At 44.7% G+C, this 54,943-nt stretch carries 65 protein-coding genes and 1 pseudogene; 30 read left to right on the top strand and 36 right to left on the bottom strand.

Features of this window, described 5'->3' with window-relative positions:
* Nucleotides 1-23 precede the first annotated feature (23 nt).
* Nucleotides 24-890 carry a TIGR00297 family protein gene (locus tag QUA88_RS11160; protein WP_333260231.1) on the bottom strand — a complete coding sequence of 289 codons (867 nt, stop codon included), beginning with the start codon at nt 888-890 and terminating at the stop codon, nt 24-26.
* Nucleotides 891-901: 11 nt separating this feature from the next.
* On the opposite strand from QUA88_RS11160, the gene QUA88_RS11155 reads away from it, so the two are divergent.
* Complete coding sequence (locus QUA88_RS11155; RefSeq protein ID WP_333053389.1) at nt 902-1,333, top strand: VOC family protein; 432 nt, start codon at nt 902-904, stop codon at nt 1,331-1,333.
* A 33-nt stretch (nt 1,334-1,366) separates the two neighbouring features.
* On the opposite strand, the gene QUA88_RS11150 is transcribed toward QUA88_RS11155, so the two are convergent.
* From QUA88_RS11150 to QUA88_RS11135, 4 genes are all read right to left on the bottom strand, one after another.
* Entirely contained in the window at nt 1,367-1,819 is a 453-nt protein-coding gene (locus QUA88_RS11150) for an HNH endonuclease (protein WP_333053390.1), read from the bottom strand.
* A 2-nt stretch (nt 1,820-1,821) separates the two neighbouring features.
* Nucleotides 1,822-2,094, bottom strand: a complete 273-nt coding sequence (locus QUA88_RS11145) for a hypothetical protein (protein WP_333044472.1) — start codon at nt 2,092-2,094, stop codon at nt 1,822-1,824.
* A 145-nt stretch (nt 2,095-2,239) separates the two neighbouring features.
* On the bottom strand, nt 2,240-2,851 hold the full coding sequence (locus QUA88_RS11140) for an alpha/beta fold hydrolase (RefSeq protein WP_333053392.1): 612 nt from the start codon (nt 2,849-2,851) through the stop codon (nt 2,240-2,242).
* 2 nt (nt 2,852-2,853) lie between these two features.
* A complete protein-coding gene (locus QUA88_RS11135) occupies nt 2,854-3,471 on the bottom strand; it encodes an alpha/beta fold hydrolase (RefSeq protein ID WP_333053393.1) in 618 nt (205 codons plus the stop codon).
* Nucleotides 3,472-3,789: 318 nt separating this feature from the next.
* Here QUA88_RS11135 and QUA88_RS11130 point away from each other — a divergent pair, with 318 nt between their 5' ends.
* Complete coding sequence (locus QUA88_RS11130) at nt 3,790-4,251, top strand: hypothetical protein (RefSeq protein ID WP_333053394.1); 462 nt, start codon at nt 3,790-3,792, stop codon at nt 4,249-4,251.
* A 104-nt stretch (nt 4,252-4,355) separates the two neighbouring features.
* Here QUA88_RS11130 and QUA88_RS11125 read toward each other — a convergent pair whose 3' ends face one another.
* Nucleotides 4,356-5,513 carry a tetratricopeptide repeat protein gene (locus QUA88_RS11125; protein ID WP_333053395.1) on the bottom strand — a complete coding sequence of 386 codons (1,158 nt, stop codon included), beginning with the start codon at nt 5,511-5,513 and terminating at the stop codon, nt 4,356-4,358.
* 95 nt (nt 5,514-5,608) lie between these two features.
* On the opposite strand from QUA88_RS11125, the gene QUA88_RS11120 reads away from it, so the two are divergent.
* On the top strand, nt 5,609-5,827 hold the full coding sequence (locus tag QUA88_RS11120) for a YgiT-type zinc finger protein (protein ID WP_333053397.1): 219 nt from the start codon (nt 5,609-5,611) through the stop codon (nt 5,825-5,827).
* A gap of 18 nt (nt 5,828-5,845) precedes the next feature.
* Here the strand turns inward: QUA88_RS11120 and QUA88_RS11115 are convergent, their stop codons facing one another.
* The 7 genes and pseudogenes from QUA88_RS11115 to sir all read right to left on the bottom strand — a co-directional run bounded on the left by QUA88_RS11115 (nt 5,846) and on the right by sir (nt 12,183).
* Complete coding sequence (locus QUA88_RS11115) at nt 5,846-6,598, bottom strand: hypothetical protein (protein ID WP_333053398.1); 753 nt, start codon at nt 6,596-6,598, stop codon at nt 5,846-5,848.
* A 53-nt stretch (nt 6,599-6,651) separates the two neighbouring features.
* Nucleotides 6,652-7,092 carry a lysozyme inhibitor LprI family protein gene (locus QUA88_RS11110; RefSeq protein ID WP_333210353.1) on the bottom strand — a complete coding sequence of 147 codons (441 nt, stop codon included), beginning with the start codon at nt 7,090-7,092 and terminating at the stop codon, nt 6,652-6,654.
* A 151-nt stretch (nt 7,093-7,243) separates the two neighbouring features.
* Nucleotides 7,244-8,311 (bottom strand): annotated as a pseudogene (locus QUA88_RS11105) (ISKra4 family transposase).
* Between the two features lie 176 nt (nt 8,312-8,487).
* On the bottom strand, nt 8,488-8,835 hold the full coding sequence (locus QUA88_RS11100; protein ID WP_333231359.1) for a type II toxin-antitoxin system PemK/MazF family toxin: 348 nt from the start codon (nt 8,833-8,835) through the stop codon (nt 8,488-8,490).
* On the bottom strand, nt 8,825-9,055 hold the full coding sequence (locus QUA88_RS11095; RefSeq protein ID WP_333053401.1) for a hypothetical protein: 231 nt from the start codon (nt 9,053-9,055) through the stop codon (nt 8,825-8,827). Before QUA88_RS11095 ends, QUA88_RS11100 begins: the two co-directional genes overlap by 11 nt.
* An 80-nt stretch (nt 9,056-9,135) precedes the next feature.
* A complete protein-coding gene (locus QUA88_RS11090; RefSeq protein WP_333053402.1) occupies nt 9,136-9,951 on the bottom strand; it encodes an RsmE family RNA methyltransferase in 816 nt (271 codons plus the stop codon).
* A 240-nt stretch (nt 9,952-10,191) separates the two neighbouring features.
* Nucleotides 10,192-12,183 carry a sulfite reductase, ferredoxin dependent gene (sir, locus tag QUA88_RS11085; protein ID WP_333053403.1) on the bottom strand — a complete coding sequence of 664 codons (1,992 nt, stop codon included), beginning with the start codon at nt 12,181-12,183 and terminating at the stop codon, nt 10,192-10,194.
* Between the two features lie 298 nt (nt 12,184-12,481).
* On the opposite strand from sir, the gene QUA88_RS11080 reads away from it, so the two are divergent.
* A complete protein-coding gene (locus QUA88_RS11080; protein WP_333053404.1) occupies nt 12,482-12,730 on the top strand; it encodes a chlororespiratory reduction protein 7 in 249 nt (82 codons plus the stop codon).
* Between the two features lie 135 nt (nt 12,731-12,865).
* On the opposite strand, the gene QUA88_RS11075 is transcribed toward QUA88_RS11080, so the two are convergent.
* A complete protein-coding gene (locus QUA88_RS11075; RefSeq protein ID WP_333053405.1) occupies nt 12,866-13,246 on the bottom strand; it encodes a hypothetical protein in 381 nt (126 codons plus the stop codon).
* A 106-nt stretch (nt 13,247-13,352) separates the two neighbouring features.
* Entirely contained in the window at nt 13,353-14,528 is a 1,176-nt protein-coding gene (locus QUA88_RS11070; protein WP_333053406.1) for a glycosyltransferase family 4 protein, read from the bottom strand.
* A 540-nt stretch (nt 14,529-15,068) separates the two neighbouring features.
* Between QUA88_RS11070 and serS the strand changes: the two genes are divergently transcribed.
* The gene (serS, locus tag QUA88_RS11065) at nt 15,069-16,349 is read left to right on the top strand and encodes a serine--tRNA ligase (RefSeq protein ID WP_333053407.1); all 1,281 of its coding nucleotides are present in this window, start codon (nt 15,069-15,071) and stop codon (nt 16,347-16,349) included.
* A gap of 277 nt (nt 16,350-16,626) precedes the next feature.
* Here serS and QUA88_RS11060 read toward each other — a convergent pair whose 3' ends face one another.
* Entirely contained in the window at nt 16,627-17,643 is a 1,017-nt protein-coding gene (locus tag QUA88_RS11060; protein WP_333260235.1) for a hypothetical protein, read from the bottom strand.
* Between the two features lie 914 nt (nt 17,644-18,557).
* Complete coding sequence (locus QUA88_RS11055; RefSeq protein ID WP_333053409.1) at nt 18,558-18,695, bottom strand: hypothetical protein; 138 nt, start codon at nt 18,693-18,695, stop codon at nt 18,558-18,560.
* A gap of 316 nt (nt 18,696-19,011) precedes the next feature.
* Between QUA88_RS11055 and msrA the strand changes: the two genes are divergently transcribed.
* From msrA to QUA88_RS11035, 4 genes are all read left to right on the top strand, one after another.
* Nucleotides 19,012-19,665 carry a peptide-methionine (S)-S-oxide reductase MsrA gene (gene msrA, locus QUA88_RS11050; RefSeq protein WP_333053410.1) on the top strand — a complete coding sequence of 218 codons (654 nt, stop codon included), beginning with the start codon at nt 19,012-19,014 and terminating at the stop codon, nt 19,663-19,665.
* A 129-nt stretch (nt 19,666-19,794) separates the two neighbouring features.
* Nucleotides 19,795-20,118 (top strand): hypothetical protein, encoded by a 324-nt coding sequence (locus tag QUA88_RS11045; RefSeq protein ID WP_333053411.1) that lies wholly within the window; start codon nt 19,795-19,797, stop codon nt 20,116-20,118.
* Nucleotides 20,119-20,239: 121 nt separating this feature from the next.
* Nucleotides 20,240-20,581 (top strand): YtxH domain-containing protein, encoded by a 342-nt coding sequence (locus QUA88_RS11040; RefSeq protein WP_333053412.1) that lies wholly within the window; start codon nt 20,240-20,242, stop codon nt 20,579-20,581.
* Between the two features lie 37 nt (nt 20,582-20,618).
* Nucleotides 20,619-21,200 carry a DUF948 domain-containing protein gene (locus QUA88_RS11035; protein ID WP_333053413.1) on the top strand — a complete coding sequence of 194 codons (582 nt, stop codon included), beginning with the start codon at nt 20,619-20,621 and terminating at the stop codon, nt 21,198-21,200.
* Nucleotides 21,201-21,217: 17 nt separating this feature from the next.
* Here the strand turns inward: QUA88_RS11035 and QUA88_RS11030 are convergent, their stop codons facing one another.
* Nucleotides 21,218-23,005, bottom strand: coding sequence for a cellulose-binding protein (locus QUA88_RS11030; protein ID WP_333211692.1), 1,788 nt, complete (start codon nt 23,003-23,005; stop codon nt 21,218-21,220).
* Nucleotides 23,006-23,009: 4 nt separating this feature from the next.
* Here QUA88_RS11030 and QUA88_RS11025 point away from each other — a divergent pair, with 4 nt between their 5' ends.
* A complete protein-coding gene (locus QUA88_RS11025; RefSeq protein ID WP_333211690.1) occupies nt 23,010-23,180 on the top strand; it encodes a hypothetical protein in 171 nt (56 codons plus the stop codon).
* On the opposite strand, the gene QUA88_RS11020 is transcribed toward QUA88_RS11025, so the two are convergent.
* Nucleotides 23,177-23,680: a DNA-binding response regulator gene (locus tag QUA88_RS11020; protein WP_333053416.1), complete on the bottom strand. Its 504-nt coding sequence runs from the start codon at nt 23,678-23,680 to the stop codon at nt 23,177-23,179. The genes QUA88_RS11025 and QUA88_RS11020 overlap by 4 nt on opposite strands.
* Nucleotides 23,681-23,943: 263 nt before the next feature.
* Here QUA88_RS11020 and QUA88_RS11015 point away from each other — a divergent pair, with 263 nt between their 5' ends.
* On the top strand, nt 23,944-26,118 hold the full coding sequence (locus QUA88_RS11015) for an alpha/beta fold hydrolase (protein ID WP_333271692.1): 2,175 nt from the start codon (nt 23,944-23,946) through the stop codon (nt 26,116-26,118).
* A 152-nt stretch (nt 26,119-26,270) separates the two neighbouring features.
* Nucleotides 26,271-26,915, top strand: coding sequence for a hypothetical protein (locus tag QUA88_RS11010; protein ID WP_333271689.1), 645 nt, complete (start codon nt 26,271-26,273; stop codon nt 26,913-26,915).
* 182 nt (nt 26,916-27,097) lie between these two features.
* On the opposite strand, the gene QUA88_RS11005 is transcribed toward QUA88_RS11010, so the two are convergent.
* The gene (locus QUA88_RS11005) at nt 27,098-27,469 is read right to left on the bottom strand and encodes a XisI protein (protein ID WP_333271686.1); all 372 of its coding nucleotides are present in this window, start codon (nt 27,467-27,469) and stop codon (nt 27,098-27,100) included.
* A complete protein-coding gene (locus QUA88_RS11000; RefSeq protein WP_333271683.1) occupies nt 27,457-27,876 on the bottom strand; it encodes an element excision factor XisH family protein in 420 nt (139 codons plus the stop codon). The genes QUA88_RS11005 and QUA88_RS11000 overlap by 13 nt, the downstream gene beginning before the upstream one ends.
* Nucleotides 27,877-28,215: 339 nt before the next feature.
* Here QUA88_RS11000 and QUA88_RS10995 point away from each other — a divergent pair, with 339 nt between their 5' ends.
* The 9 genes from QUA88_RS10995 to QUA88_RS10955 all read left to right on the top strand — a co-directional run bounded on the left by QUA88_RS10995 (nt 28,216) and on the right by QUA88_RS10955 (nt 32,804).
* On the top strand, nt 28,216-28,431 hold the full coding sequence (locus tag QUA88_RS10995) for a hypothetical protein (protein ID WP_333053422.1): 216 nt from the start codon (nt 28,216-28,218) through the stop codon (nt 28,429-28,431).
* Nucleotides 28,428-28,604, top strand: a complete 177-nt coding sequence (locus tag QUA88_RS10990; protein WP_190738037.1) for a hypothetical protein — start codon at nt 28,428-28,430, stop codon at nt 28,602-28,604. Before QUA88_RS10995 ends, QUA88_RS10990 begins: the two co-directional genes overlap by 4 nt.
* Nucleotides 28,605-28,614: 10 nt before the next feature.
* Nucleotides 28,615-29,001: a hypothetical protein gene (locus QUA88_RS10985; RefSeq protein ID WP_333053423.1), complete on the top strand. Its 387-nt coding sequence runs from the start codon at nt 28,615-28,617 to the stop codon at nt 28,999-29,001.
* A gap of 4 nt (nt 29,002-29,005) precedes the next feature.
* Nucleotides 29,006-29,140, top strand: a complete 135-nt coding sequence (locus QUA88_RS10980; RefSeq protein WP_333271679.1) for a hypothetical protein — start codon at nt 29,006-29,008, stop codon at nt 29,138-29,140.
* 35 nt (nt 29,141-29,175) lie between these two features.
* Nucleotides 29,176-29,400, top strand: a complete 225-nt coding sequence (locus QUA88_RS10975) for a DUF433 domain-containing protein (protein ID WP_190742266.1) — start codon at nt 29,176-29,178, stop codon at nt 29,398-29,400.
* Nucleotides 29,400-29,768 (top strand): DUF5615 family PIN-like protein, encoded by a 369-nt coding sequence (locus QUA88_RS10970; RefSeq protein ID WP_333053424.1) that lies wholly within the window; start codon nt 29,400-29,402, stop codon nt 29,766-29,768. The genes QUA88_RS10975 and QUA88_RS10970 overlap by 1 nt, the downstream gene beginning before the upstream one ends.
* 165 nt (nt 29,769-29,933) lie before the next feature.
* Nucleotides 29,934-30,272, top strand: coding sequence for a hypothetical protein (locus QUA88_RS10965; protein ID WP_333053425.1), 339 nt, complete (start codon nt 29,934-29,936; stop codon nt 30,270-30,272).
* A 197-nt stretch (nt 30,273-30,469) separates the two neighbouring features.
* Entirely contained in the window at nt 30,470-30,658 is a 189-nt protein-coding gene (locus QUA88_RS10960) for a hypothetical protein (protein ID WP_333053426.1), read from the top strand.
* A 1,222-nt stretch (nt 30,659-31,880) separates the two neighbouring features.
* Nucleotides 31,881-32,804: a fused MFS/spermidine synthase gene (locus tag QUA88_RS10955; protein WP_333053427.1), complete on the top strand. Its 924-nt coding sequence runs from the start codon at nt 31,881-31,883 to the stop codon at nt 32,802-32,804.
* Nucleotides 32,805-33,248: 444 nt separating this feature from the next.
* On the opposite strand, the gene QUA88_RS10950 is transcribed toward QUA88_RS10955, so the two are convergent.
* The 3 genes from QUA88_RS10950 to QUA88_RS10940 form a co-directional block, all read right to left on the bottom strand.
* The gene (locus QUA88_RS10950; RefSeq protein ID WP_333053428.1) at nt 33,249-33,677 is read right to left on the bottom strand and encodes a heavy metal-responsive transcriptional regulator; all 429 of its coding nucleotides are present in this window, start codon (nt 33,675-33,677) and stop codon (nt 33,249-33,251) included.
* A 103-nt stretch (nt 33,678-33,780) separates the two neighbouring features.
* On the bottom strand, nt 33,781-34,074 hold the full coding sequence (locus QUA88_RS10945; protein ID WP_333053429.1) for a hypothetical protein: 294 nt from the start codon (nt 34,072-34,074) through the stop codon (nt 33,781-33,783).
* Between the two features lie 763 nt (nt 34,075-34,837).
* On the bottom strand, nt 34,838-35,008 hold the full coding sequence (locus QUA88_RS10940; RefSeq protein ID WP_172186391.1) for a hypothetical protein: 171 nt from the start codon (nt 35,006-35,008) through the stop codon (nt 34,838-34,840).
* A 167-nt stretch (nt 35,009-35,175) separates the two neighbouring features.
* Between QUA88_RS10940 and QUA88_RS10935 the strand changes: the two genes are divergently transcribed.
* The 3 genes from QUA88_RS10935 (at nt 35,176) to speA (ending at nt 39,400) form a co-directional block, all read left to right on the top strand.
* Nucleotides 35,176-35,766, top strand: a complete 591-nt coding sequence (locus QUA88_RS10935) for a DUF3611 family protein (RefSeq protein ID WP_333053430.1) — start codon at nt 35,176-35,178, stop codon at nt 35,764-35,766.
* Between the two features lie 162 nt (nt 35,767-35,928).
* Complete coding sequence (locus QUA88_RS10930; RefSeq protein WP_333053431.1) at nt 35,929-37,080, top strand: helix-turn-helix domain-containing protein; 1,152 nt, start codon at nt 35,929-35,931, stop codon at nt 37,078-37,080.
* A gap of 310 nt (nt 37,081-37,390) precedes the next feature.
* Complete coding sequence (gene speA / locus QUA88_RS10925; protein WP_333053432.1) at nt 37,391-39,400, top strand: biosynthetic arginine decarboxylase; 2,010 nt, start codon at nt 37,391-37,393, stop codon at nt 39,398-39,400.
* A gap of 392 nt (nt 39,401-39,792) precedes the next feature.
* Here the strand turns inward: speA and QUA88_RS10920 are convergent, their stop codons facing one another.
* The 8 genes from QUA88_RS10920 to QUA88_RS10885 all read right to left on the bottom strand — a co-directional run bounded on the left by QUA88_RS10920 (nt 39,793) and on the right by QUA88_RS10885 (nt 47,358).
* Nucleotides 39,793-40,956, bottom strand: a complete 1,164-nt coding sequence (locus QUA88_RS10920) for an NDP-sugar synthase (protein WP_333053433.1) — start codon at nt 40,954-40,956, stop codon at nt 39,793-39,795.
* Nucleotides 40,957-41,707: 751 nt separating this feature from the next.
* Nucleotides 41,708-42,523, bottom strand: a complete 816-nt coding sequence (locus tag QUA88_RS10915; protein ID WP_333053434.1) for a segregation/condensation protein A — start codon at nt 42,521-42,523, stop codon at nt 41,708-41,710.
* 87 nt (nt 42,524-42,610) lie between these two features.
* Nucleotides 42,611-43,000: a LapA family protein gene (locus tag QUA88_RS10910; protein WP_333211675.1), complete on the bottom strand. Its 390-nt coding sequence runs from the start codon at nt 42,998-43,000 to the stop codon at nt 42,611-42,613.
* A 199-nt stretch (nt 43,001-43,199) separates the two neighbouring features.
* Nucleotides 43,200-44,024, bottom strand: coding sequence for a DUF3153 domain-containing protein (locus QUA88_RS10905; RefSeq protein WP_333053436.1), 825 nt, complete (start codon nt 44,022-44,024; stop codon nt 43,200-43,202).
* Between the two features lie 213 nt (nt 44,025-44,237).
* On the bottom strand, nt 44,238-45,542 hold the full coding sequence (locus QUA88_RS10900; protein ID WP_333211672.1) for a metallopeptidase TldD-related protein: 1,305 nt from the start codon (nt 45,540-45,542) through the stop codon (nt 44,238-44,240).
* Nucleotides 45,543-45,680: 138 nt separating this feature from the next.
* Complete coding sequence (locus QUA88_RS10895; RefSeq protein ID WP_333053438.1) at nt 45,681-45,884, bottom strand: hypothetical protein; 204 nt, start codon at nt 45,882-45,884, stop codon at nt 45,681-45,683.
* Nucleotides 45,885-45,888: 4 nt separating this feature from the next.
* Nucleotides 45,889-46,095: a hypothetical protein gene (locus QUA88_RS10890; protein ID WP_333053439.1), complete on the bottom strand. Its 207-nt coding sequence runs from the start codon at nt 46,093-46,095 to the stop codon at nt 45,889-45,891.
* Nucleotides 46,096-46,170: 75 nt separating this feature from the next.
* Entirely contained in the window at nt 46,171-47,358 is a 1,188-nt protein-coding gene (locus QUA88_RS10885) for a transposase (RefSeq protein WP_333053440.1), read from the bottom strand.
* A 52-nt stretch (nt 47,359-47,410) separates the two neighbouring features.
* Here QUA88_RS10885 and tnpA point away from each other — a divergent pair, with 52 nt between their 5' ends.
* Complete coding sequence (gene tnpA / locus QUA88_RS10880; protein ID WP_333053441.1) at nt 47,411-47,809, top strand: IS200/IS605 family transposase; 399 nt, start codon at nt 47,411-47,413, stop codon at nt 47,807-47,809.
* Here the strand turns inward: tnpA and QUA88_RS10875 are convergent.
* The 3 genes from QUA88_RS10875 to QUA88_RS10865 all read right to left on the bottom strand — a co-directional run bounded on the left by QUA88_RS10875 (nt 47,806) and on the right by QUA88_RS10865 (nt 49,278).
* Entirely contained in the window at nt 47,806-48,171 is a 366-nt protein-coding gene (locus QUA88_RS10875; RefSeq protein ID WP_333053442.1) for a hypothetical protein, read from the bottom strand. The two genes, tnpA and QUA88_RS10875, sit on opposite strands and share 4 nt — an antisense overlap.
* A 178-nt stretch (nt 48,172-48,349) precedes the next feature.
* On the bottom strand, nt 48,350-48,871 hold the full coding sequence (locus tag QUA88_RS10870) for a tetratricopeptide repeat protein (protein ID WP_333211668.1): 522 nt from the start codon (nt 48,869-48,871) through the stop codon (nt 48,350-48,352).
* Between the two features lie 47 nt (nt 48,872-48,918).
* Nucleotides 48,919-49,278 (bottom strand): single-stranded DNA-binding protein, encoded by a 360-nt coding sequence (locus QUA88_RS10865; protein WP_333053444.1) that lies wholly within the window; start codon nt 49,276-49,278, stop codon nt 48,919-48,921.
* 330 nt (nt 49,279-49,608) lie between these two features.
* Between QUA88_RS10865 and QUA88_RS10860 the strand changes: the two genes are divergently transcribed.
* The 3 genes from QUA88_RS10860 (at nt 49,609) to mreD (ending at nt 52,073) form a co-directional block, all read left to right on the top strand.
* On the top strand, nt 49,609-50,616 hold the full coding sequence (locus tag QUA88_RS10860) for a rod shape-determining protein (RefSeq protein WP_333053445.1): 1,008 nt from the start codon (nt 49,609-49,611) through the stop codon (nt 50,614-50,616).
* Nucleotides 50,617-50,703: 87 nt separating this feature from the next.
* Nucleotides 50,704-51,510: a rod shape-determining protein MreC gene (mreC, locus tag QUA88_RS10855; RefSeq protein ID WP_333053446.1), complete on the top strand. Its 807-nt coding sequence runs from the start codon at nt 50,704-50,706 to the stop codon at nt 51,508-51,510.
* A complete protein-coding gene (gene mreD, locus QUA88_RS10850; RefSeq protein WP_333053448.1) occupies nt 51,507-52,073 on the top strand; it encodes a rod shape-determining protein MreD in 567 nt (188 codons plus the stop codon). The genes mreC and mreD overlap by 4 nt, the downstream gene beginning before the upstream one ends.
* Nucleotides 52,074-52,269: 196 nt before the next feature.
* Here mreD and QUA88_RS10845 read toward each other — a convergent pair whose 3' ends face one another.
* On the bottom strand, nt 52,270-53,061 hold the full coding sequence (locus QUA88_RS10845; RefSeq protein WP_333053449.1) for an HAD family hydrolase: 792 nt from the start codon (nt 53,059-53,061) through the stop codon (nt 52,270-52,272).
* Between the two features lie 246 nt (nt 53,062-53,307).
* On the opposite strand from QUA88_RS10845, the gene argB reads away from it, so the two are divergent.
* Both argB and QUA88_RS10835 read left to right on the top strand, forming a co-directional pair.
* Nucleotides 53,308-54,219 carry an acetylglutamate kinase gene (gene argB, locus QUA88_RS10840; protein ID WP_333053450.1) on the top strand — a complete coding sequence of 304 codons (912 nt, stop codon included), beginning with the start codon at nt 53,308-53,310 and terminating at the stop codon, nt 54,217-54,219.
* 184 nt (nt 54,220-54,403) lie between these two features.
* Nucleotides 54,404-54,646, top strand: a complete 243-nt coding sequence (locus tag QUA88_RS10835) for a DUF4926 domain-containing protein (RefSeq protein WP_333053451.1) — start codon at nt 54,404-54,406, stop codon at nt 54,644-54,646.
* Nucleotides 54,647-54,943 lie beyond the last annotated feature (297 nt).

Genomic DNA, 54,943 nt, shown 5'->3' with positions numbered 1-54,943 from the left:
GCCGCGAATGCGTCCCGGATTAACTAAGTTAAAAAAGCTCTCCATGTCGCCGCTAAAATAATCGCTGCGATCGCTCCTATGAGTGTATTAAAAAAATTTACCACCTCGTTGGTCAGCCACTCAAACTTTGATTGCACCGTCGCCCCAATCACGCTCTCGATGTTCGTGGCAATAAAAGCCGCAATAACACAAAAAACAATTCCTGTCAAGTCAATTAAACCGACGGCCCAACTCAAAAGCGCAATCAAAATTGAGCCGACAATACCTGCGATCGTTCCTTCCAAACTTACTGCCCCTTCCGTACCCCTGGGTACAGGTTGCAAGCTGGTAATCAAAAAAGTCCGCTTCCCGTAAGCTTTGCCGATTTCGCTGGCGCAGGTATCGGAAAGTTTGGTGCAAAAACTCGCCGCGTAACCCAGCAATAACAGGGAAATAGCATCTTGTGGCACAGGCATCTTGCCTGTGTCTGCTAAAACAGACATCTTGCCTGTCTCTCCTAAAACAGACATCTCGCCTGTATCTCCTAAAATAGATAATGCCAAAACTCCCAAAGCGCAAAGAGTAGCGGTTAAAGCCGAACCCCAGACATTTTCTGGGCCTCTGGCGCCTGAACGCTTTTCGGCTATGCCTTCTGCTTCTTTTTGGGCTTTGCCGATGCGCGTAACTCCCGATCCGACAAGAAAGTAAAACATCACGACAGCATAGCCTTGCCATCCCAAACAGCCCCAGATGAGGACGCCCAATACCCAGCCGTGAAATTGCCCAGCAGGAGTGAGCAATTTTTTAGGAGCAATGGTGGCGATCGTGAGTAAAAATGTATTTAGGGCGATCGCCACCAACCAAGGATTAGACCAAGATAAATAATTAAAGAACAATTCTGAATTCGGCATTTAGTACCTCCATGAACCAAGTCTTATTTCATCTTGCCTTTCCCGTGACCGATATTGCCCAAACCAAAGCGTTCTACGTAGACGGGCTCGGCTGCGACCTAGGTCGCGAATCGCCAAATTCTGCGATTATGGGCTTGTGCGGCCATCAAATTGTCGCCCACGTCAGCCACGAACCTTTGACGCCTCAGCGAGGCATCTACCCCCGGCATTTTGGGTTAATTTTTACTTCCGAAGCTGACTGGGAAGCGTTGCTAGAAAAAGCCCAGCAAAACAAGTTAAATTTCTATCAAGAACCGAGACGGCGATTTGTCGGTTTGCCTACAGAACACCGTACTTTCTTCTTAGAAGATCCTTTCCACAATATACTTGAGTTCAAGTATTATTGTGAAGCTGAAGCAATTTTTGGTCGCAGCGAATACGCTGAAGTTGGCGATGCTGTTTGATTGCTGCGCGAAATAACAACCAGTTGCAGCATATCAACTTTCGGATTGAATCAAATCACCTGCTGGTGGATGTCGCCCTATAGCTTTGTCAGCAGTACGAATATTAATAACTCTTTCTCGATTTAAGACTAATGCTGTAACTGTAGCTCGTCCAATTGTAGTTAAACCAACTATTGATAATCCATCCGCCGACCAAATAAAATGTTCGTTCCAGGTATCTAGTCTGGGATTAAACAATGGTACTTCTACACTCGACTGGGTATCTATGGCTGTAGTTTTATCGGATTTTTGACGGTTGCAATGAAAGCAAGCTAGTGCCAAATTGTCAATATTGTTACTCCCTTTTTTAGTGAGAGGAATGATGTGCTCGATCGTAAACTCTACATACTGCCATTGTTCGGAAGCATGGCAATATTCACACAGACAGTTTGCTCTCTGACGAACTTGATTTTGGATATTCTCAGGAATTTGACGGCGAGCTGACATTTCTATACTGTAGGCTGAATCTGGCCCAAGAAAAGATTGCGGACAGTTCGATTGACAAAACTGAGGTAATCGTCGATTTCTTCGTAAAGATTCAGTTCTTGGTCTTCTTCGGGATTGAGTTGCAAATTTTGTTGTTTTTCCAACAGTTCTTCTATGCGATTTTTGACTGTTGTAGAGGCTCGAAAAATCGGTATTCCTTCCACTAATTCAATGCGAACGGCTCCTTCTATAGGCAGAGTGTCTCGCAGCTTTTCCAGTTTTGGCAGGACGATCATAATTGTTGATTTTATGGGTGTCAATTAAGATTATATCAATAAATTTTAAATCCGTCTAGCTAGACTCGAAAATACCGAAGACCGAACCCCTACTTTTAAAAAAAAATCGAGGTTTTCAAAGCAGAGCGTTTTACTTTACAGCCAGCTATTTATCAATCTTTAATGGTTCTGACAGTGCTTCAGCGACCGCTTTTAAACTGCTGGAATGCCTCGCCATCATGGCATGGGCAAAAACCGACAATTTTACTTCTTTGGCAACAGATATTTGGGAACTAGAAGCCGGTACGATGATGAAATCCCAATCTGTCCAAATCGAAGTAAAATTGAGCTTTTCCAACAAGGCAGAATCTCGATTTAAATCTTCCAGAAAAGCACTGCCGGGACGCATTTGGATACAGCCTTTTCCCCAGAGAGTGTAAGCCATCCAAGTACCGCTGTGAGGAGAAGATATGGCAATAAAGCGCTGCACTCTGTTAATGCCGCCTAACCTTTGCAGGTAGTAGCGAGTTACTAAACCGCCCATGCTCAATCCTACTATATCTAGATGCTGTTCGGGCGCAAAGGTTTTGTCTATATAATCTGCTATTTGTTGGGCTAATTCGTCTATGCTGGCGTTGCCCCAATGGGGCGAGAGATTGAGGGTGTAGACTGACCATCCCAGTTGGGTCAGGTAGGCAGACATTTTGTGAAAAATTCCCGATTTTCTGAAGATTCCGTGAATTAGCAAGACTGGGTTGCGGCTGAAATTGCTATTCATTTTTAAGTGGGAATTTTATTTTCTATAGGTGCTTTGAGTTCTTCAACTATTGCGTTAATACTTAGGGGTTCTGTCACCATTTGGCGGTGCAGCAAAACGTTGACTTTAACTTCTTTACCTACTGGCATTTGGGAGCTGTTCGCCGGTACAATCATTATGTCAAATGGCGTCCACATTGATGTAAAGTTTATGCGTTTGAGCATTGTCACATCTTGATTTAAATCGCGCAGCAAGCCACTATCGGGGCGCATATCCAGGTATCCTGGTAGGCGTAGGGAATAGGCGGTGAGGGTGCCGTGGTGGGGGGAAGAGAGGGTGATGAAACGCTGTACGCGGTTGATTCCTCCGAGTCGCTGGACGTAGTAGCGGCTGACGATGCCGCCCATGCTGTAGCCTACTATGTCTAAAGATTGTTCTGGGTCGAAGGTTTCAGAGATGTAGTCTGCGAGTTGCTTGGCGAGTAAGTCGAGGCCGAGGCTACCGTCGTTGGGGGTGAGGTTGAGGCTGTGGACTGACCATCCAAGTTCGGTGAGGCGGGCGGACATTTTGCTGAAAATCATCTTTGTGTCCCAGATGCCGTGTATCAGGATGACGGGATTGCGATCGAGCGAACTGTTCATTTGAAAAGAAAATTGCTTGCTAATTACAGCATAAATCACTCCCCTAGGGAGTTTTACCCGTACTAGGACAGCTAGCGAATCGGATCGAGGTACGATCGACAATGAGTGGGAATCCCTAACAAATTCTGAGATACTTTGTAAATAAGTGCAAAGCAGTGCGAGTATTTATACCTAAAATTTGCTTTGATGAGCTAGCTTAGATACAGCAAAATGTAAATTTTGATTAAGAAATGTAGACAAAAGTTGCCTTACCTCGTAGTCTAATTTTGTTGACAAGCTTGTAAAAATTTCTCTAAAAGAACAAAAGGAGTAAGTCTAATGTTTGGTTTTATCAAAAATTTCTTCGGCGGTATTTTCGGCTTTTTCGGCAGACTATTGGGCTTGAAAAAGTCTGAATATTTCCTAGATTTGGGCGAATCTGGAACGAAGGAACCAGCAAAAGTTGCGCCTGCGAAGGCTGAGCCTGTTGCGATCGCACCGGCAAAAGTTGAGCCTGTTAAGTCTGAGAAGTCTGAGAAGTCTGAACCTGCTAAGAAGGCTAAGGTAGAGAAAAAGTCTAAGAAAGACAAGGAACCAGTCGCTAGCGTTCCTGCTAATACTCCCGAACCTGCGAAGGTACCTGCGGTTGCAGCAACTAACGGCAAAGTGCCGAGTCAAGCTGAACCGAATCGGACTTTTGCTCCTAATAATTTAATGCCGACACCAACTGGAAGTCGTCGGAGCCCTGGCCCCAGCATGAACAATTTCCGGGAAATGGCTCGTCAGGTGAAAACGAAGTAGGAAATTGGGAATTGATAATAGGGAATTGGGCATGGGATAATTCCCAATGCTGGCGTTAACAATTTAAAAATGGGATTGCTCATTTTTAATTTTAACTATTTGTTCTATTCCCTATTTTCTGAGTTTCTGAGGAAGGCTAATCCGCTGTATAGCTGAAAAGCTGAGTCCCAAGGAGTTTCGGATTTGCGCTCGACTTCTATATGAGATTCGATCTTGCTCAACATATTAGTGTAATCGAGCACTGTCTCGGCAAAGGGCGTAAATTCTGACCAAACTGTAACGTCAAGCTGGCGATCGAATATTTCCAATAAGTTATTCCAGTTAATTCTGGTGGTACTTTGAGGAATTTGTTGAGAGTTTTTGACTGTCGATGTTTTGTTTTTCGGGTTCGGTGAAGTGGGAAGTTCGGCTGAAACTTTGGTAAAGTCAACTCCTTGTTGAAATTCGTAACTTTGGTCGCAAATTCGCAGAATGCAGTTTCTGCTGGGAATGTGTAAGTCACAGATTTGAGCGTAATCTTGCCGGATTTCTCTGTGGCGAAATTGATCCTTTCTTCGGTTGGGCGAGTAGTCCATGACTTCGATGAACATCGGCAACAAGCCTTCTACTCTTTGGGTAACTTCTGACCAGCTAAATTCGATCGCACCGAGTCGTGAGAGTTTATCTTTGCAAACAACGGCTGGAGAAGAGAGAGACTGGAAGTGTTGCACTCGGAAGATTTGGATTTTTTGAATATCGCTTAAGGTTGCCCAAAATACGGGAATGCCGGCGTTGAGGAGTTCTTGACCGTAAATTCGCAGTTCGGCGATGGGGCCAGTTTTGTAGAGTCTCCAGCCACGGCTTTGGATTTGCATCCGGGTGGTGTAGGCGTCGATTTTAAAGATTCTGCTGATATTTTGTACGACTGCGGCTTTGTTTTCGGGACTCACGGGTTCGAGGATGAGGAGTCCGGGTTCGAGGTTGCTGGGGTCGTTTTTAGCAGTTTCTATGGCTTGTTGGCGGAGGTTTTGTTGTGCGGTTTCAATCCGTTGAATAGCTTGGCGGGTCTGGGAGACGATTTTGGGGTTGGTGATGTCGCGGAGTATTTGTTTGTAGGTTGTTTGGGCTTTTTCGAGCTTGTTGGTGAGTTCGTAGTAGCGGGCGATATAGTATTGTACCCACGGATTTTCGGGGGAGTCTTTTTGTAGTTTTTTGATGAGTTGGGCAGCTTGTTTGTATTCTTTACCATCGAGGGCGGCGACTATTTCTTTGATGTCTGTCATGGCGATTGGGGGAATGGCGTTGTTTCTATCTTGGCTGATGTTTGGGTGGTTTCGCCACTGGTTAAAAAATTTTGCTGTTGTGTTAACTTATAGATATGATATGCCGGAAAGAAACAATGGTGGAACAAAAAGTAACTTACACGCTTGAAGTCAATGGTAAGTTTATTATCATTGAAAATGTTCCTGCTAGAGTGTGTGTGGAAACGGGAGATCGCTTTTTTTCACCTGAAACTGTGGAACAGTTGCAAAAGATGATTTGGGAAGAGAGAAAGCCTATTAGGGTGATTAAAACACCTGTTTTTGAGTTTGCTTAGCACTTGGTTTAAATTGAGTTAAAGCTGATTGGAATTAACGCTTAATGTGTAAGTACCTTTGCTTGTGCGATCGCCTCCTTTAACAACTATTTTATAAGTGCCGTTACTAGGCAATTTTACGGTGAGTTGAGACTCTCGGCGATTCTGGGAGTTGCCTGTTTTTTGGGCAATATTTTTGCCGCTGGTGTCGAACAGTGTTATGTTGTGGTCGAATGCTCTGCTTTTGAGGTCGATCGTCATAGATTGACCTGCGCGTCCTTGAAAGGTGTGTTCGCTCTTGTCGCCGTCTTTGAGGGTTCCCCGCTGCTGTAGGAGGGAAAGGGATGTGAGTTTTGGTCGATCGACATTGCTCAATTCTAAGCCGTAATTGGTCATGGGTACATCGAGGCCATTTCCGTTTCTGACTGCGATGATAAAGGCTGTTTTGTTGTTGGGGTCTCGGACTATTTTGTCAATAAATTGGGATTGTATTTGTTTTGCTGTTAGAGGTTTAGGTTGGTTGAAGTTGGGTTGTGAGGTACAGAAAAGCACGGATCCGTCTAGATAGCGGGCGGCGTAGAACCAATAGTTTTGACCGTTAGTTGTAAATTCGTTTCTGCTAAAGATAGTGAATCTTTCAAGTTGCGGTAATTGCTGGTTGCTCTGGCAATTTTTATCGATGTATATTTCGTTGGCTGATGGCTGTCGCTGGGCGAAAACTGCTGGGACGGTGGTGGTGACAATTGCTGAGATGAGGGTGAGGGTGAGGGGGAAGGGCGATCGGGTTTTCATAAATACTTGTTTCTATTTATTGTTGTCAGGTATTGTACGCTGTACTTCCTATTCTATCTCTGTTTTAAATACTTTTCTAATTCCGCAGTGCGCTGTTTCGTCATGCGATCCAAACATTCATTGAGGAAACCTCCATAACCCGTACCGCCACGATTTTTATAAACTTCAAATTCACAGGTTTTATCTCTTAACTGAATCCACCCTAATTGTGCTTCGGAAAGTTGCGCCCGCTCTTCGCCGCTCAATTGGGAAATCAGTTGTTTGTAAATCTCGTTCAGTCGTTTATCCGAGGCTTCGTAATTCAACCGAATACAAGCTCTGACTTGCACATCTCCTTGCGGGCGATCGCAATTAATCTGTTGAGCAATGGGAAAGCTCGGAGATTGTGCAGAAACTGATGTTGTACTGAAAATTGCTACAAGCGCGTGAAGCGAAGCTATCCCGTAGGGAATCGACCAAAAGCGCGATCGACCTTTCCTCAACTCTATTTTCATGACTCGTCAACCCATTTATCTGATAATTCCTCTTAACACGAGACAGAGTGGATTTGATTAATTTAAGTATTTTTTTATATTTAAGCTGTCACGCATTTAAATTGCATATTCAGGGCGGGCTAGACGGGTGCATCTCACTTTGGCAAATACATCAAATTGAAAGTTGACCGTTGAGATAAGCACAGCGAAGAGAAAGGATAGAGGGAACGCTCTCAATTTTCCATTGCGCTCCTGATATTTTCACCCTGAACCCAATTCGTTTAATAATTGATTCAACTGTTCCCGAACCAATCGAACTTATGGACTCCTCTTTATAGTATTGGTAGTTGACTATTCGGCAGCGATGGGTCTCTAAATAGTTACAAAATATTTTAAATCCTTTTTTTGTCATCTCTTTAAATAGATTGATAACTTCATCTATTTTACCTTGCCACAACATATTTTCTGCTAACTTTAAACGTTTTAGCGAACCTCCTACCTTGTAAAGATTTTCTTTCAGATGATACCAATCTAAGATTTCTTGTCTTTGTTCAGTATCTCCTATTTCTTTAAATATGTTCCAAATTCCGGCATGACCATCTCCTAAACAATACATAGGATGTAGTAATTTTTGGCTATTAGTCCAATCAATTAAATCTTGATTATTTTGAAAAAATGCTCCCGAATAAACATTATCTAAACAAATGGCTTTATAGTCTTTCCAATAACACCCCTCGCCTTTGGTTTCGTTGCGTAGCCTGACTTTCCCGCCATCTAATGTAATTTCTTGGACTCCTTGTTTAGATGTAGGTAATTCAAATTCTTGTCGTTTGACTAATCTGTGTAATGTACTATGAGAGACTTTGACCCCCGTGAAAATTTCTAAATCTTTTTCTGCCATTTGATAAGATTCGTTGGCACTGATTAAAAGACAGCATTTTTCCATCATTGGACTGAATTGACTATACGCTTTCAATCCAAAATATTTCGCTTGATTGTCTGTAATTTCGAGCGAACCGACTATTGATTTTCTTTTTCTGGATTTTCCTGTTTGAATCCCTGATACTGCTGAAAAAAAAAGCTACCTAGTTCTGGTCCCACTTGTTCTAGCATTTTCTGACGGAGAGATTTTTCTATGCTGTCAAAACTTTCTAACAGGCGTTGGATCTGTATTTCTGTAAAGAATGGATGCTGCCGCTTTTAAGTAGGCTTTTAGCTGTTCTTGGTCTGAGGGTGTCATTTTCTTTACCTCATATTTTTTGGCAATTTTACTAGCTTTTCCATTTTAACCCTTTTGCGACATATTCGCCAAAGTGAGATGCACCCGGCTAGACGGCCCACCCCACAAGAATTAGATTGTTTTTTGACATTCTATTTAAATGCACAACAGCTTACTGAATTAAAACGCCTTTTTTATCAGATTCCAAAAGTGTGCTTGAGTGCTGCATCCACTGCCACCATATCCGACAAAATACCAATTTTGCGATCGATTTCAACTTCTAGAAGAGTCACAAGATTGTCTGTCATAATTACCGAGTCAGCTAGCAATCCCGTTTGCTGCCCTTCCGGTGTTGCTAGGGAAACAAAAACCCGGCTTGGGTGTCCTGAACGGGCTAAGTTGCTAGTAATCATTGCCGTAATTGTTTGCCCTAAACCAGTCCCCAGATTATTAGCTTGAACTATCAAAGCTGGACGGCGTTTCGCAGTACGCAAATCCGAGCTGGGAAACAAAACCAAAACCACATCACCGCGACTATAAGGCATCGTAAGCATCCATCTCCGGTAGTTCCCAATCAGGAGCAAATCTACTCAACCGAACCCGTAAATCTGCTGCTTCTTCCTGGTTGATACCGCGAGATTGCAAGTTTACTAACCCTAATTTTGGCATAAAAGTAACAATAACTTGCGCTTCTTCTATGTCGGCAGGCATTTCCAATAACTCAATTTTGCCATTTCGGTATATCCCCTCTACTGACTGTAACATATTACTCCTCTGATAATTATCTATTTACATTTTAACTGCGATCGCCAAACCCATCAAGTCTCCGATCGGCTTGGTGGATATTAGCACTTCTCAAAGGCCGCGCCAACTAAAGACAAAGCCACAATCGGAGCTGTCACCGCTCTCAGAATTCTACTCCCCAAAGAAACAGCTTCAAAACCAAATTCGATCGCCCTTTCCACCTCACCCTCAGTCCATCCACCCTCCGGGCCCGTTGCTATTACTATCGATAATTCTCCCCCAGGGGGCGGGCACGGGGACACCGCCCCTACAAAATGGGGTTCTAATTCTTGCTCCCCCCTTACCAAGGGGGGCTGGGGGGGTTCTAAATTACCCAACAAACAATCCCACAAATGCCGATTTTCCCCGCGAGCAACACAAATAAATCGATATTTTTGACCGCAATTTTTCACAGCAAAATCAAACGAAATCGGCTCGAAAATAGTCGGCACAAGTTGACGTTCCGACTGTTCCGCCGCCTCCGCAGCAATTCTTCTCCACCGATCGACTTTTTGATCGCTTGGTTTGAGCAAAGTTCGATCGCTCGTTACGGGCACAATACTTGCCACACCCAACTCCGTCCCCTGTCTCACAACCTCGTCAAAGGCGTTTCCCTTGGGCAATGCAGCCATCAAAGTTACTGCCACGGGTAGCTCCCTGTCCACCGCAATCTCCTCTGCTATCGAGGCAAATAACCCGCTTTCCTGGGCTTCTAAGACTGCTAACCACCAGTGTCCCCGGCCGTCCATTGCAATAAATCGATCGCCCGGTTGCAAACGTAGCACTCGATTTAAATAATGCTGTTGTTCTCTAGTTAGGTCGATTTGGCGATCGCAAATTTGAGCTGCTGTAACTGCTAATCTTTGTAGTTGAGGCATTGAATTGGGATTGTTCGTTTTCTATTAGAGATTTTTTTTATTTAACCGCAGAGAACGCAGAGAACGCAGAGGAAGAGAGAATGAGAGGGGATAGGCAGGGGGAGTTTCAATTGTTCAAAAAACTATAAAGGCAAAGCATCTACAACCGGAATTATTTTACAAATTCAAGTTTTTTTCTGCAAATGCTCTGCCTTTATATTACTTTTGCCAGAAGTCTATTGAATACTATCGAAAATCGGCTTATCCTTCCTCCTTAATCTTCTTTAAATAAGTGGAAATCGCTTCTGTAGCTAGCTGCGTGATCGGCTTGCCCTGACGGGCTGCTTCTTCCTTGAGCTCGTTGTAGATTTCATCGCGGACGCTAATTCGACGGCGGACTTTGCCGCCGCCAGCAGTGGCAGTCTCGTTTTCATCGCCGTTACTAGACGTAACTTCTAATTCATTTATCTCAGTTGTCATCGAGTCAGCAGATTGGTAGTTGGTTACAAATTGACGGATAGATTCTAACCCGACGCGATCGCAAAAATTGCCAAAACTCTCGCTCAGTTGCCGTTTTTGCTTGAAATAAACAAAAATCGGCTCCAGAAAAGCTTCAAAATCCTTGACGTGCAGCTTTTCCTCAATGGGTTTTGCCAGCCGCGTTTGGTCGGGAGAACCGCCCAGCCAAATCTGGTAGGATTCCGGGGAACTCCCGACAAACCCCAATTCTGCCATATAAGGACGGGCGCATCCATTTGGGCAACCAGTCATCCGCACCACAAAATGCTCGTCTGCCAAGCCAACTTTGGTCAAAAGTGCCCGAATTCGCTCTAAAATGCTGGGAATCACGCGCTCAGACTCGGTAATCGCTAACCCGCAAGTCGGCATTGCTGGACACGCCATCCCATAGCGCACTAGGGGGTCGAGATCAGTTTCTCGCTGAATGCCGCATCGATGGAGTATTCCCTGAATTTCTTCTTTAACATCCGGCGAAACATCGTAAATCAGCACGTTTTGGTGTGGCGTCGCCAGTATCGGCAAGTTGTACTTCTGCACGATTTCCCGCAAAGCTGTTTTTAGCTGAAATGAACCTTCATCCTTGATCCGGCCATTATCCACGGAAATGCCGACAAACAGTTTGCCGTCTCCTTGTTCGTGCCAGCCCAAGAAATCCAAATACTTCCACTCTGGCAGCGGTTTAAAGGCTTCTAGCGGCTTGCCAAAATATTCGGCTACTTTTTCGCGGAACCACTGTACGCCTTTGTCGTTAATCAGGTATTTCAGCCGCGCGTGCCGTCTGTCTGTGCGATCGCCGTAATCTCTCTGGGTTGCTACAATTGCCTTGACCAAATCGTAAACATCGTCCTTGGCCACATAGCAAATCTCATCCGCAACCCGCGCAAAAGTCTCTTCTTTGTTGTGAGTACGGCCCAAACCGCCGCCAGCAAACACGTCAAAACCTTGCAACTCGCCAGCTTCATTGGTAATTACCACCAAGCTCAAATCCTGAGAGTACAAGTCAATTGAATTGTCTCCCGGCACGGTAACGGAACACTTGAACTTGCGCGGCATATAATGGCTGCCGTAAATCGGTTCTTCTTTGTCGTCGCTAAAGATTGTGCCGTTGCCGTTTTTCTGTCTCGCGGCCTTGACTGCGGGGTCTTCCTCGGCTGAAACAGCTTTTTCGCCGTCCAACCAAATTTCGTAATAAGCACCGGTTTGCGGTGTCAGCAAATCGGCTACATTGTTGGCGTATTGCAGCGCATACTGGTATTCTGGGCGATTTTTGTACGGTGCTGGCGGTGCCATGACGTTGCGGTTCAAGTCGCCGCAAGCTCCCAAGGTTGACCCCATATTTTTAATAATTGAGGAAAACACTACTTTAAGATTTTTTTTCAACACGCCGTGCAGTTGGAAACCTTGGCGCGTTGTAACGCGGATCGTGTGGTTGCCGTATTCTTCAGATAGCTTGTCTAGGGCTAGGTATAATTGCGGCGGAGTGAACCCGCCGGGATTGCGGGTGCGGAGCATGAACTGATAGTCTTTTTCTTGTCCTTTAACTCGATTGTCGCGGTTGTCTTGCTGGTACGAGCCGTGAAATTTGAGAATCTGAATCCCCTCTTCGGTGAAGTGGGTAGTTTCTTGTAACAGTTCAGTCGCAACGGGTTCTCGTAAATAGTTGCTGCGTTCTTTCAGACCTTCTGATTTAGAGGGTTTGCGCGCAACAGGGGTTGAAGTGGAAGATGTGATCATGGGAATGTATAGTGCCAGTTATAATTAGATACAGCCGATCGAATATTTCTTGACAATTTGACACTTGACAAATTTGCACTTGACAAATCTCCTCAGAAATGCTGTGTCGGATCTGTTGACAACTCGGTTAACAAGTAAGTTAACAAGTAAGTTAATAACGGTAATCCGCTAGGAATTCTGATGTTGTTCAATTGTAACACGATCGAGCCGGGGCTGAAAAATTGTAATTAAGAGTTTATACTTTCGATCGCTTAAGTTTACGAAACTTTAGAAATAATTAACCTCAACCTTTGAAACTATGTCACTGTATGACGAAGACACTTTTGTGGTGTTAGAAACAAACCAGCCAGAGCAGTTTTTGACGGCGGCGGAACTGTTAGAAAAGCTGAAAGCCGTCTTAACCGAGAAACACGAAGATTTGCCGCAGGAGGTGAATAAAATATCTGGCGTGGAAGATCAAGCCAAGTATTTGATTGATACTTATTGTGAATTAGATGTCGGGCCTGGAAATTTTTTGCAGTGGTATGCAGTGCGCTTGGAAAAGTAATTTTGGGAATTGGTTGTTAGTTATTGGTTATTGGTTATTGGTTATTAGAGCCAACAACTAAGAACTTAACAACTAACAACCAAAAACTACTGACAAGTAACAAGTAACAAATAACCAATAACCAATAACAACTAACTATTCTTCTAACTGTTGAACCGATGATACTTCAACTGCGGTAACATCGATCGTACCGGGCGGTGTCAAGCGACTAAAATGACCTTCCTCTATTTTCAGAGGTTCGCCACAGTTGGCACACTGAAGCTGAGTTTGATTTAAGGCTGTAAATTCGTATTGACAAACTGGACACTTGTCCTCAATTAAATTGCTTTTCAGCCACCACTGAAGCGCGAAAAATGCAACCACAGGCGTCAGCAACAAAAAAGCTACTAAAATCAACACTGATTTAACTATCCAACCCAAACCAATAGACACCAACAAATACGCGATGCCCAGCAGTATCAGCCAATTGCTAATACGGGGTAGCTTGAAAGATATTTTGGGGGTGCCTTGGTTCACGGTGGTCTCCTTGGGTGTCTTTGCAGGTAGGCATAACTCTATCCTACTCAGAAATTCAGGCGGTCGATCGAGTTAATTTTCCCATTGTACACCCAGAAACCGCTCTCTACGGCATAAGCTGATCTGAGTCAGAGGGTTGAAAAATTCCTAGTAAGGATTGACAAAGGGATTCAAAACTAAATCTTGCCAGGGTTTGTTCCCTCAACCAATGGCGATCGCACCTTTTATCCTCTCCTCGCAGCATTTCCACACAAGCAACCGCTACTGCTGCCGAATCTCGGTGAGGAACTCGCCACCCCAGTTTACCATCTTGCAGCGGATCTGCCGACCCGTCCGCGTCTCCCGCCAGCACGGGTACTCCGCAAGCCAGCGCTTCCAAATAAACTATACCGAACCCTTCCTGGGATGGCATTACATAAGCATCGGCTAACTGGTAATATGCTGGTAATTTTTCTGTCGCTACAAAACCCGCAAATATTACTCTTTCGCTAACTCCCAAATCATCAGCGAGTTTGGCTAATCTAGATCGATCGTCTCCCCGTCCAATAACTAAGTATTTCACATTGGGAAACGTTTTTGCTATTTGTGGCAAAGCTTGAATTGTGACATCGACGCCTTTGTAAATATCCGTCGATCGCAATCTGGCTACAGTCATCAATATTTTAGCACCAACCAAATTGTACTGCTCTAATAAATCCTGTGGCTTCCGCCCAGTGGTAAATATATTTTCATCTACCGTACAAGGCACTATTTGGAATTTTTCGTGATTTAAATTGTTAATTTCGCAAGTACGCGCGGCGAAGCTATCCCGTAGGGAATCGCGCGTGTACCTGCTAATAGTCCAAATACTGTCAGCTTGTCTCATTGCTGTTTGATATTTAGGCGGAAGCGGTTCCCAAACTTCCTTGCCATAAGTTAAAATTGTGTAGGGAATTCCCAGTGGCGGGCATAAAGTTTGAATTAGCGGTGCGAGTTTGATGTGACCGCAAAAAACCCGCTGCGGTCGTTTTTGCAGCAATCGAGTTAGTAATACTGTAGCAAAATTAAGACGACCAAACCAGAGATTCTCGGTTTTGAGATAATAAAATTTCAGATTTTTTGAGTTGTAAGGATTGTTGCAGTCTTCGGAATCTCGCAACAGCAAAACTTCAGCTTGCGGGGGCGAGTTTGTCCCTGCGGTTATTGACTGGTAAGCTTTGAGAATATCTTTAACGTAGGATTGAATGCCGCCTTCGCTGGCAAATATTTCTAGGAAACAGAATAGGTGATTTGTCGATCGCATTTTTCGATCCAATTAAAACTCCCGCCAGATTTCGATGATGCTGGGAATTCTTCGCGCACCATAGCCTATATATAGCCTGTTGTCGAAGTAGTGCGCGCGCGATCGACTAATTTTCGGATGCGGGCGCAGCATTGGATCGAGGGAAACCATCCCCGCGCGCCACATCCGGGTAGCAAACCCCTTCTGGGGTTTTCTTTTCGGTGCGACAACAAAAAACCCCTGCCATCGCTGGCTGGGGTAGAAAATTATCAGGGTGCATCTACTAATGTGCTCAGTATAGCATGATTTGTGGGGTGTCACCCCTGATGGGTGACACCAACGACGATTATTTAATGACAATAACTTATAATCAAGGCTGTAAATGATTAACAAAGCTTGTACTTTAGACCGTATTGTCCCTGTTAATCTAAGATAGGACAGGCGCAGGAATCCTCAGAAACCCCGTTGATTCCTAGATTTATCCTTGCCAAAGCCAATATTTTCCCAGAAACCGGGTTTCTGAGCGCAAGTCCGATAAAATTTAAGATTTAGAATAAATCTGTGCTAGACCTCAAATTAATCCGAGACAACCCGCAAGCCGTGCAAGAAAGCCTCAACCTGCGCGGAGGTAACTATGAAATCGAGCCGATTTTGCAATTAGACAAACAGCAGCGGGAGTTGGAAGGCAAGCGATCGCAACTACAAGCCCGCAGCAACGAAATTGCCAAACTCATCGGTCAAAAAAGAAAATCGGGTTTACCCCTCGAATCTCCCGAAATTCAGGAACTGCAGGCAGAAGGCAACGCCGTCGGCACCGAGTCGAACGAACTGCAAGCACAGGAAAAAGACATAAAAGCTCAAATAGAAGCTTTATTGCTGCCACTGCCAAACTTGCCTGGTTCCTCAACGCCGATCGGCAAAAATGAAGAGGAAAACGTCGAAATCCGGCGCTGGGGAGACGAATATATACCCCAAAATCCCGGTATTTTACCGCACTGGGAAATCGGCGAAAAATTAGGAATTATCAACTTTGAACGGGCGGTAAAAATTGCTCAGCCCCGCTTTGTGAGCTTAATGGGAGCTGGGGCAGCCCTGGAAAGATCGATTATTCAATTCATGCTCGATCGCCACACAAAAGCTGGTTATGTAGAAGTGATTCCCCCACTTTTAGTTAACACTGAATCTCTCACAGCTACGGGTCAATTACCCAAATTTGCTGAAGAAAGTTTCAAGTGCGACCAAGATGATTTGTGGTTAATTCCTACTTCCGAAGTTCCGGTTGTCAATTTGTACAGAGGTGAAATTTTGACAGCAGAACAGTTGCCAATTTATCACTGTTCTTACACTCCTTGTTTTCGCCGGGAAGCTGGCAGTTACGGCAAAGATACGCGGGGATTAATTCGATTGCACCAATTTAATAAAGTTGAATTGGTAAAACTCGTGCATCCGAGTACCTCCGAGGCAGAGCACGAAAAGTTAGTGCAGGATGCTGAGGGAGTTTTGCAGGCGCTGAAATTGCCTTATCGGGCGATCGCGCTATGTACCGGCGACTTAGGTTTCGCGGCCGCCAAAACCTACGATTTAGAGGTGTGGCTGCCATCTGCGGGCAAATACCGCGAGATTTCCAGTTGTTCCAACGTCGCAGATTTTCAGGCGCGGCGGGCAAATATTCGCTTTAAAGAAGCGGGTAAAAAAGGCACTCAATTCGTTCACGCGCTGAACGGTTCGGGTTTAGCTGTGGGCCGGACAATGGCGGCTATTTTGGAGAATTACCAGCAGCCCGACGGGACGGTAAAAGTGCCGGAAGCCTTACAACCCTATTTGGGACGGGAAGTTTTGTAGGCTGGTTTGTGGTGCTGTTAAATCCTCAACTTCTTCCCAATCTCCATTATATCTAATCGGCGCTTCATCAGAATTATATGAGTCCGGCCGTCTATGAGATTGTTGGTTTTAGGGAATTATTGTTGGTAACGAGCTCCCTTGTATGGTGCGTCGCTATGAGATTTTCAGGTTCCCAATTAGATGACTGATGGCGACGCACCCTAGGATGTCTCAGGCTCGACAATTCATCCGTGTATCCGTGTCAAAATCAGTGTTGTGCCTTCCTTCTTCCTTCTTCTTACAGTTTTAGCAACGCTTCCTTGATATCCAGCGCTAAAAATCTATCCAATGCTAGATACATCCAATAAACAGATAACTGACTATCGCTGCTAGTCTTCTGAAATCCCAAAGCCAGGGACTGTTTTTCGTACATGGGGTGGATCATCAGGGTGTACAAGTCGCAAAGATTGGGAAAATCTGTTTGCATTTCGCCTAAAACTTTTTGTGAGTCTTCGAGAAAAGCAATGCGGTATTCTGACAAATACTGCGGATCGATCATCCAACTGCGGACAAATACTGACTGGCAATTTTGATCTCCTGGTAACGCCATTTTGAAAGGATCGATATCGGAAATAGAGCTTAAATGAAGCCCTTTACTAGGAGCATTAAAAAAATTCACTTCCGATTCGCTAGCTGTGGGATAAAGTAAGTAAAAGCCGACTGGATTTAGATTATCTGAGCGGCGCAAAACTCGCATTCCCTTTGAGTATTGATGGGCAAAAAGCCGGAGTATTTTAGCAATTTTGTGGGGAACTGTGTTAGTGTTGCGGTTCATCCAGTTGTAATTGGTGGCTAATAAATTGGCAACGATAATTGCGTCGCACCGAGGGTTGAAATCATCTAATTGGAGTTGTACAGGCTTTTGAGGTTCGGCGGTTTCTAAAATTTCTGAAACTGACTGAATTTTAATTGCCGTAGCGTTACCATCAAAGTGTTTTGCGATTAATCCGAGTGCTGCTAATTTATCTAACATCATTCCGGCGGCGCGATCGCTCCCGCGATCGGAATCGCAGTAAAATAGTTCGGCGGCTTCCCGGTGAGTGCACTGCACTTCTGTTGCGGGTACTTCCAGTTTCGCCAGCGGTGGTTTGAGACGGGGCTGGCTTTCCTGAAGCTGTTTCACCGATAAGTAAACCCAAAGCCTGATAAAGCATTCAGCCCTAGTGCGGGTTACGCCTACTCGTTTCATCAACAGCGAAACAGCCGTGCGGCGTTGAGAAGGAGAATACCAAGTATCTAGTTTTGCAATATCCATTTCAGTCGGGAAGCTGCGAAGGAACTCTAGTTACATATTGGCTCAATTACATAAAACTTCACCCCACTTCAGGTTATTTGTTGCCGCTGTTGCTCAACTTGCCTGATTTCCGGCGAGTCTACAAGATAGCTGCTTGCTCGTTGCAAGTTTACAAATCACAAAGCACAATCAATTTTAAATATTTTATGACCCGACTAAATTAGCAACTTTAGAGGTTTACGTCATGTACAGTGCTGATACCAATTTAATATGAAGCTGCCGAGAATAAAGCTTCAAGAATGAAATTGTAAGAAGATAGCGAACTGCGACAGTTCAGGTGTGATTTGTTGCAGAACAAGGTTAAGTCGTTCATGCAATAGGGTTCTTGGAGCCTCTATCGATATTTGGAACTGCAAAAAGAGATGAGGAATGTTTAAAAGTATGGTGCTACTTATAGCAATCTTTGCAGGAGTCGTAAATTTTTTACCCCACCCCAACCCTCCCCGAAATCGCGGGGAGGGAGTAAGAAATTCACAAATGATTTAGGATGGCTATAAGCTGTTGTGCATTTAAATTGTATATTTCGAGTCCCGATCGAACAATCGTCAAGTCCTCTCCCCCGATCCCCATCGGACCCTCTCCCTCTCTAATACCATAGGCAATCTAGATGCAACACAGCTTATGTAGGGTGCAACCTAAGCACCTTACGACTATTTAATGACTGCCAACAATCTAGATAAACCCGCCCCCACACAATGAATAATCTGCATCAACGCTGTCTGTGAACGCATCGAAAAAATGTACATTTGGATTGTTCGTCTTGGGAGGGCGGGTTTTTCAGATTATTCGTTTCCGACATAGATGGTTGGTAAAACCCGCCCCTACGCAATCTGAAATTATAGTTGATTTTTCAGGTATAAAATTAAGAGGAAAACTCAAGCTGCTGCTAGCTGTGCTTGTTCTGCTGCTTGGGGCAAAGTCTGATTTACCACAATCCACTTGCCTGTAATTGGGTCGCGGTAAGTAATAAAGGGATTAGATTTTAAAGGTTGACTGCAAGGTTTAGCGCCCATCTCTACACACTCCCTATAAATGGCATTGAATAACTACTACAACACCATACCTTTAATAATCGGCTATTTTGCCTAAAATCCGCGTGATTTATACCTCAACAATAGGTGATATTTAAGGTATGTTTTCGTGACATAGAACACTGCCTCATGTGATTTAAAACTGCGTGGACAGTGAGCAGTATCACCAAAAACCTTCCGTAAAAAAATCTGCCTTGTGGTTTTTACCTTCTACCTTTAAGCAGACCACTGTTTTCAGTATACATCTGATATTATTAAGTAAGGTAAAGATGTTTATCAGAGATCCCCTCACAAACTTATGGTGCTATTTGGATTTGGCAAAAAGTCGAGCCTGCCCTCTCCCCAAGAGGCATTACCGGGACGGGCAGAGTCGATGTCGGTACCGGCAAGTCACTTTGTTAACGGCAATCCGCTCAAACCTCCCTTTCCAAACGGCATGGAGACTGCGTTGTTTGGCCTGGGCTGTTTTTGGGGAGCGGAACGCAAATTTTGGCAGCAAAATGGAGTTTTTTCGACGGCTGTTGGCTACGCGGCTGGGATTACTCCGAATCCTACTTACAATGAAGTTTGCAGCGGGATGACGGGACATAATGAAGTAGTTCTGGTTGTGTTCGATCCGAAAGTAATTAGTTACGAAACGCTGCTTAAAGTTTTTTGGGAAAGTCACAATCCTACTCAAGGAATGCGTCAGGGTAATGATTCTGGTACTCAGTACCGATCGGGCATTTACACGTATTCAGCTAGCCAAATGCAGTTAGCTGAAGCTTCGCGAGATGCTTACCAGCAGGCTTTGACGGCGGCCGGTTACGGCAAGATTACTACTGAAATTATTGATGCTCCTGAGTTTTATTACGCAGAAAGCTATCATCAGCAGTATCTTGCTAAAAACCCGAACGGTTATTGCGGTTTGGGCGGTACTAAGGTTTGTTTGCCTGCTATGTCTCAGGCTTAAAACTTTTACAAGGGGTATTTTGGGGCTGTTACAATAGTCCGGCAGTCGGGCAGGGGTTTAAACCCCTGCCTCAAAGCTTAAGTCGTCTGAAGACGACTGAAAGGTTATTGAGATGGCAAAAGGGATTAGTTGAAAGCAGGTAAAATAATGCTGGCGGGTGTGGTAATTATCAATTTAATGATATCTCTGGTCTGTTTTTATATCGCTGCGAAGGTGGGGAAAATCAGGCGGACGATCGCACGTTTGGAACTTCGGATCGCAGCAATCGAACGCTGTAGCAGCAATGTCCTCAGTATGTCGCCGGATTTCCTTGGTAAAAGGCAGCAAGGTACTCGCCAACTACGACGGCGTTATCAACAACTAGAATTGCAACTGCAACAGGTTCAGCAACTTTTGGGATTGCTGGGTTTGGGACGGATGCTTTGGTCCAGGCGCGATCGACGTTTGAGGTAAGCTATCCTAAAATTGCCGCCTGTGCTGACTCCCTAGGGTTTTCAACAATATTTCTACCTTTGTAAAGGGCTGCGATCAGGCAAACGCCCCTAAAATTGGTGTATGGAGAGAAGTTATAAAAATGTCAACTAAACGTTCAGGATTATTTATTGGCGGTTTGCTTGTGGGTTCTGCGATCGGGGCCGTGACTGGCTTGCTGATGGCACCGCGACCGGGCAAGGAGACGCGGCAGATATTGAAAAAATCAGCCGATGCTTTGCCGGAGTTGGCGGAAGATTTATCGACTAGCGTGCAGTTGCAGGCCGATCGACTTTCTGAAACTGCCATCCGAAATTGGGACGAAACTTTGATTAGACTCAAAGAGGCGATCGCGGCCGGTTTGGAAGCGACTCAGCGGGAACGCCAAACCCTGTCGGAAGCTGAATCTGAAGTGAGTCCCTCCTCGCGCCCTCCCATCCGCTAAATGGCATGAAATTCTCAACCCCCAATCCCAGATTCAAGTGAGCGATCCTATATTTTGGCTAGGACTTTCAATTTTGCTAGTGGCAGTTAGCCTGACTGCTGTTTTAGTGACTTTAATACCTGCAGTGCAAGCGCTGGCCAGGGCGGCCCGCAGCGTGGAAAAGCTCGCTGACACGCTTTCTCGCGAATTTCCGCCGACTTTGGAGGCGATTCGCTTGACGGGGCTGGAAATTAGCGAGTTGACGGATGATGTCAGCGAGGGAGTACAAAGTGCGGGCGAGGTTGTCAAACAGGTCGATCGAAGTATTGGTAGCGCCAAAAAGCAGGCGCAAAATGTGCAGGTAACTACTCGCAGCGTGGTGACTGGGATTAAGGCTGCTTGGAAAACTTTAACTCGCAAGCCACCGATGTCTGGGACAAATCGCCGATCGACAGATAGATTGTCGCCGAGTCAAAGAAGTGCGCTTTCGCTGAGGGATTCGGGTTTGGAGGGCAGGCATTCTGGGGTTTACGGTGCCGGTGCTAGTAATGGGGAATCGCCCAGGTTGAGGAGTAGCGAGGGTTCGGGTTTGCCGGGGGATGCTGGAGAGTTTGAGGAAGTGCGATCGAACGATTCTTGATTGCACCCAATTCCCGATCATCCCTCCACAGCACACCCATCCCACCAGCAAGGATTCTTATCAATAAAATCCATCAAAGCATCATACTTAGGCGAACCCTTTTGTTCCACATATTCCAAAGCCCCCCAACTTCCCCACTTACTAAATCCACCAACGTCCACAAAGTGCATGAAAAGACTGCCTCCAGCTTGTTTCCAACTATTCAGTAATTGAGTGTACATATCATACATTTCAGGACGCCTATTTAATGCCATAAAAAACTCAGTCAGTTTTTCGTTGTTCTCAACTCCTTCAATACCTACAATATGTTGACCGCCCTCGTAAACAAATAACTTGAGACCTTTTTTTTGAGCCACATCTAAGAAATACTTAAAGTCATTCTCAACATCGGGCAAACTATCTTTGAACCCCGGCAGTAACCCGCCCTCTCTTAATTGCTTAAAAGCTTTGCCAAATCCGCCATCTGCGTCATTCAACCAAGACTCTACTGTGCTGACACTTTCTTTCCCGCCCAAGTTGCCGCTAAAATATCCAGCTATGGCTACGGCATCAATACCGTGTTGATAACAAGGTTTATTGCCTTCAGCCACCCAATAGGAACACTCTAAAGAATAAGTTTCTAAATCTCTCCAGGCTCTTTGAGTTCCTAACACGCAGACAACTCGATTCTTTTGATCCTCAAAAACACCTTTCCAGATATCGCACATTTGAGCAGTACGCATTCCGTACCATTGCATAAAAGCATCGCCTTTATCTCCCCACTTCGCTTTACCTTGTTCCAAAGCATAATGAGATTGTGGAAATAACCAATTCCAAACCTCATTAGAATACTCTACATAAACTTTCAGCTTTGGATCTAAACTATCTTTTACCATTTTAGCAAAGTTAGTCATATATTCATCCGTAGCCTGATGCGGCATATTAAACCAGGGTTCTGCTTGAACTTTATTAGCTAAATTCACCATGACTTCTATGGGAACACTGCCTCTGTAAGAATAGGATACACTCTCTGGTTTAGGTCGGTTTGACCATTGTTTTTGTTCAGAACCATTTGTCTCCATCCAGTCCATAAAACGCAAAACTCTAAATTTTTTAATCTTGTCTATAAACAGCGGATTAAATATTTCACCGCTTTGAATAAGCTGTTCATCTTGGGAGTGAACAACTTTAATATTGCGGATATAGTTCCCTGTTTTATTGGGATCGGTAGCAGTAATTGTAATCATTATGCCTCCGCCTTGTGTGGCATCGACATTAATGATATCCCTCCCTGGTTTCGACGCAGCCTCATCTTTTTTGGCATCAAACCTATATTCGATCGCACCTTCACCCTCATAAGTAACAATATATTGCCCTGAAGGATAGCGATTGGGGATTTCCCTAAGTAATAGGGTACTTACCCTAGTATATTTAGGAGCATCTTCGGGCGAGGGGAGAGACTTCACCCACCCATTTTCATCAAGGTTTAAAAGATTATACTCTTCTGTATCCCATTCACCTTGACAGTTTGGTTGTCCGCTGACGCATTGAGTTATCCATTGTCTAGAAGATTTGAAAGCATCTAAAAAGGGTAATTGTGTTGACGAGTCAGCAATACCGTGAAGCCCAACTCCTAAAGAAGAGCGAGAATTTGATGTATTTTGTACATCTGCCCGCACAGCTACTGTGTTATCTACTTGCCGTACTGCTGTGGGAGCAATATTAGTTGTTAAAGCCCAACATCCGGGAATAAAAATGACAAAAATTAATAAACCCAGCACAAAGCCCAGAGCTTTTTTGTTCGATCTGATACTTAATCGAGACATAAATTTGACTGATTTTATTGTTTTAGGTAAAATCGAAGCGGGTGAAGCTGTTTTAATTTTGATATTTTATCAAAAAGTTCCTTCTAAAACGATCGGCTATAAGATTATTAACATTTTTGCCTCTGTGTGGAGGGGCGATATCCCTTTCTGTCCCCAAGTGCGATCGCCCATCTAACCGTCTTTATCCAAATCTTCTTTTTTCGGAGTTTCTGAAGTTGAGGGGAATTCTAGTCGAATGTTAATATCAATTGATACTGTATTTTTCTCAATCACACCTATACCAACTATTTTTACTAATGCTTCTGTAGGTACAGAATTATTTATTTTAAATTCAGGAGAAGACAGAGTTTTATATCCGGCTTCCTGTAGCCGATCGCAAATATTGCGCCAATTTCCTACAGGTTCGTTAGGTACATCGGCGAGTTTTTTAACATATTGGTATAAAGTTTTACATAAATAAACCTCTGCACTTTTGGAACTCTGAAACAGTTGGCGGGCGATTTCGGCGGGGCTGCAACCGGAAAGCAATCCTCGGAGGTAGAGTTTTTCTGTTTCTGTTAGTCCCCTGCGCGATCGGGGAGAGATTTGCCGTTTAGCTTCTGCAAAAGCTTGGTACAGTCTTTCTAAGTCCCAGTGTTTGGCGGCTTCGGCAAATAAGTCTTCTTTTGATGCCATTGTCGGGTGTGTTGAGATGTGGCTAACGATAGCATAACCGAAATTGCTAGCGTTTGTTAGTTGTGTGCTAACTGTGCTTAGTGTATTGTTATATACATCAAATATAGTTGAGTTTGTTGGGGCGGTGTGACGCGGAGTAGGAATACTCAGATTCAACAATGGGCGCGCTCGACCGATCGGCTTTTACAACAAACAGTTTATTTAATCCAAGCAAACACAGGGCAAGTCTATGTACTTGTCTCTAATCAACACGAGGGAATAACGTGTCTAATTTTTTCACGCCTGAATTTAATAACGAAAGTGCGATCGCCCCTTGGAATGCCAGCCTAGAACCCACTAAGGCAATTATCCCGCAGCTAGATGCTAACCGCGTGCTAACGGGGGGTGTTGGTGAGGAAGTTAATATCCCGACTTTAACGCCAGAAGCCTATGACAATATCATCTTGCCTGATGCTGCGCTAACCCGGATGGCTAATGGGGCGATCGCGGACTCCAACAGCAGTTTACCGGATAGCTCTGTCGATTTGCTAACAGGTCAGGCGATGTCAGAGGTTTATGGGGATTTGAGTAAGTTTGCGGCTGATCCAGATTTCGTAGCTAAGCTGAATGTGGCTTTTGGGGAAAACTGGGATGCTGCGGGTGCGAAAGCCTTAGCTGAAGGATGGTTTCATGGAGATTTTAGTGATATCCCCCCGGTGAAGGTTGTCTCGTCTGCTGAGATTGATGCGGCGAATGGGGCTTTTGCTGCGGCGACGGATACGATTTATTTATCGAAGGAATTTTTGGCTGGGAATGCGGCGAATCCGGCTGCGGTTGCGGATGTGTTGCTGGAAGAAATCGGACACTCTGTTGATGCGCGGTTGAATGTTACGGATTCACCGGGAGATGAGGGGGCGATTTTTGGGGCGATCGTTCAGGGGAAGGAGTTGAGTGAGGGTGAGCTTCAGGGGTTGAAGGGTAAAAATGATACAGCAACTGTTGTGCTAGGTGGTGAAGATACCACAATAGAAATGAGTCAGCAGGCGTGGGTTCTTGGGAGCTATACTGACTGGAGAAACCGAAACTTTGATTTCCAAAAACCCGATCAAATTACCTCTCAGAGTGGAAATCGAGGTGATAGTAAGGATGGTATTTATATCAATTGGGGTAAAGGCTCTCCTTTTGATCCTGCTAACACTGATATTGTTAACGAACTAAACTATTTTGCTACCAGTGGTTATACCCAAGCAAATTTTGAAGCTGGCAAGACTTATAAATTTAGAGTCAGTGCAGATGATAACATCGTGATAGGTGCCAAACAGATTGGTCAATCAGGTTTTAACTTGATCACGCCTCTGAATCAAGCCAGAACAGAACCTGAATGGCAAACGCTTCCCGGCATTTTTAAAGAGTATAGCTGGACTCCCACTCAGAGTGGTTCATATAGAGTGCAGTTTTGGCATTATGATATTACTGGTGATGCCAGTGTCGATATCTCTTGGGAGAAATCTGTAGATAGTATTAGGGTAGAAAACAAAGATTTCGCAGTCAATCTATCGCTTTATGATGAGAATCGTAACAAGAAGCCAGCCGATAGTAGCAATCTTGACCTCAACAAAGACACTGTTGTAGTGATTCATGGTAGGGGTGGCGGTGGGGATAATGACAATCTAACTATTGACTTAGCAAAAACAGCAGCAGCTAGTCAATATTACCCCAATTCTCAGGTACTTTACTTAGACTGGAAAGAAGCAGCAAACGATGGTGGAACTCCTCCTTACGACGCTGCGAGGCGGATCAGGCCAGTTGCTAAATGGGCTACGAATAGATTGCAAGAATTAGGAATAGATCCTCAAAAAACTATTCTCTTAGGTCATAGTTTAGGCTCTTACGTTGCCTCTGAAATAGGAAGAATAAGTGGAGGTGTGAAGGAACTTGTTGCACTCGATCCAGCTTTTCCTGGTGGCACTAATAAAGGGAGTTATGATATTGATGGCAATAACCCAGGAGATGAGATTGATGATCGTACAATAGATTTCAATAAAGCCGCAACTAAGTCTATTGCATTGGTCGTTTCAGACGCCGCTGGCGCCGGAGGTTTAGCAGGTGATAATCCCAGAGCTAGTAGTGCTAACGATTCCTATATAGTTAATTTTATTGGCTATGAGGAACGCGGGTATAAATTTATAGAAAAACAGACCAACAAAGCCACAGATTATCATAATGGTGTCGTCAATCTTTTCTCTGAGATAATGTTGCGCGGCGACTTCGATTTTCCATCTCACCAGGGTGACAGGTTTAGCGATATAGGGCAGTTACAGCCTGTGGGATTTAAAGCGAAAGAAGAGTTTGAGATTCCTCGTCACGAGGGTGTGATAACAGCCATTTTTCCTAGCGGAATAAATGGATTAAATTATGTAAGTTCTAATGGTGAGGTTAAAAGAATCTGGAATTCTTAACCCATCAAATTAACTTGAATGGAATTAGGACAAATCTACCTTGTCAATGCTAAGCGATCGCTCATTTTGTGTTAAAAGCGATTACTCTCAAATTCATTTCCCTAAAATCCATTTCTGGTTCCAATAAACTTCACATTTGAGAACAAATAACGATGGCATTAAGATTTATCAATGATAATGGTCTATTTCGCTTGTTCGGCGATAACACCGCAGAATCGATCGAATTATCCCCTGGACCACTAACAGATATTCCTGGCGGTGTCTGGCTTCGAGGTGGCAATGATACAGTTACAGGCTCTACCATCAGCGAACTAATTCTGGGAAACGACGGTCAAGATAGCATTTCAGGTGGAGAGGGAAACGACACTTTATTTGGTGGCAAAGGCAACGATGAATTGTCTGGGGGTGCAGGCGATGATTTTCTCTCAGGTGATAGGGACATTGATACTCTCACTGGCGGACAGGGAAGTGATACATTTGCCCTGTCAACAGGTGGCGGTTTAGACATCATCACCGACTTTGACAATACAACTGATTTCATCCAAGTACCAGCCGATGTAAATATCGGTGACATCTTGATTCAAACCGCAGGTGCTAATACTCTCCTTACTGTAAAAAGTACAGGTGAACAATTAGCCCAACTGAATAATGTTCAGGCTTCCAGTGTCACAACTGCAAACCTTTTAGCTAATCAGCCACCTCCTCAGAGTACGCCTATACCTCGACCAGATACGCCCGTGTTTGTGCCTCCTGACTTTTCGTTGCCTGATTCCCCACTTTCCCCTATTCTGCTTTGAAATGTAGTGGTATCGCCCCTTTTATTCTTAGGGGCGATAGTTTTTTTCCCAAAGTGCGATGCTACTTTCAGTGTCGGCATCTATGAGGACTGGTCAAAGTGCGATCGCCCTTATTTTCCTAAAGTGCGATCTACCTTATTTTCCCAAATAACCAAAAGGGCGATCGCTCTTCCCCTGCAAATTTAACCCACTTGCAATAATTCTTGAGACTGTATTGAATTTGGTACGCCATAAGCTGTATAAGCTCTTACTTCTGGCGGTTGAAGTCCTAAAACAATTAACTTAGGGGGAATGCCCGCTGCTACTAATTCTTCAGCGATCGAGCGATCGGTATTATTGGCTTGAATCCAAACTTGACCGTCGATAATATCCATGTGTATAACACAATCGTGAATTCTTCTCCCCTGAAACCATCCCATTGATAGTAACATATACCGATCGTTTTCTAAATCGAAAATTACTTGACTTTGTACCTCACTTTCAGAATCAAAAAAACCTGAGTATTCATTAAGAATCCCTTTAACAATCTGGCGACAATCTACTAGGGTATCCATTTAACAATTTCCTCTATTTGTGGATTAAAAACAATCAACTTCAAATGATTATCGACCAATAAAATATCGGCAAACTTATCTTCAATAAAAAGCTCCTCAAAAGACATCGCAGGTATGGCAAGATAGAGCGTTCTTTCCGGTTCAGTTTGTTCTAAAATTTTCTGATAAAGAATGTATTGTCCCAAAGCCTTCTCTAAATCTAAAATTTTAGAGTCACTGATAAAACTTTTAACTTCAACAGCTATCTTAGACTGATTATTTTCAGCGCCAATCAGTTTTTCGGCTCCGATATCTACAAATAGTTTTCGCTTAGCCCATTTCAAGAACAATGGGTCATGAGTAACTTTCCAGCCAGCTTTAACAAGGGCCTGTTTCACAACTGGATGATAGTAATCTTTTGCTGACACTATTGCTCCTTTTAAACGCTCTAGGACGATGCTTTAAGTATAGCAAATAAATTACCGACATTACTACCAATGACCCGAAAGATGAATCTTTAGCTTGCGTAAGTCAGGCCAGTCGGCATCTACCAGGACTCGTCAAAGCTCGATCGCCCTTATTGTCGGAAAGTGCGATCGGCATTCCCATCCCGAATCCCAAAGTGCGATCGCCTTTCCCATTTCAAATCCCAAAGGGCGATCGCCCTTTTTTTATTCACTCGCGCACATATTCAACTTGTTAACATGATAACATATCAGCATAACAGGTGTACGATCGTGAGAATATAAAAATTGGAGGAAGCCTAAATGGGAAAAAGTACGGAAGTGCCAGCCAAGCGACACGACCCAAATTACATACAGCTATCGGGAGATGTCCGAAAAGAACTAGGACTTCAGTTTAAAGCTGCGTGTACTCTGAAGCAGCTAAATATAGGAGAAGGGTTGGAAGAGGCGATCGAGATGTGGTTTCAGGCTCAGCAAGTCCCCTCATCCAGCAAGAGCAGCAAAAAGGGGGACAAGTGAGAGATCCAGAACGGGAAAAAGAAGAGCTTGGCAATCCCATCAACGAACCCGTACAAGCGTATAACCTAAAAGAAGCGAAAAAGAAATGCCAACAGCTAGCAACTGAATATGAACGGTCTCTTGCAGATGTTCGCCCTGAAGGCAAAGCCTGGTTTCGCTGCTACTTTCAGTGAGGGAAAATACATGAAAATTCGAGAATCAGTTGGTCAAAGTGTCTGGAACCATTCTGAGGGCTGGTGCTGCGAGCCTCTTGACCCCATACCGCCCGGTCATATTGCCCTGGCCGTTGAAGCGATCGATCTTAATCTTGTAGACTGGGATATCGAAGAAATTGGCGAAAAAGCAGGTTTTGATATTCAGTACAAATACACGGGAGTCAATGACCCGAAAGATTCATCTTTAGCTTGCGTAAGTCAGTTTGTGGGCATCTATGAAGACTTCTCAAAGCTCGATCGCGATTTGGAAATTTTGATTGCAGCCGGCATTCCGCGTCATTTATTTAAAATACTGACTGACAACGATGACATCGATTTGAAGCCTGTAACGCAATACCTCAAAGCTGTCTCATAATGCTTTGAGTGTAGCGCAATTGTTTCTTTTTCCGAAAGTACGATCGCCCTTATTGTCCGAAAGTGCGATCGCCTTTCCCATGTCAAATCCCAAAGGGCGATCGCCATTCCTTAAGTTAAAATATAACTTGTCAGATTAGATAATATAACTTCTCAGATTCAGAAAGGACAAGTTATGCCTGTAAACTGGAGAGAACATATCGTTAGTACCCCCGATGTACTGCGAGGTAAACCAAGAATCAAAGGGACTAGAATTCCCGTTGGCCTGATTTTAGGATATTTAGCATCAAATAACACTGTAGAACAAATCATCGACGAGTTTCCAGATATCACCAAAGAACAGATAGCTGCTTGTCTTGATTATGCTCGCGATTTGTCGGATTTTGAAACAGTTGCCTAATGAGTTTAAGATTGTTCATCGATCAATGCGTTCCTAAGTCTATTATTCAAATACTTCGTGATACCGGACATGAAGTTTTTGTATTGGGAGATTACATCTCAATAGAATCTCCAGATACTATTGTCATTGCCAAAGCTCAGGAATTCAATGCCATACTTGTTTCTCTGAATGGAGACTTCTCAGATATTGTGACTTATCCGCCAAGTTCATATCAAGGAATCATTTCTATTCAACTGAGAAATCACCCTGAAATTATTCCTCAGTTGATGGCAAGGCTAACAGAATACTTATCATTGCACGATAGTGAGGAGCATTATCGAGGTAAATTACTACTGGTAGAAGTTTACAGAATTCGCATTCGAGAGTAAAAATTGATAGCGAGATCCCTTTTCCCCCAAATAACCAAAAGTGCGATCGCCCTTATTGTCCGAAAGTGCGATCGCCCTATAATTTCAGCATGGCAACCACTGTCAAATTCAACAGAGCGATCGGTATAATTAAAAAAACAACATCAAATACAGTCAATTAATGCCATGATTGCTAATTTGCCCATCAAGCTGCCTCACTTACCCAACAGCTTGCCCAGCGAAGGTTCTGTCCGCATTGAGTTAGTCAACGGACTCTTAATATTTAGCGCTTCTATTCAAACCCAGGAACGAATTCAAACTTTAACAGCTCAACAACAAGCATCAAATCTCACTCCCGAAGAACAAACAGAATTGGATGGATATCGAGAATTCATTAGCTATCTAAATTTGGTAAATGAAACCATGAAAAATACTTTTCTATATCCTTTGCGAGGCACTGTCATTGGCTATAATGAGCCGTTTGAACCTGCGGTTTCCTTGGAAGATTGGGAAGTGTTACAATGATTGTACTAGATACTCATATATGGGTTTGGTGGGTTGACGATAACACACGACTAACTCAGAAACATCGGGACAGGATACAACAATATCAATCTCAAGGTTTAGGAATCAGCATCATTTCTTGTTGGGAGGTTGCTAAATTAGTAGAAATGGGAAGACTTACTTTGTCCGTTATAGTTGATGAGTAGTTAAAACAAGCTTTGGCTTATCCCGGAGTGCAGCTACTCGAACTCACCATTCCCATCATTGTTGAGTCAACTAAACTCACAGGTTTTCACCGCGATCCAGCAGATCAAATCATTGTGGCAACTGCGAGGATTTGCGGGTGTCCCTTACTAACTGCTGATGCAAAAATTCTGGCATATCCTGATGTACAGACTCTTCAGTGACAGGTAAAAAATGCCTTAAGACGAATCTTTAGGTTGCGTTAGTCAGTTTGTCGGCATCTACGAAGACTCGTCAAAGCTCGATCGCCCTCTCGAAGCTTTGATTGCGGCCGACATCCCTTGTCATCTATTTAATAGGACTTACCCATGAGGCCCAGAAACCGGGTTTTTTATCAAAATACTTCGTTGTAGCCTGCAAATTCGGTAAAAAACCCGGTTTCTTTAGTCGGAGTGCATCAGTCTTGTCGGATAATGTTTTGAGTGTAGCGCAATTGTTCTTTTTCCCAAAGGGCGATCGCCCTTACATCCCCAATTGTCAAAAAGTGCATGAAGCGCAGCTATCCCGTAGGGAATCGCCCCTACATGAATTATTCAAACTAACTCCGACACACTCAGCCGCCATTCTACGGATTCATACTCATCTAGCTCATTAAATTTTTTATCTCTTTTTTTTTGCCCTCAAACTAATTGATGAGTTGAAGACCATGCAGTGAATATATATAGGGCTTTTTGCTGCTCATTTCGGTCATAAGATAGTTTCATTGTTTTGCCATCAATGAAGGGCGATCGCGTTTAGTTCTAATTCCCCGATTATCGCATTTACCCAACTCAAAAAATATTCTTGAAACTGCTGCGGTTCACTTCGGGCAAATAAGGAGACTAAACCTGTCATTCGATTTTAGATTTTAGATTTTAGATTTTGGATTGACTTGCGCGAGATAAATTCGGGGGCTTGAGGATTTTAGATTTTAGATTTTGGATTGATTCCACGGATAAATCACGTGGCGGGTACCATCAAGAAATTCTTGGTCATGAGATGGTATACCGGTAATTATAGAAAGCTTTTGAACCATTCATATTTGGCGTTACCATAGGCTGTTCTTGCCACCCATCCGTCGGCACCGCGTCTGGATAGCTAGAATCGCGATCGATCTAATATCTTTGAGCAAATCTTCTTTACTTTTTTCTATTCTTAGGTCGTTCAATGTGGAAAAACTAAAAAAAAATGGTATTTAAAATATACACTTTTGGCAATGAATTTATTTGTTTGTTTGTTTTTGTTGCCAAGTTACAGCTTTACTAAAACCTCTTGCCCTCGATCACAATCTTGAACTACAATAAAGTACATAAAAAATTAGTCGGATCTAACTGTAGCATATTTTGGGTTAAAGTTAAGATTCGTTTACCCTGAATCTAAAATCTAAAATCTAAAATCTAAAATCGTATGACTGATTATAAAGGCGATCGACAAACCAGCAACTTAGCAGCTATTAACCAACAAATCACTTGGCTTCAGCAACAGCCAGATGGCTTCCTATTTCAACAAAACTCCGGCGACAACTGCATCGCCGTAAAAAAAATAAACTCAGTGCTACTACTGCTCTTAGCAGACAGAGAAACCTTAATCACAAATGTAGCTCAATCTATCCTAGACCTCAACAATCCACTAAATTTAATTTTTCCCTATTCCCGATCCGTGCTGCTAGCATTAGTCTGGAAAACTAACCCAAAAAAAATCTATGTAATCGGATTTGGTGGCGGCACTCTCCCCAGAATTTTCCACCACTATTTCCCTAACGCGATAGTCGAATGTACAGATATTGACCAAAAAATAGTCGAAGTAGCTCAAAAATTTTTTGGCATTCAATTCGACGACAGACTCAAAGTAGTCATTCAAGACGGACGCGAATATCTAGCCCAACAAGATTCCATAGTAAAAAACGATATAATTATCGTGGATGCTGGTTTTGGCAGCGGCTATATGCCCTATAAATTGGTGACACAAGAATTTTACCAACTGTGCAAAACTCGCTTGTCAAGCGCAGGTGTTCTAGTTGTCCACCTGTTCCACAAACAAGAGTTTAATGCGGCAGCGGTGAAAACGATTCAAACTGTGTTCGCACAAGTTTATATATGCAATTTAGAAACCGGCAACAGCGTTGTCATTGCGACTAATGCTCCCGATTTAGCTAAAAATGAAATTTTCTTGAAAGCCGAACTTATTCAAGATTTCCACAATTTAGGATTTTCCTTAATAGAAATGTCGCTCCAGCTAAAAAAAGTAGCCCAATTTCCGGAATGGGTGAAAATTTGGGAAACGCTGCCAATTTTTACAGATGCTGAAATACCCGCCGGATATTTGGACTGATAAATATACACAATTAGGGCTGTTAAGGGAATCCACAAAAAACTCTAATTGTAGGGTGCTTATGGGGGCACGATCGGGCTGTAGAGTGTTTAGGGGCGCACCATCGCTATGCCTTTAGCAAATCCCAATCACTCAACAGTTGATACTACGAAACTTCGCTCTAAAAAATACTTGACAGTGAAAATCTGGCGGTGTATTATAGAAGTAGTGCAAAAAATGAAAAACATGAGACTAAAAAGTTGGGAGTCTCCTCGCAGCGAGGGTAGAAACTCCAAAGGTAAAGGCGGCTCAGCCAGGGCTCGGCAACTCAAAAAGCAACAGCAAACTCTGCGAAAACAGTTAAAAGCTCAACACGATCGACAAAATCACCCACAAAACCACCAACAAAACCATCAAGGGAAGGAAACCCATAATTCCTTCCCTTTTTTTGTATCTTTCCGCTGCTCAATCCCGCTGAATGTTCGGACAAATCGTGCTAGTAATGCTCGCCTGCGAGGGTTGCTCTTGCCAGCACTTGAGAATGCCTTGCAACTCCCTCTTCAAAGTTTCTAAGGCTGCAATTTGCACGGAAATTTCCTCTACTTTAGCCGTTAGATGCTGCTTCGCTTCAGAACAAGGCAACTCTCCCCGATCGCGAACCTCTAAAATATCCTTAATTTCCTGAAGGCTCAAACCCAGAGTCTGAGATCGTTTAATAAACGCCAACCTGTTGAATACGGTTTCGCCAAACAAGCGATAGCCCGCGGGCGATCGCTCCACCGCAGGAGACAGCAAGCCCATCTCCTCATAGTAACGAACAGTTTTGACCGACAAACCGCTACAGGCAGCTACAGAGCCAATTTTGTACAGTTTCTCGGCAACAGAAATATTCATAAACCAAGCATCCAAGATCGAAAGACTTTCTTGCCCTATCTTTTGGTGCCTCAGATCCAGGGAGTCGATCGGCACATCGCCCAGTCAGCATTGCCCAGTAATCTTAATAAGGAGGATTTTTTTTAGACACATTAAGCACCGGTAACTGAGGTCTAGAAGACTGAGGAGGAAGATAGTATTCGGGAGCAGGTGCGGTTTGTTCGGCTGCAGAGCGGTAAAATTGCCACCAGCGGAGAGCCATCGCCACCCCAGCGGTGCCAAGCCCAAAAGCCAATAAAGAGCCACTCGCACCCATGCTGCCGATGGCTGCATCGACAACGCCCACTGTCACAACAAAGCTGGTAATTGGCTCTTTACGGTAAGCTGACCTCAAAAGTCGCGTCCATGAAGCATTCATTTGGTTTTACTCTGTTCTATATTTATTTACAAGCTGCTATACAAAACTTGGCTAAACTTATCTCAGTTTCACCATTCAACTAGAAGTATTTTCTAGAGGGTCTGATTCCTGCTTCTGCCAAGGGAGTCGGCTCCTACTTGTCCACAGGCGTAAATTCGGGTGTAGCCCACCCTATTTTTTTAGTCAGTACAACTATTCTTTTTGAAGCTTTTAGCCATTGTTGAACCATTATTTTCAACCCATTTAACGAATCGTGGTATCCCGTTCGACCTTGTTATAGGCTGGTCAGTCTTAAATCGACCGTGGTTTACAAACCAGAAAATTTTTGCCTTGGTTTTCGGCATTATCCTGAGAATGTTACATAAAACGGAGCGCCTGTCAATATGGTCGCCATAATTCGCTTGATGGCAAGTTTAATAAAGCATTAAGCGATTAGAGCCATCTCTAAAACTTAGAGTTGGCGGAACGATCGGGATTTCTAGCTCAAAGACTAGCTTCACCTAAATTAATCTTCTCGCCTGTGGGGAATTGTACGGGAGCGAGGCAAAATTGCCAAGCTTGTCAAATCAAAATTCCACCCCATATATACCTCCAAAAGCCAGCTATTGCATTCGGGAACAGAACTCTCTCGGCAGAGAAGTCGCTGGGCTTCTTTCTAATTAATATTTTAATCAATTCCCGAATTTGTCGCGGTCAGCAGAAGCCACACCCGCTGCCGTTCGAGTCAAGACAAAGTGTAAGGCTGACCGCGCCATTGCTAAAATTAGTTGAGACCTAACCAGGACAGCAAGCCCTGGCCTGTGACATACTCGATAATTAAAGTTAGAGAAAAACCGATCATCGCGGCTCGACCGTTAAGGCGTTCCGCGTAGCTGTTGAAGCCAAACTTTGGCTGTTCCAGTTTGGGAGTGACGGTGGGTTGTAGTTGTGTCATTGCTTTGGATACCTGGCGATCGACGCTATTCAAATGTGAAATCCAATGTTAGTTACAAATCTTAAACATTGCTACTTCTATTATAAAGAGGGTTAACCGCCGTCAACCGTCCCCGAAGAGAAAAAACTGCTGCCAACTAATGCCAATTAATTATACCCGCTCAAAATATGACTAATCAGTTAGATAACGATAAGCTTCCTGTCGCCGTACAGCGAGTAGCCTTTGCCCTTCGTACAACAGGCTGGGTTTGCTTCTGGGTACAGTTAGTGCTAGCGGTTGTAGCGGGGATCATTTTGCTCTTTGCCATCCCCTTCGCCCTCCCCAGCACTACCGTCGCTGGGCGTTCAACCAGTGCCGGCACCGGCGGGGGCGTTTTTTTTGCCATTTGCGGGCTAGCCGTACTCGCTTACAGCGTATATCGCTCTTTCCGCTTCACCCGTTTGTCGAGACAACTGCGATCGCCCGGTAACGCAGCGCGCCCCAAAAAAGCAGACACCATCAAAGAGGTGCGGCTGGCACTGATGAGCAACTTGTCAGGAATGATCCTGACGCTGATCGGCGCAGAAGCCATCAGCGGCACGCTTTTAGCGAAATCTCTAGCTCAGCCGCAAGCCTTGTTCGGTGCCGCAGTTGATGTGGGTCGATTTATTCAGCCTCTAGATATATTTGTGGTACTCGCCAATACTCACGCCACAGTTGCCCATTTTGTCGGGATTTTCGGGGCTCTTTGGTTGCTCGATCGCATCCACAAACAATAGTTATTGGGGAGGGGCAACCGATGCCCGATGCCCAATGCCCGATGCCCGATGCCCGATGCCCGATGCCCCACTCTCCCACTCTCCCCCAACCGACATCCGGAATCACTGCCAACCTGTCGAAGAACGTACTCAGATACCTTCTACCAAGACAACATGAATATCATGGCACTGAAACCCGAGGCTTATTTTGGGGTGACAGATCACCCAACTATTGAAATTTCTCAAGAAAGTTTTCGTTCTGTTCTAGGTCAAATAGAAGCTGAACTCCTCTGTAGCGACACCTATAGCCACGCTCTAGCTAGCCTGCAAACAATGTTGGGCGAAGCAGCCTCCGCTGCCGAAATTTTAATTAGAGCAGTTAGCAGAGAAGCCGTCAAGCTCGCATTCGATCGATTTCCCAAACAGAACAAAATTGAAGCGCAAGTAGCCCAAGAGAGTGTTACTGCTGTAAGTCCCGCTATTGAGACGGTGACAGAAATTCAAGAATTGGAGCCACCAGTAACTGCTCCTGTCTTCTATTGGCGCAGCGCTACTGTGGAAGCGCCCCCCCAAACCGAGTCCGACACAGAAGAAAATTCCGATCGAGAAACTAACACTTCTGAAGACAGCAAACAAGCGCCCCAAGACGAAATTAAAGTCGAGTCGGCTCTACCTGCAACTGTCACCGTCCCCGGAAAATTCTTTCCAGGGTTCGGTTTTCCCAAAAAGCCGAAAAAACTCACCAAGGAAGAAGAAGCAGCTTTAGCCGTTCAACAGCGAGAAGAATGCCTGCGGGAGTTGGGTAAAGAATTGCGTAAGGGACGGCAAATTCGCTCCCTATCCCTGCTCCAACTCCACAGTCAAACTCTCGTGCCGCTGCACCACATCGAATCGATCGAAAATGGGGAAATCGACAAACTGCCCCAAGATATTTACGTTAGAGGTTTTATCCGCAGACTAGGCGACGCCTTGGGACTAGACGGCAGCGCTATGGCGAATGCTTTGCCCAAACCCGCTCCGACTCCAATTCCCAGTATGTATGTGTCTGTTTCCGATTCCGACTCAGGCGAAGGCTTTCAAATGCGTCCGGTGCATTTGTACATCGGCTACACCGCTTTGATGGCTGGGGCTGTAGGGGGTTTGGGTTGGCTGTCGCAGCAACCCGTGGTGCCAGGAGCACAGGCAGTACCTCAACCGCAGGTGACACCGCCAGCCTCAGTTGCACCGGCTCAGAAGACCCCAGAAAAAGCACCTCAACCGGGCTTGAAGAAGTCTAAGACCGGGGGAATGATTATGGGCGCTGACATGGCGCCGCCGGAGGTGATTTTTGGTTAGTGTGTGTCGGGCGAGCGATCGTCCGACAACTCTCTTGGCGCAGGTGAACTCGGAAACCCGGTTTCCGAGTTCACCTGCATAGGGATATTTGTTTGAAGAAATAAGTCCCGCAAAGCAAATACGGTTGAGATTGTAGTTCAATCCCCGCTTTTCATCTATCTGTAGACTCAATTCTAAAATCTAAAATCTAAAATCTAAAATCTAAAATCGCCAGCCCGTGTACCCAAAGTGATTTTTCAACTACATCAGGAAACCCGATATGTGCGATAAACTATCTATTTGACCACTCCTCAAAGAGGTTTCTGATAAGATGAGTTCCCCAGCTACCGCTGCTTTCTCCGATCTCGATCCGCTATCGACTCACTCGCCAACAGTCACGAGTTCGGTGGCACCAGACACTGCTTTGGTAACGGCGGCTCAACTGCCACAAGCATCTTGGACAATAGAAGATAGTGAGAAACTCTACCGAATTCAAGGTTGGGGCGAACCGTATTTTTCGATCAATGCAGCCGGTCACGTTACAGTGTCTCCCAAGGGCGATCGCGGCGGTTCCCTGGACTTGTGCGAACTGGTAGAATCCCTAAAACAGCGAAATTTGGCTTTGCCCCTGCTGATTCGATTTTCTGATATTTTGGAAGACCGGATCGAGCGCTTAAATTCGTGTTTTGCCAGAGCGATCGCTCGGTACAACTACAAAAATGTCTATCGCGGTGTCTTTCCAGTTAAATGCAACCAGCACCGACAATTAATTGAAGATTTGGTGCGTTTCGGTCAACCCCATCACTTCGGGCTCGAAGCCGGATCTAAACCGGAATTAATGATAGCTTTGGCGACCTTAAAAAACCCAGGCGCTTTATTAATTTGTAACGGTTACAAAGACCGCGAATACATCGAAACTGCTATTTTGGCGCAGCGACTAGGGCAAACTTCCGTAATTGTGCTGGAGCAAATAGAGGAAGTAGAACTCGCAATCGCCGCAAGCATTGCATTAGGCATTAAACCGATTTTGGGAGTGCGAGCAAAACTCACTACCAAAGGGGTTGGCCGCTGGGGAGGTTCCACGGGCGATCGGGCAAAATTTGGCTTGACAATTCCTGAAATTATGCGTGCAGTCGGCGAACTAGAAAAAGCGGGAATGCTCGGTTGTTTGCAGTTACTGCACTTCCACATCGGCTCTCAAATTTCCTCAATTAGCGTTATCAAAGACGCCATTCGAGAAGCCAGCCACATTTATGTAGAATTAGCTAAATTGGGAGCTAATATGAACTACTTGGACGTAGGCGGTGGCCTCGGCGTTGACTACGACGGGTCTAAAACAAACTTCCACGCTTCCAAAAACTACAATATGCAAAACTACGCTAACGACGTAGTAGCGGGAGTGAAAGATGCCTGCGACGAGCGGAAAATCCCGGTTCCAATTATCATTAGCGAAAGCGGGCGGGCGATCGCTTCTCACCAATCAGTGTTAGTTTTTGACGTACTCGGTACTAGCGATGTCCCCAGAGAAGTACCCGAACCAGTAGACGAAAACGCGCACCAAATTCCGCGCAATCTCTACGAAATTTACCAATCTATCAGTCCCGAAAATTACCAAGAAGTTTATCACGATGCTATCCAATTCAAGGAAGAAGCAGTCAGTTTATTTAACTTAGGCTATTTGGGAATTGCGGAACGGGCGAAAACCGAACAGTTGTACTGGGCTTGCTGCGATAAAATACAGGCGATCGCGCGGCAAAATGAATACGTATCTGACGATTTGGAAGACTTAGAAAAGGTGATGGCGTCCATTTATTACATCAACTTATCTGTTTTCCAGTCAGTACCGGACAGTTGGGCAATTAACCAATTGTTCCCAATTATGCCAATTAACCGACTCGACGAAGAACCAACTCAACGCGGTATTTTAGCCGATCTTACCTGCGACAGCGACGGCAAAATCGACCAATTCATCGATTTGCGAGATGTGAAGTCGGTTTTGGAACTGCATACTCTCAAACCTGGAGAACCTTACTATTTGGCGCTCTTTTTGGGAGGTGCTTATCAAGAAATTATGGGCAACCTTCACAACTTATTCGGCGATGCAAATGCAGTTCACATTCAGCTAACACCTTCTGGCTATCATATCGAACACGTTGTGAAAGGAGACACTATGAAAGAAGTCCTCAGCTACGTACAGTACGATTCAGAAAATTTGGTTGAAAGCATCCGCCGTCAGACAGAAGAAGCTTTGCAGCAAAATAAAATTACTCTTTCCGAGGCCCAACTTTTGCTGCAAAATTACGAGCGGAGTCTCAGCCAATATACTTATCTTCAGTCTTAAAATGTAGGGTGCAACTGACATCTTGCAGCAATATCAATAAGAGGATTTTTCGTGGGATCGGGCGGGTTTATAGAACCTATTTGCAAGCTTTAAGGCTGTTGGCGAACCCGCCCCTACGGCTAATTGAGAATGGTGCAAGATGTAGGGTGCAACTGAGATGTTGCACCACTGTCAAGAAGCCTTTTATGAACAGGCTTTCCGGCCTGTTCCACAAACAGTAGATTTTCTTGTGGAACAGGCCGGAAAGCCTGTTAAGCGAGAATGGTGGAAGAGGTGAGGTGCAACCTAAGCACATAACCAGAATTGAAAGCTGAGATCGTAAATGTAAAAGTAGGGTGCGCTAGGCGCACCTTACCTTGAGCAATTAGCAATTAGCAATTAGCAATTAGCAATTATCCACCATTACCGAGAATTTCAGATATCGCGCGCCGCTCTTCTCCGTGTTGAGTGGGTAAAACTTGGCGAGCGTCAGTAATCAGCCAATCGAGAGCCGCCGCTTGCAAATCGATCGCAGCCCCGGTTTTATCAACGCAGTAGCGCCCGAACACCAGTTTGTCAACCAACCGCACCTCCGGGCCCAAACGGGAATACTCAAAAATCACGCTGTTTTCCACAGTGGCGCCACTGCAAAGCCAACAATTTGGGCCAATCATTGTCGGGCCGACAATTTTTGCTCCATCCTCAATGATCGTCATCCCCCCTATGTAAACAGGCCCAGTAATATCAACTTTATCCCAGTTAACAGCTACATTCAAACCAGCGTAAATGCCGGGGCGCACTTCAATTCCCGGAATCGAAACATTTTTAACTTGTCCCAGCAGCACGCTCTGAATTGCCCGCCAATAGTCAGGAACTTTGCCGATATCCACCCACTCAAAGTCCATGCTAATCCCGTAAAAAGGCGCGCCTTCTGCTACTAGCTTGGGAAATAACTGCGAACCGATATCGTATTCCTGGCCCGAAGGGATGTATTTGAATATTTCCGGTTCAAAAATATAAATACCAGTGTTAATGTCGGTACTCAGAGCTTCCTCTACAGAAGGTTTTTCTTGGAAATCTTTAATTTTGCCAGACTCGTCTGTTACCACCACTCCGTAACTGGGAACCTCCTCGCGGGGAACCGATTTCATAACAATAGTAGCGATCGCCCCTTTTTCCCGGTGCCACTTCACAGCAGCAGTCAAGTCCAAGTCAATCAAAGCGTCGCCGCACAGCACCACAAAAGTATCGTCAAAAAACGGCGAGAAATCCTGAATTCGTTTCATGCCACCAGCAGAACCGAGAGCCTCTCCAATCAGTTCTCCCTCCTCAATTCGCCCTTCAAAAGAATAGGCAATTTGTACCCCAAACTTTTGACCGTCGCGAAAGTAGTTTTCAATCACGTCGGCCAGGTGGGAAACATTGACCATAATCTGGTCAAATCCGTGCTGGCGGAGCAATTCAACCAAAAACTCCATCACTGGCTTTTGCAGGATGGGAATCATCGGTTTGGGTATTGTCTGAGTAATAGGACGGACGCGAGTGCCTTTACCGGCCGCCAGAATCATCGCTTTCATAAGAAAAACTCGGTAAGTGGGAAACTCAGGGTATGAAAGACCTGAGAGGGAAACGACACGGGCGGTTTCAACCGCCTTTAATCTTTCTGTATCCATTACCGCCTTGGAGTTGCTCGACAGGAGTGTACTTTTGTAATGCACTTTCGGCAGGACAGTTAGCGCCTCAAACCTTGCAACTCTGTACGCATAATGTTTGCTCTTATGGAGCCTCCCTTTCGGGGTAATGTTCGCTTCGACCTGGTTATAAAAGCTTGTTAGACCTGCAACACTGTTTCAGTGACTTTAAAACTGTTTAATTGCAGATGACAGAGCGGAAAACTAGCGTCGCATTCTCCGGTGTCGTGACCTAAATAACGTCTCCTCTTTCGAGGGGTCTGGTCAGAACAGCTTGCAATTTCTTACAAGCTCAGTGGCTTTAGCCCTGAGTTCCTGACTCTTAACTTCCTCAACCCTCTGTTAACTGATATCAACTGAACAATTAGATGCTAGCGGTGGCGATCGTCGAATCGATCGAGCACAGCAAAATCCTGACCAGTTTATAGGCGACATCGTACCAGGCTATCAATCATTTATCCCCAATTTACCTAGATTTAAGAAACCAGGAATAGGGAATCACCAAGAACTTCGCACTGCCACTCTCCGCATTCGGGACTCAGCAACAGAATGCCATAGAGCGAGATTCTCCCTGGAATTTTAACCGACGCAGTGGCATAGTTATTAGTTTCGCCCGAGAACCTAATACCCTCTAAGCTCAAAGCGCGCGGATTTTGAGGTCTTGATAAAACTCCTCTTGAAGCAACTCTACTTTAGACTGAGCCGATAGTAGCAACAACGCCCAAAAAATACCTACGCGGTCATGATTTGGCAAGTGAACTTCCCCAGTGGATACCGGGTGTTCTGGGTTGACAGAGGAGTGCAAATCCTTATGATGCCAGAGCTCTAGCAAGTTGTCCAAGTCCAGCCAACCCTCGTCAATTTCCGCGCCCCGCTGAGCCAGAAACCGTTCGAGTTCACTAGCAGTTTCTACGAGATTTTCTTGGTGAGCTAGCTCAAAGATAGCCTGGGCCGCTTGCGATCGCATTTTTGAGGTAGGGCGGCGCCGGGGGGTAACTGTCTGCTGCTCCATTGCTGCTTTCATTAGCTGCAACTGCTCAATCAGTTCTGGGAGAGTCACCGGTCGTTTTTGCGGTAGTTGAGCTACACCGCGACGGCGCAATTGCCGCTCTAAATGCTGCGGCAAGTGTCGCCCGCCTGAGTGCTCTGCGTCTTCTACTGCAGGCTCGTCGGCGTCGGGATTCGCGGGGGGTTCTGAGAGGACGATACTTTCTGCTTTGAGCAAAACCAGCATTGAAGCGTACAAAAACGCTTGGCCGGAGTGGGACAAATCGGAGAAATCCTTACTCTGATCAGTATCGCAGGCGTTCGTAAGCTTGCTCAGACATCGATCGAACACTTCAATTACCTTAACGTCCCAAGGATCAATTTCTCCCCGTTCGGCGAGGTCAATTAAAATTGCGATCCCCTCGGAAATCGTTTCTAAACCATCTTGGTCTCGGGAAACGGCCATTCGATTTTAGATTTTAGATTTTAGATTTTAGATTTTAGATTTTAGATTTTAGATTTTGCCTCGGAGAAAACCAGAGAGCATATCAAATTAATTGGCGGTCATTTCAGCAGCTTTGGCCTCAATGGCTGCTATTTCTAAACTTATCGGTTCTGCACTTTCTAACAAAGGTTGTTGGCCTTCTACTTCGGCTTTATAGCGTTCAAGATTTTGTTCTAATTCCTGAATCCGCTGCTCTTTTTCGCGAACTTGGCGGAGTTGTTGGCGCGAGGCGAGGGTTCGCTGCATTCTCGACCACAGACTGAACAGCCACGCTAGTGTTGCCCCTAATCCTATCGCTACAATTAGTTCTACGCACAGCGGAGCTTTAACTTGGACGCCTTCGATAACTTGAATCACGACTGGCTGTGTATTTTCTATGCTGAATAATACTAGAGCCAAGCAAATCAGAAAGATGAAGAAGAAATTTAGCGATCGCATTTTCTCTGTTCCTAATTCTCAATTCAGGTTAAGCAAATTATTTACCATTTGTCAACTGTTTTTAGGCATATATTCTCAGTGTTTTTATAAAATCTAATCGGGTCAATTAACCATAATATCCGGGGAGGGGCGGGTTGATGGCAGCTCTGAGAGTTGATTGAAGAGATTGGTTAAGCCGCCCCTCTAGGACATATCCTCTTTAGGTTTGACCGATGTTTTGCGGTTTCTTGCCGATTCCCAGCCCTGGCAATATTTGATATTTCAAAGCAATGCCCGCCGCCACAAATAAGGCAATAATCAGCGCCCCAATTCCTACGGGACTGGGAATCCAGAATATCGCCTCCAAATAGTTAACTTCTCCGGGTTTGAGCTTCCAAACTAACTGTTTTCCTTGCTGATAGCTTTCGGGAACCAGCGCACCAGCGACTGTTTCAATACTTTCGGCGCCCCAAGGTGTGTTCAAGCTAAAGTCTAGCTCCAAAAGTCCCCCCGGACTCAGCAGCAGACTGCCATTAGAAGAAAGCAGTGAAAGAGAGCGCAAATCCAATTCCAAACTCAACCGATTTCTCAGCACCAATAACAAATTATTCTGCTTGACATTAAGGTGAGATTCAAACTTCGGCAAATCGGTTTCTAGCCGACTTGAAACCAGAGATTTTGTCGTTGGTGCGATCGGATTGTAAAATTGGTTGAACTTGTCTTGCAACTCGGATCCATTATTGAAAGGAATCGTCACTAGAACTTCTGTGGGGGAAACCCGTTTAGTTTTTCCGTCCAGCAACCTCACCCGGCGTTCTACGCTTTTCAACCATTCTGCAACAGTTTCGCTGCTGAAGCTCGTCAACCTTTCCCCTAGTTTAATGTGCTGCACGATTTCGCCGCGAGTTTGACTCTCAAAGTTGACCCCGACATCGTACTGAACGCATCCAGTCACTAGAGTTAAAAGGCAAAAAACCAAAGGTAAAAGAAAGAAAAAGTGCTTTTTCTTCTTCCCAGTTCCATCCTTGACATTTTGCTCTTTCATTATATATTTTTCCCTATTTTTACCTATTTGCATGAATTAGCAAAGCGTTGAATTGCCGACACTGTTTCTATGTTTGTTTAACTGGTTCCTAGGCTCTGCCTGGGAACCCATGTCCAGACGCTTTGCCTCGCAAGCTTTCATCCAAATTCGAGGCAGAGCCTCATCATCTGTATTACCAGGCAGAGCCTGGTAACGAGTAAAACCGCACTGAACTTATTGCCTCGAAGCTACACCCAACTGTTGAAACAGCATACTTGGCAAATAGGCTGCACCGCCTACCCATTCGGCTTCGCTACTTAAATCTGCCAAATTTTTAAAGGCTTCAAAAATGCTGCCTGCCACCATTGTATTCTTGACGCGACCCACAATTTTGCCTTTTTCTACTTTATAGCCTAAGTCCAAATTGACAGAAAATTCGCCAGCTAACTGATTGGACTGACCGGCACCTAAAACCTGTTCTACTATTAGACCTTCGTCCATGCTAGCAATCAAGTCTTGAGTGGCGGTATTTCCGGGGGAAATGCAAAAGTTAGTCAAATCAGGGCCGGGGCGAGACAATCCGCCACGAAAACCGTTGCCGGTTGATTGTACACCGGCGCGAGCGGCCCACCTGCGATCCCAATAAAATCCGGTGACAGTACCTTTGTCTATCAAGACTTTGCGGGTGGTGGGTGTACCTTCGTCGTCAAAGGGACAAGCAGAAGGGCCTAAAGTGGGGTCTTCAAAAAAGGTAAAGCGTTCGTCAAATAAGGTTTCGCCGATTTTGTCGGCTAGGGGAGAGGCTTTTTGAACTACTGCTTGGCCTGAAAGGATGGTATCAAAGAGGCCACCGAGGGTGCTAGCGGCGGCTCTGGGGGTAAATAATACTGGGTAGGAACCGCTGGTGATGCTGGCTGAATGTTCAGCGAGGCGGTATTTTTCGAGGAGTGATTCGAGGATGCTGTTGGTGTCTAGGGGACGATCGCGCGCAACATCGTAACTGTATGCTTGCATAAAGTCTTCTCCCTTTACCAAATTTCCCGCGATCGTCCCGCTGACTATTTGGCTGCTTCTTTCGGCATACACGTCTCGCGTCGTGGCAATTTTGACGCGCCCGCTGCGGACGTGGAAGCCGACATCTACCATAATATCGGGATTGTAGGCGTGAACTTGCTCGATCAGGTTTTTGCCGTTTTCGACTAATTCTTGAGTTGTGGGCGGAGTGTAGGTGGTTTCCGGGCCTTTTAGGTGGAAGTCGGAGGCGAGTTCAAATTCTGCGGGGTCGCCGATTTCGGCTGTTTGAATGGCTGCATCTACTAAATCGTTTATCCGCGTTAAATCTGTGGAACTAGCAAAACCGATTTTGCCGTGCGAAATCAGCCGCAGTGCTACGCCTTGCAGTGCTTTGGTTTGCAGGGATTTGAGGCGATTGTTTTCAAATTCGATGGGGGTGTCTTGACTCGACAGGTAGTATACTTCAGCGGCATCCGCGCGTTGAGATGCCAATTTTAATATCTGTTCTATGGTTGAATCGCTCACAATAATCGCCTTTTTGGTTTGGTCTTTTCTTTATTTTAGCGATTTAGGGTGTTGCCAGAAACCGGGTTTTTTCCCAGAATATCGATACACCACCGAAAAGCTGCGAAAAACCCAGTTTCTTTAGTCGAAGTGCATCCATCAATCCCCAGCCATCTGCTGAACCATAGCAATAATTTCTCTCACTGTCTCCGCGTCGGGCGATCGCAAATGCTGTAAAATCTCCAAAGATTGCTGTAAATAATTCAACTTAGAAACCGGGTTTTTTGTGAATCTGCCGACTACAGCGAAGTATTTCCATAAAAACCCGGTTTCTCGACACCCGCGCCTAAAACTGAAGAGCATTCCTCTATAATTGTAATTCACACTGTTTAAAAACATAGTTAACTGCTGCAAACAGTCGCTCTAAGTCCTGAATTGTATAGAAAAATTTATTTTGAGTAAACATTTCTAATTTCAGCTTGCCAAACTGCCACATTGCCCCATTAGAAACAATCCCAAAGATAGTTTGTTCCGGTTCATTGTTAAGTCGCTGCACGGCGATCATTTCTGCCAAACACTGCCCCCATCCTTCATCAAATGCGCTCTCTTTCTTGGCTTCAACTAATATGAAATAGGGCTTTTGAAATACTCACCGTGCTGAAGCAGCGGTGATTCTTGACGCTTCATCGGGTGATGCTACCGAAATAGTCTCACTCTCCCTCTGCGTCCGTTTAGAGTCGTGGCGATTCCCCATCCCGACTTTCTCTATATTCCTCGAAGCGTTTTGATCTCTATCCTGCTCAGTACCGCAACTAACACAAAGCACTGAACGAATAGACAAATCAATCTTGCCCCATTTAAAACCACAATCCGCACAAACTTGGCTAGTAGGTTCCCATCTACTAATTACTTGAAACTCTCTACCAAACTTTTCAGATTTAGCCTCACAGAGAGTCCTAAATTCTCGCCATCCTTGCTGACTAATTGCCCGTGAAAGTTTCCGGTTTTTTACCATTCCCGATACATTGAGGTCTTCCCAAATAATCACTTGGTTTTCCTTGACTACTTTAGTTGACAATTTGTGCAGGAAATCTTTCCGGGTATCGGCAATTTTATTGTGCAACTTAGCAATTTTAATTCGGGTTACGTTTCTCCTTTTAGAGTCTTTTGGTTGACGAGCTAATTGGCGCTGGAGTTTGCGAATTTTCCGGTCTAATTTTTGGTAGCTAGGGCTTTCAGCTTTTTCTCCATTGCTCATTGCTGCAAAAGTTTTTATTCCTAAATCAATTCCGATACTTTGGTTTTTGGCATCAGAGTGAACGGGTTGAACTTCTACTACAAAACTTAGGAAATAACGATTTGCACAATCTTTGATTACTGTGACTGAGCTAGCTTCAGATGGAAGTTCTCTTGACCAGATTGGCTTGACAATACCAATCTTGGCTAAATACACACCGCCATTCTTAAAAGAAAAGCCTCCAATCCGAAATCTGGCAGACTGGCTATTTGTTCTTTTCTTGAACTTAGGATAACCCACTTTACGACCCTTTCGCTTCCCTTTACAGGAATCGAAGAAGTTCTTGAAAGCTGTTTCTAAATCCGCTACAGACTGCTGTAGAGGGATATTAGAAACTTCGCTCAGCCAAACTCTTTCTTCGGTGTTTTTTGCTTGGGTTATTATGATTTTTTGCAGCTCAGATGAACTTGCCTTTTTTTCAGACTGCTTGCAGAGGGCTAGACTATCGTTCCAAACCACCCGGACGCAGCCAAACAGCCGAGCCAAGCTCTGCTTTTGTTCGGTCGTCGGATAAAATCTGTACTTGAATCTCGCCTTCATGGTTATATTGAATGTTGGTCTGTAGGTTTAATTATATATTGGTTGACAAGCAATGACAACAGTTTACCGTCGGGAACGCCATTCTGTTACAGAACTTAAAATATATTTGGTCTGTATAACAAAATATCGTCGGTCTGTATTCACGAGCGAAAGTCTTGATTTGATTGAAAAGTCGTTTCGAGATGTAGCCCAAAAAATGAACTTTCAAGTGCTAGAGTTCAACGGGGAAGCCGATCACGTTCATGCGCTGATCGAGTATCCGCCTAAATTATCTATTTCTCAAATAGTTAATGCACTCAAAGGTGTTTCTAGTCGTCGCTACGGACAGGCTGGATACAAAAAACCCCACAAAGAAGCTTTATGGAGTCCTAGTTATTTTGCGGTTTCCGTAGGTGGCGCACCTCTAGAAGTATTGAAGGAATACATTAGAAACCAAGAAAAGCCGTCCTAAAAGGACGGGGCTTGTATCCCAGTTTCTTGGTCAAAAACTACTGTGCCGAGGGGGGAGCGCTTCGCCAATATATAATCTGGAATTCCTGACAGATTATCATTATAGACTAAGGTTTGGTGACTCCAGAGGAGAAAATTACTGCGATAATTTTTCCAAACTTCTTTTAATACAGGATAAATGATATTTTCACAAATGGCGATTTCCGAGTTGTCAAATACTCCCTCATTGAAAATCAATTCTAATTCATTCCGAAAAACTTCGCTGACTGCAAATTCTGTTTCGACAATGAAATTCTCCCGTAGGCAATTAATTTGGAATTCTTTGGCGACCGCGCTGATACTTTTATAATTGCTAAAAGGCATTGCTTAACTTCTCTCAGGGCTTATGCAAGCAATGGTTTGATATCATCATGTCGGATCGATTGACTATAATATAGCGACCAGGGCGGGTTTTTGAGATTGTCAATTATTGGCGAGTATTGTTGGTGAACCCGCCCCTACCATATTGGGTAATCGACCGCATATGAAATTAAACAAATGATTAATAACTAAGAAATAATCCGCCTAAAATTAGCCCGATCGCAATTAACGCCACCCAGATAAATCTATTATCTTTCGTATTAACCTGACTCAAATCTACAGGCTCTGGTACGACTGGCTTGGGTTTAGCGTACTTGATATCAGCGTTCGGATTGGATTGAAAACTGATTGATTGATTTTCATCTAAAGCTGCCAAATCAGGGATTTTCACCATCCATTCAGGAGGGATAGTGAGTTTGGGAGCTTCGAGAATGAACAGCAAGCGCTTTGCTTGCTGGCGGGTTTCTTGGCGGGGATGGCGGGTGAGCTTGCGGCAAAGCTCGATCGCCCTTTCTGTATTGCCAGAGGCTTCGTAGGCTGTCACTAGCCACATCTGCACCTCGCCGCCCAACCGGGAATTTCGATCGACTAAACCGGTAGCTGTTTCTAAACTCTGCACAGCTTGAGCATACCGGCCACTCTCAAAAGCTACTTGCCCAGCTTGGTACTCAGTTTGAACAATTTCTAACTTTTCTGAAGTCACGAGCACCCACCCAATTCACAAATATTACTTCCCAAATTCCCCAAACGCTAGAATTCGCTGTTGTGTTGCGACATACTGGATTCATTATCCCGTTTGGAACCCAGGAATTCTAACTGGTCTACTCTAATTACAGGCTTAGAGCGATTTGCTCCCGTATTCCGGTCTTGCCAGCGCTCGAACCTCAAAGAGCCTGTTACGCCAATTTGAGAGCCTTTGCGAACGTAGTCAGCAGCGACTTGCGCTGTTTTGCCCCAGATTTCCAGATTGAACCAGTCTGGTTGATCGCTGTTCTTGGTTCTGCGATTCACTGCCAGGGTCAACTTGCACAGAACTGTACCCGACTCAAAATACTTCACGTCCGGGTCGCCGCCGACGCGGCCTACTAAAGTCACAACATTAAGACTCATAAACTTTTTTGGGAATGTGGTCGATCGGTGATGTAGTTAAACAGTCCATACGGGCATTAGCCTCCAAACTGAACTTGGAACAACGCTTGTGAGGCTTCATCCTGATTGTACACCGAGTTAGGAGAACATATTGATGGTGGATGATTGGCAAGTCTGCGCTCAACCTGAGCTCGACAATGTACATTTCTGACTAGACTCAGGATGAAAAACGTAATAGAATCCACCTCGGTTACACTTTTGTAACAACATTATTGCACACAATAGTATTTTAGTTTTTGGGGGGGGTACGAATCAGTGGGTCTTCTCAATCGATTTTCGTTATCTAGAGATATGGGTATCGACCTCGGTACTGCTAACACGCTCGTTTATGTATCGGGCAAAGGTATTGTTCTGCAGGAACCTTCTGTAGTGGCGATCGACCAAGAGTTAAAAATACCGCTGGCTGTTGGAGAAGAAGCTAAAAAAATGCTCGGCCGCACGCCAGGGAATGTCATAGCACTGCGCCCGCTTCGCGACGGGGTAATTGCAGACTTCGATACGGCCGAACTAATGCTCAAGACTTTTATCCGCAGGGTTCACGAAGGCCGAAGCTTAGTTTCGCCGCGGATAATTATTGGCATCCCCAGCGGTGTCACGGGAGTTGAGAGGCGTGCTGTCATTGAGGCGGCGACTCAGGCTGGTGCTAGAGAAGTACGGTTAATTGATGAACCCATCGCGGCGGCGATCGGGGCTGGACTGCCTGTTGCTGAGGCGACTGGCAATATGATTATAGATATAGGCGGAGGTACTACGGAAGTTGCGGTTTTGAGTTTGCAAGGTACGGTGATCAGTGAGTCTGTGCGGGTAGCCGGCGACGAACTCAATGAGGCGATCGTCCAATACATGAAAAAAGTTCACAATTTGGTCATCGGCGAACGCACTGCTGAAGAAATTAAGATTCAGGTTGGTTCTGCATATCCAACTCCAGAGGATGACGATGTAATGATGGAAGTGCGGGGCTTGCACTTACTGTCGGGTTTGCCGCGAACTGTTACTATCAAGGGCCCAGAAATTCGCGAAAGTATGTCGGAACCGCTTTCAGTAATTGTGGAAGCTGTCAAGCGTACATTGGAACGCACCCCGCCGGAATTAGCGGCAGATATTATTGACAGGGGAATTATGCTGGCTGGTGGTGGCGCGCTGATGAAAGGTTTAGATACTCTGATCAGTCACGAAACAGGAATTGTCACTCACGTGGCCGCCGATCCGCTGTGCTGCGTGGTTTTGGGAACTGGTAGAGTATTGGAAAACAAACAGTTGGAACGGGTTTTCAGCGGGCAGTCGTCGCGTAATATGTAGTTAACAAATTTGGGATTGTGGATTTAGAAATACGGCTGCAATCTCAAATCTAAAATCCTGACTTAACAATTTTAGATTAGTGAAATTATGCTAAAAAATACATTCCGAAAGTGGTGGGATCTGCGGCTGCAAATAGCTCTTTTAGGTTTAGCTGTAACTGCCGCTTGGGGAGTTCGACAAACACAAGGTGCGGCAGTATTTGAAGTTTACAATTGGGTGACTCGTCCGTTTCACGCCAACGGCTCTGGACAAGAGGAACTCATCTCGGCGCGAACTCAAGAATTGCAAGCCCAACTATTAGAAGCAGAGACTCAAAATCAAAAGCTAAAAGAGCTTTTAGGTTACGTTTCTGCTAAGAAACCTAAAGGGATTGTAGCTCCTATTGTTGGTCGCAGCGCCGACCACTGGTGGCAGCAAGTAACCTTGGGGCGCGGCAGTAATGATGGCATTAAAACAGATTTTACTGTGATGAGTCCCGGCGGTTTAGTAGGCAGAGTAGTCAGCGTTACTCCTAATACTAGCTTGGTGCTGTTAGTCAGCGACGCTACGAGTCAATTGGGTGTGGGAATTACCCGCAGTCGTCACATGGGTTTTATGCGCGGGAAAGGCGGAAATCAGGCGGTGATGGAGTTTTTTGAGAATGTTCCCAATGTCAAGCCTGGGGATGTGGTTTCAACTTCTTCTTACAGTCAGTTGTTCCCTCCTGGTTTGCCGGTGGGAAAAGTGGTTTCGGTGGATATGAATAAAACTCCGGCTCCAGAGGCTGTGGTTGAGTTTTCTGCACCGATGAATGCTCTGGAGTGGGCGGTGGTTTACCCCCACTCTAAGCAAGCCGAACCGAAGGATTCGCAGAGTCAATCTTCTGCACCATCTGAGGGAGCACAGCAACAATGAAAGCTTTATCTCGGATGTCTTCGCGATCGCGCCCATTTCTTAACTTCGCAGTTACATTTCTATCTGTGATGCTGTGCATACTGATATTGCCCACTCGGATGCCGGGAATGGAATTGTTGGGAATTGGGCCTAACTGGCTGTTAATTTGGTTGGTAGCTTGGAGTATTAAGCGGAAACGTACAGTTTGGGGAGCCGCTAGCATGGGCTTGGTTTTGGGGTTCCTTCAAGATGCGATGACGGCTCCTCATCCCAGCCACGCTGTCAGTCTAGTTGTTGTAGGAGTCTTAACAGTTGTTTTGCAGAAAACCTGGTCGATTCCGGTAGATATTGTTGAGAGAGATCCGATTCCGATCGCGTTAATTGTGTTTGGGATGGCGGTGGTAGCGGAAACGGTGATGGGACTGCAATTTTTTTCTATGGGCGATCGGGCTTTACTGGAAATTTGGAGCTATCACCAGCGAGTGGCTTTGTGTTCTGCTATTCTTAGCAGTCTTTGGGCTCCGGTGATTTATTTTCCGCTCAATCGCTTGTGGGAAATGACCAGGAATTTAGAAAAATCTTAGTCAGTCATCAGTCATTAGTCATTAGTCATTCGTTAACAGTCATTAGTCATTCGTTAACAGTCATCAGTCATTAGTCATTAGTCATTCGTTAACAGTCATTAGTCATTCGTTAACAGTCAACAGTCAACAGTCATTAGTCATTCGTTAACAGTTAACCGTTAACAGTCAACAGTCATTAGTCATTCGTTAACTGTAGTCATTCTACTATTACTTGTTGCGCCGAACCTAATAAGTGATGAACGGCAATAATCAAATCGCTGAGAATGAAATTAGGCTGGTGCTTTTGCAGTTGATATCGGCTGCGAATTCCGCAGGTAACGGCAATTGTAGGTATTCCCAATGCTTTTCCTGCGAGGATGTCTGCTTCTGTATCTCCGATCATCCAAGCCGAACCCAGCGATGACTCAAATTCTTGTGCCACTTCAGCCAACAATTCAGTTTTTAAGGCTGTATAGTTGTGATAGGCCGCATCCGCCATCTGAGTTCCGCGAATGCTGGTAAACAGTCTGGCTAAACCGTAATTTTGTAACAGTTGAACGGCTTGATTTCTCGGCCGCAGGGTGACTAAAATCAGCCGCACGCCGCGGGAGTGCAGAAGTCCGATCGCCCATTGCACTCCCGGCTGGATGCGATCTAAGTGCAACAAGTCTGGCTGATTGACAATTTGACTGACGCATCCTAAAAAAACGTTAATTTCTTCTCCCGACAAGCCGGAACTTTTGGCTATTTCAGCATCGGGCACGCGGTTTTGCTTCATTTGCCAAAATTGCTGTTTGCTGAGGATTTGAAGGTTGAGGTTGATTCCCCGATCGAGATAAGCTGCTTGAGTATCGGCCAATCCCTGTTGATAGGTGGCATAGTAGCGATCGGAAACATCGACTATGGGCCCGTCTAAATCGCAAAATACCGTCATCCGGGGGGACGAGTCAGCCTCTGATGGTAGGTTGTACTGAAGGTTTTCCGAGTCTTGGGCGACAGCAGTTAACATAAAACGTTAAGTAAATCTAGGGAGTTATACATTTCTTGACTGTAGCAAAAAATGTATAAGTTATAATACATAAATTTTAATGCTTTTATTAAAAAAACCTATGAATTTTTTGAAGATTGGGATCAATAAGGGCGATCGAGCCTGCGCGTCGATAAAATTCAGAGAAAAAGTGATTTTTGTGGCTGTTAATATGTGCTTTAGCCATTAAAGTTTAGAATTAAGTTTTTAGTCTTCTGTAATTTACCCATGCTCAAACAAAGCGATTTTGTTAGGAATTCGGACACTAATCGAGTAGAGGTGCTGTCCGAAGCACTGCCTTACATTCAACACTTTGCCGGTCGCACCATAGTTGTCAAATATGGCGGTGCGGCGATGAAAGATAGCAATCTCAAAGACAAGGTGGTTCGGGATATTGTGCTGCTAGCTTGCGTGGGGATGCGTCCGGTTGTGGTTCACGGCGGCGGCCCGGAAATTAATATTTGGCTCGAAAAATTAGGAATTGAGCCGCAATTTAAGGATGGTTTGCGGGTGACTGATGCGGCGACAATGGAAGTTGTAGAAATGGTTTTGGTGGGTAAAGTAAATAAGGAAATTGTTTCGTTAATCAACCAAGCCGGCGGCAAAGCAGTGGGATTGTGCGGCAAGGATGCCAACCTGATTCAAGCTCGTCCAGATGGGCGGGAAGGAATTGGGTTTGTGGGTGAAGTCAGCGGCGTGAAAATCCAGATTTTGGAATCTTTGGTGAACAGCGGATATATTCCGGTGGTGTCGAGCGTGGCCGCCGATGAAAACGGTCAATCTTACAACATTAATGCTGACACGGTAGCTGGGGAAATTGCCGCTGGTTTGGGAGCGGAAAAGTTGATTTTGATGACAGATACTGCGGGCATTTTAGAGGATTATCACAAACCAGAGAGTCTGATTGCTAAGTTAGATATTCAGGAAGCGAGACAGTTGGTTGAGTCGGGAGTTGTGTCTGGGGGCATGATTCCCAAAGTTAACTGTTGTGTGCGGAGTTTGGCTCAGGGTGTGAAGGGTGCTCACATTATTGATGGTCGAATTCCTCATGCTTTGCTGCAAGAAATATTTACCGATGCGGGGATTGGGTCGATGATTGTGGCTTCTGAGTTTAGCAGCGCGAACTTAAGGCCTAAGTAAGGGGTAAATCCTAGCGTGGGGAGGGCGGGTGCGTGAAATGGGTAAACTCGCTGCGATCGCGTATATCCTAACTAAACCTGCCCCTAAAAACCTTGAGAAGGTACTTCTAGGAAATTACTTCAACTACTTCTAACCGTTGTTGGATTTCAGCTTTTCTTAAACTACGATCAAACACTTTAGAGTTTTGGATTCTGTTGCGATTCTCAAGCCGATTGCCAATACGCGATTAGCGCTAGTGGAACCAGAATACGCATCTATTTCTAGTTTACCAGTTGGACTTGTGGGAACTATTGTTGAAGTGTATGATACGGGAAAGGAATGTCAGTATTTAGTGGAGTTTGCTGATAGTCAAGGGAGTGAATATGCTATGGCTATGTTGAAAGCTGATGAAATTTTTGTTCTGCAATATGAACTTGCAGTTGCTTAGTAATGTGAGGACAATAGAAGGTAAGGATTCAGGTCAAAAAAGACTTAAGTATCAAAAGCTGGTAAAATAAACGAATGAAAAAGCCCGCAGCCACCAGACAGAAAGAAAAAATCCAAATCGAGCAGTTGAGCCAAGCTGAACTGGTATAACTGGTAATGGGGCTGCAAAAAATAATTGAAGAATTGCAAGAAAAACTAGCCATTGCTACGGGAAAAAGTCGGGGAGCATGTCACTTTTGCAATAAGTATTTATACTTGTGCAGTTTTTGGCGGTCTACCAATTAAGCCATTTAAGTAA

Origin of the sequence: Microcoleus sp. D3_18_C2, assembly GCF_036702395.1 — a bacterium.
GTDB lineage: Bacteria > Cyanobacteriota > Cyanobacteriia > Cyanobacteriales > Microcoleaceae > Microcoleus.
The sequence above is the reverse complement of the archived record's forward strand: the minus strand, read 5'-3'. Positions and strand labels throughout refer to the sequence as shown.

Excerpts from the sequence above, each read along its gene's own strand:
- mreD (WP_333053448.1), top strand. The coding sequence starts at position 51,507 with ATGAAAGCTTTATCTCGGATGTCTTCGCGATCGCGCCCATTTCTTAAC.
- QUA88_RS11100 (WP_333231359.1), bottom strand. The coding sequence starts at position 8,835 with ATGCCTTATAGTCGCGGTGATGTGGTTTTGGTTTTGTTTCCCAGCTCG.
- msrA (WP_333053410.1), top strand. The coding sequence starts at position 19,012 with ATGGTGCTATTTGGATTTGGCAAAAAGTCGAGCCTGCCCTCTCCCCAA.
- QUA88_RS11090 (WP_333053402.1), bottom strand. The coding sequence starts at position 9,951 with ATGCCTCAACTACAAAGATTAGCAGTTACAGCAGCTCAAATTTGCGAT.
- QUA88_RS10945 (WP_333053429.1), bottom strand. The coding sequence starts at position 34,074 with ATGAATGCTTCATGGACGCGACTTTTGAGGTCAGCTTACCGTAAAGAG.
- QUA88_RS10905 (WP_333053436.1), bottom strand. The coding sequence starts at position 44,024 with ATGAAAGAGCAAAATGTCAAGGATGGAACTGGGAAGAAGAAAAAGCAC.
- QUA88_RS10895 (WP_333053438.1), bottom strand. The coding sequence starts at position 45,884 with ATGCTCTTCAGTTTTAGGCGCGGGTGTCGAGAAACCGGGTTTTTATGG.
- QUA88_RS11040 (WP_333053412.1), top strand. The coding sequence starts at position 20,240 with ATGTCAACTAAACGTTCAGGATTATTTATTGGCGGTTTGCTTGTGGGT.
- QUA88_RS10920 (WP_333053433.1), bottom strand. The coding sequence starts at position 40,956 with ATGAAAGCGATGATTCTGGCGGCCGGTAAAGGCACTCGCGTCCGTCCT.
- QUA88_RS10910 (WP_333211675.1), bottom strand. The coding sequence starts at position 43,000 with ATGCGATCGCTAAATTTCTTCTTCATCTTTCTGATTTGCTTGGCTCTA.
- QUA88_RS11140 (WP_333053392.1), bottom strand. The coding sequence starts at position 2,851 with ATGAATAGCAATTTCAGCCGCAACCCAGTCTTGCTAATTCACGGAATC.
- QUA88_RS10885 (WP_333053440.1), bottom strand. The coding sequence starts at position 47,358 with ATGAAGGCGAGATTCAAGTACAGATTTTATCCGACGACCGAACAAAAG.
- QUA88_RS10950 (WP_333053428.1), bottom strand. The coding sequence starts at position 33,677 with ATGAATATTTCTGTTGCCGAGAAACTGTACAAAATTGGCTCTGTAGCT.
- tnpA (WP_333053441.1), top strand. The coding sequence starts at position 47,411 with ATGACAACAGTTTACCGTCGGGAACGCCATTCTGTTACAGAACTTAAA.
- QUA88_RS11110 (WP_333210353.1), bottom strand. The coding sequence starts at position 7,092 with ATGAAAATAGAGTTGAGGAAAGGTCGATCGCGCTTTTGGTCGATTCCC.
- QUA88_RS11060 (WP_333260235.1), bottom strand. The coding sequence starts at position 17,643 with ATGGATATTGCAAAACTAGATACTTGGTATTCTCCTTCTCAACGCCGC.
- QUA88_RS10995 (WP_333053422.1), top strand. The coding sequence starts at position 28,216 with ATGGGAAAAAGTACGGAAGTGCCAGCCAAGCGACACGACCCAAATTAC.
- QUA88_RS10985 (WP_333053423.1), top strand. The coding sequence starts at position 28,615 with ATGAAAATTCGAGAATCAGTTGGTCAAAGTGTCTGGAACCATTCTGAG.
- QUA88_RS10940 (WP_172186391.1), bottom strand. The coding sequence starts at position 35,008 with ATGACACAACTACAACCCACCGTCACTCCCAAACTGGAACAGCCAAAG.
- QUA88_RS10915 (WP_333053434.1), bottom strand. The coding sequence starts at position 42,523 with ATGGCCGTTTCCCGAGACCAAGATGGTTTAGAAACGATTTCCGAGGGG.
- speA (WP_333053432.1), top strand. The coding sequence starts at position 37,391 with ATGAGTTCCCCAGCTACCGCTGCTTTCTCCGATCTCGATCCGCTATCG.
- QUA88_RS11020 (WP_333053416.1), bottom strand. The coding sequence starts at position 23,680 with ATGGCATCAAAAGAAGACTTATTTGCCGAAGCCGCCAAACACTGGGAC.
- QUA88_RS10860 (WP_333053445.1), top strand. The coding sequence starts at position 49,609 with ATGGGTATCGACCTCGGTACTGCTAACACGCTCGTTTATGTATCGGGC.
- QUA88_RS11150 (WP_333053390.1), bottom strand. The coding sequence starts at position 1,819 with ATGTCAGCTCGCCGTCAAATTCCTGAGAATATCCAAAATCAAGTTCGT.
- QUA88_RS10970 (WP_333053424.1), top strand. The coding sequence starts at position 29,400 with ATGAGTTTAAGATTGTTCATCGATCAATGCGTTCCTAAGTCTATTATT.
- QUA88_RS10845 (WP_333053449.1), bottom strand. The coding sequence starts at position 53,061 with ATGTTAACTGCTGTCGCCCAAGACTCGGAAAACCTTCAGTACAACCTA.
- QUA88_RS11005 (WP_333271686.1), bottom strand. The coding sequence starts at position 27,469 with ATGGATACCCTAGTAGATTGTCGCCAGATTGTTAAAGGGATTCTTAAT.
- QUA88_RS10865 (WP_333053444.1), bottom strand. The coding sequence starts at position 49,278 with ATGAGTCTTAATGTTGTGACTTTAGTAGGCCGCGTCGGCGGCGACCCG.
- QUA88_RS11115 (WP_333053398.1), bottom strand. The coding sequence starts at position 6,598 with ATGAAAACCCGATCGCCCTTCCCCCTCACCCTCACCCTCATCTCAGCA.
- QUA88_RS11080 (WP_333053404.1), top strand. The coding sequence starts at position 12,482 with ATGTCACTGTATGACGAAGACACTTTTGTGGTGTTAGAAACAAACCAG.
- QUA88_RS11120 (WP_333053397.1), top strand. The coding sequence starts at position 5,609 with ATGATATGCCGGAAAGAAACAATGGTGGAACAAAAAGTAACTTACACG.
- QUA88_RS11160 (WP_333260231.1), bottom strand. The coding sequence starts at position 890 with ATGCCGAATTCAGAATTGTTCTTTAATTATTTATCTTGGTCTAATCCT.
- argB (WP_333053450.1), top strand. The coding sequence starts at position 53,308 with ATGCTCAAACAAAGCGATTTTGTTAGGAATTCGGACACTAATCGAGTA.
- QUA88_RS11135 (WP_333053393.1), bottom strand. The coding sequence starts at position 3,471 with ATGAACAGTTCGCTCGATCGCAATCCCGTCATCCTGATACACGGCATC.
- mreC (WP_333053446.1), top strand. The coding sequence starts at position 50,704 with ATGCTAAAAAATACATTCCGAAAGTGGTGGGATCTGCGGCTGCAAATA.
- QUA88_RS11125 (WP_333053395.1), bottom strand. The coding sequence starts at position 5,513 with ATGACAGACATCAAAGAAATAGTCGCCGCCCTCGATGGTAAAGAATAC.
- QUA88_RS11070 (WP_333053406.1), bottom strand. The coding sequence starts at position 14,528 with ATGCGATCGACAAATCACCTATTCTGTTTCCTAGAAATATTTGCCAGC.
- QUA88_RS11055 (WP_333053409.1), bottom strand. The coding sequence starts at position 18,695 with ATGGGCGCTAAACCTTGCAGTCAACCTTTAAAATCTAATCCCTTTATT.
- sir (WP_333053403.1), bottom strand. The coding sequence starts at position 12,183 with ATGATCACATCTTCCACTTCAACCCCTGTTGCGCGCAAACCCTCTAAA.
- QUA88_RS10875 (WP_333053442.1), bottom strand. The coding sequence starts at position 48,171 with ATGCCTTTTAGCAATTATAAAAGTATCAGCGCGGTCGCCAAAGAATTC.
- QUA88_RS11155 (WP_333053389.1), top strand. The coding sequence starts at position 902 with ATGAACCAAGTCTTATTTCATCTTGCCTTTCCCGTGACCGATATTGCC.
- QUA88_RS10935 (WP_333053430.1), top strand. The coding sequence starts at position 35,176 with ATGACTAATCAGTTAGATAACGATAAGCTTCCTGTCGCCGTACAGCGA.
- QUA88_RS11030 (WP_333211692.1), bottom strand. The coding sequence starts at position 23,005 with ATGTCTCGATTAAGTATCAGATCGAACAAAAAAGCTCTGGGCTTTGTG.
- QUA88_RS10975 (WP_190742266.1), top strand. The coding sequence starts at position 29,176 with ATGCCTGTAAACTGGAGAGAACATATCGTTAGTACCCCCGATGTACTG.
- QUA88_RS11130 (WP_333053394.1), top strand. The coding sequence starts at position 3,790 with ATGTTTGGTTTTATCAAAAATTTCTTCGGCGGTATTTTCGGCTTTTTC.
- QUA88_RS11010 (WP_333271689.1), top strand. The coding sequence starts at position 26,271 with ATGGCATTAAGATTTATCAATGATAATGGTCTATTTCGCTTGTTCGGC.
- QUA88_RS10955 (WP_333053427.1), top strand. The coding sequence starts at position 31,881 with ATGACTGATTATAAAGGCGATCGACAAACCAGCAACTTAGCAGCTATT.
- QUA88_RS10930 (WP_333053431.1), top strand. The coding sequence starts at position 35,929 with ATGGCACTGAAACCCGAGGCTTATTTTGGGGTGACAGATCACCCAACT.
- QUA88_RS11145 (WP_333044472.1), bottom strand. The coding sequence starts at position 2,094 with ATGATCGTCCTGCCAAAACTGGAAAAGCTGCGAGACACTCTGCCTATA.
- QUA88_RS11095 (WP_333053401.1), bottom strand. The coding sequence starts at position 9,055 with ATGTTACAGTCAGTAGAGGGGATATACCGAAATGGCAAAATTGAGTTA.
- QUA88_RS10965 (WP_333053425.1), top strand. The coding sequence starts at position 29,934 with ATGATTGCTAATTTGCCCATCAAGCTGCCTCACTTACCCAACAGCTTG.